At 64.4% G+C, this 57,220-nt stretch carries 51 protein-coding genes and 2 pseudogenes (2 of these 53 only partly in view); 21 read left to right on the top strand and 32 right to left on the bottom strand.

All coding sequences use genetic code 11. The annotated features are described in order from the left end of the window. On the top strand, positions 1-1,113 hold the 3' portion of the coding sequence (locus XI03_RS37665) for a caspase family protein (RefSeq protein ID WP_271594952.1). Its footprint begins 279 nt before the window's first position; only the last 1,113 of its 1,392 coding nucleotides appear in the window; its start codon lies beyond the left edge, outside the window; its stop codon occupies positions 1,111-1,113. On the opposite strand, the pseudogene XI03_RS37670 reads toward XI03_RS37665, so the two are convergent. After that, a pseudogene (locus tag XI03_RS37670) lies at positions 1,110-3,199 on the bottom strand (molybdopterin oxidoreductase family protein). The gene XI03_RS37665 and the pseudogene XI03_RS37670 overlap by 4 nt on opposite strands. 234 nt (positions 3,200-3,433) lie before the next feature. Here XI03_RS37670 and XI03_RS37675 point away from each other — a divergent pair. The 4 genes from XI03_RS37675 to XI03_RS37690 are packed head-to-tail and all read left to right on the top strand — an operon-like array spanning position 3,434 to position 7,718. Then, positions 3,434-4,408 (top strand): tripartite tricarboxylate transporter substrate binding protein, encoded by a 975-nt coding sequence (locus XI03_RS37675; protein ID WP_271594953.1) that lies wholly within the window; start codon positions 3,434-3,436, stop codon positions 4,406-4,408. A 15-nt stretch (positions 4,409-4,423) separates the two neighbouring features. After that, a complete protein-coding gene (locus XI03_RS37680) occupies positions 4,424-4,894 on the top strand; it encodes a (2Fe-2S)-binding protein (protein ID WP_271594954.1) in 471 nt (156 codons plus the stop codon). Beyond that, positions 4,891-7,023: a xanthine dehydrogenase family protein molybdopterin-binding subunit gene (locus XI03_RS37685; RefSeq protein WP_271594955.1), complete on the top strand. Its 2,133-nt coding sequence runs from the start codon at positions 4,891-4,893 to the stop codon at positions 7,021-7,023. Before XI03_RS37680 ends, XI03_RS37685 begins: the two co-directional genes overlap by 4 nt. Beyond that, complete coding sequence (locus XI03_RS37690) at positions 7,020-7,718, top strand: molybdate ABC transporter substrate-binding protein (RefSeq protein WP_333936860.1); 699 nt, start codon at positions 7,020-7,022, stop codon at positions 7,716-7,718. The genes XI03_RS37685 and XI03_RS37690 overlap by 4 nt, the downstream gene beginning before the upstream one ends. A gap of 13 nt (positions 7,719-7,731) precedes the next feature. On the opposite strand, the gene XI03_RS37695 is transcribed toward XI03_RS37690, so the two are convergent. The 4 genes from XI03_RS37695 to XI03_RS37710 form a co-directional block, all read right to left on the bottom strand. Further along, positions 7,732-8,538 carry an SDR family NAD(P)-dependent oxidoreductase gene (locus tag XI03_RS37695; RefSeq protein ID WP_038971955.1) on the bottom strand — a complete coding sequence of 269 codons (807 nt, stop codon included), beginning with the start codon at positions 8,536-8,538 and terminating at the stop codon, positions 7,732-7,734. A 21-nt stretch (positions 8,539-8,559) separates the two neighbouring features. Then, positions 8,560-9,852: a TRAP transporter large permease gene (locus tag XI03_RS37700; protein ID WP_028142561.1), complete on the bottom strand. Its 1,293-nt coding sequence runs from the start codon at positions 9,850-9,852 to the stop codon at positions 8,560-8,562. Further along, positions 9,843-10,394 carry a TRAP transporter small permease gene (locus XI03_RS37705; RefSeq protein ID WP_271594956.1) on the bottom strand — a complete coding sequence of 184 codons (552 nt, stop codon included), beginning with the start codon at positions 10,392-10,394 and terminating at the stop codon, positions 9,843-9,845. Before XI03_RS37705 ends, XI03_RS37700 begins: the two co-directional genes overlap by 10 nt. 64 nt (positions 10,395-10,458) lie before the next feature. After that, positions 10,459-11,430, bottom strand: a complete 972-nt coding sequence (locus tag XI03_RS37710) for a TRAP transporter substrate-binding protein (protein WP_212428642.1) — start codon at positions 11,428-11,430, stop codon at positions 10,459-10,461. Positions 11,431-11,722: 292 nt separating this feature from the next. On the opposite strand from XI03_RS37710, the gene XI03_RS37715 reads away from it, so the two are divergent. After that, entirely contained in the window at positions 11,723-12,499 is a 777-nt protein-coding gene (locus XI03_RS37715; protein ID WP_271594957.1) for a cyclase family protein, read from the top strand. Positions 12,500-12,509: 10 nt separating this feature from the next. Here the strand turns inward: XI03_RS37715 and XI03_RS37720 are convergent, their stop codons facing one another. The 3 genes from XI03_RS37720 to XI03_RS37730 all read right to left on the bottom strand — a co-directional run bounded on the left by XI03_RS37720 (position 12,510) and on the right by XI03_RS37730 (position 14,446). After that, entirely contained in the window at positions 12,510-13,238 is a 729-nt protein-coding gene (locus XI03_RS37720) for a Crp/Fnr family transcriptional regulator (protein ID WP_028142565.1), read from the bottom strand. 274 nt (positions 13,239-13,512) lie between these two features. Continuing rightward, positions 13,513-13,638 (bottom strand): hypothetical protein, encoded by a 126-nt coding sequence (locus tag XI03_RS37725; RefSeq protein ID WP_256379459.1) that lies wholly within the window; start codon positions 13,636-13,638, stop codon positions 13,513-13,515. Positions 13,639-13,732: 94 nt separating this feature from the next. Continuing rightward, entirely contained in the window at positions 13,733-14,446 is a 714-nt protein-coding gene (locus XI03_RS37730) for a helix-turn-helix domain-containing protein (protein WP_028142566.1), read from the bottom strand. Between the two features lie 153 nt (positions 14,447-14,599). On the opposite strand from XI03_RS37730, the gene XI03_RS37735 reads away from it, so the two are divergent. Continuing rightward, complete coding sequence (locus tag XI03_RS37735) at positions 14,600-14,917, top strand: c-type cytochrome (RefSeq protein WP_028142567.1); 318 nt, start codon at positions 14,600-14,602, stop codon at positions 14,915-14,917. A gap of 6 nt (positions 14,918-14,923) precedes the next feature. On the opposite strand, the gene XI03_RS37740 is transcribed toward XI03_RS37735, so the two are convergent. Genes XI03_RS37740 through XI03_RS37750 form a run of 3 tightly spaced genes read right to left on the bottom strand, consistent with a single transcriptional unit; the run spans position 14,924 to position 17,937 of the window. Further along, entirely contained in the window at positions 14,924-16,027 is a 1,104-nt protein-coding gene (locus XI03_RS37740; protein ID WP_271594958.1) for an ABC-type transport auxiliary lipoprotein family protein, read from the bottom strand. Between the two features lie 3 nt (positions 16,028-16,030). Further along, positions 16,031-16,798, bottom strand: coding sequence for an ABC transporter ATP-binding protein (locus XI03_RS37745; RefSeq protein WP_271594959.1), 768 nt, complete (start codon positions 16,796-16,798; stop codon positions 16,031-16,033). A gap of 2 nt (positions 16,799-16,800) precedes the next feature. After that, a complete protein-coding gene (locus XI03_RS37750; protein ID WP_028142570.1) occupies positions 16,801-17,937 on the bottom strand; it encodes an ABC transporter permease in 1,137 nt (378 codons plus the stop codon). Between the two features lie 175 nt (positions 17,938-18,112). Between XI03_RS37750 and XI03_RS37755 the strand changes: the two genes are divergently transcribed. Together XI03_RS37755 and XI03_RS37760 are read left to right on the top strand one after the other, a co-directional pair. Further along, on the top strand, positions 18,113-18,388 hold the full coding sequence (locus tag XI03_RS37755; RefSeq protein WP_028142571.1) for a hypothetical protein: 276 nt from the start codon (positions 18,113-18,115) through the stop codon (positions 18,386-18,388). Beyond that, complete coding sequence (locus XI03_RS37760; protein ID WP_038947182.1) at positions 18,389-18,877, top strand: hypothetical protein; 489 nt, start codon at positions 18,389-18,391, stop codon at positions 18,875-18,877. A gap of 11 nt (positions 18,878-18,888) precedes the next feature. On the opposite strand, the gene XI03_RS37765 is transcribed toward XI03_RS37760, so the two are convergent. Together XI03_RS37765 and XI03_RS37770 are read right to left on the bottom strand one after the other, a co-directional pair. Beyond that, positions 18,889-21,582 carry a bifunctional acetate--CoA ligase family protein/GNAT family N-acetyltransferase gene (locus XI03_RS37765; protein ID WP_271594960.1) on the bottom strand — a complete coding sequence of 898 codons (2,694 nt, stop codon included), beginning with the start codon at positions 21,580-21,582 and terminating at the stop codon, positions 18,889-18,891. A gap of 67 nt (positions 21,583-21,649) precedes the next feature. Then, entirely contained in the window at positions 21,650-22,489 is an 840-nt protein-coding gene (locus tag XI03_RS37770) for a universal stress protein (protein ID WP_271594961.1), read from the bottom strand. Between the two features lie 185 nt (positions 22,490-22,674). Here XI03_RS37770 and XI03_RS37775 point away from each other — a divergent pair, with 185 nt between their 5' ends. Genes XI03_RS37775 through XI03_RS37785 form a run of 3 tightly spaced genes read left to right on the top strand, consistent with a single transcriptional unit; the run spans position 22,675 to position 26,203 of the window. After that, on the top strand, positions 22,675-23,658 hold the full coding sequence (locus XI03_RS37775) for a zinc-dependent alcohol dehydrogenase family protein (RefSeq protein ID WP_271594962.1): 984 nt from the start codon (positions 22,675-22,677) through the stop codon (positions 23,656-23,658). A gap of 24 nt (positions 23,659-23,682) precedes the next feature. Further along, positions 23,683-25,206: a bifunctional aminoglycoside phosphotransferase/ATP-binding protein gene (locus XI03_RS37780; protein ID WP_271594963.1), complete on the top strand. Its 1,524-nt coding sequence runs from the start codon at positions 23,683-23,685 to the stop codon at positions 25,204-25,206. Positions 25,207-25,231: 25 nt separating this feature from the next. Beyond that, positions 25,232-26,203, top strand: coding sequence for a CHAD domain-containing protein (locus XI03_RS37785; protein WP_271594964.1), 972 nt, complete (start codon positions 25,232-25,234; stop codon positions 26,201-26,203). On the opposite strand, the gene XI03_RS37790 is transcribed toward XI03_RS37785, so the two are convergent. Beyond that, positions 26,200-28,053 (bottom strand): PHA/PHB synthase family protein, encoded by a 1,854-nt coding sequence (locus XI03_RS37790; protein WP_271594965.1) that lies wholly within the window; start codon positions 28,051-28,053, stop codon positions 26,200-26,202. The genes XI03_RS37785 and XI03_RS37790 overlap by 4 nt on opposite strands. Positions 28,054-28,260: 207 nt before the next feature. Between XI03_RS37790 and XI03_RS37795 the strand changes: the two genes are divergently transcribed. Continuing rightward, the gene (locus XI03_RS37795) at positions 28,261-28,989 is read left to right on the top strand and encodes a CBS domain-containing protein (RefSeq protein WP_028142579.1); all 729 of its coding nucleotides are present in this window, start codon (positions 28,261-28,263) and stop codon (positions 28,987-28,989) included. Positions 28,990-29,040: 51 nt separating this feature from the next. Here XI03_RS37795 and XI03_RS37800 read toward each other — a convergent pair whose 3' ends face one another. The 3 genes from XI03_RS37800 to XI03_RS37810 form a co-directional block, all read right to left on the bottom strand. Then, complete coding sequence (locus XI03_RS37800; protein WP_028142580.1) at positions 29,041-29,499, bottom strand: RidA family protein; 459 nt, start codon at positions 29,497-29,499, stop codon at positions 29,041-29,043. 21 nt (positions 29,500-29,520) lie between these two features. Further along, complete coding sequence (locus XI03_RS37805) at positions 29,521-31,212, bottom strand: benzoate-CoA ligase family protein (protein ID WP_271594966.1); 1,692 nt, start codon at positions 31,210-31,212, stop codon at positions 29,521-29,523. 136 nt (positions 31,213-31,348) lie between these two features. Beyond that, complete coding sequence (locus XI03_RS37810) at positions 31,349-31,867, bottom strand: MarR family winged helix-turn-helix transcriptional regulator (protein WP_271594967.1); 519 nt, start codon at positions 31,865-31,867, stop codon at positions 31,349-31,351. 251 nt (positions 31,868-32,118) lie between these two features. Here XI03_RS37810 and XI03_RS37815 point away from each other — a divergent pair, with 251 nt between their 5' ends. Together XI03_RS37815 and XI03_RS37820 are read left to right on the top strand one after the other, a co-directional pair. Beyond that, positions 32,119-33,294: an ABC transporter substrate-binding protein gene (locus XI03_RS37815; protein ID WP_271594968.1), complete on the top strand. Its 1,176-nt coding sequence runs from the start codon at positions 32,119-32,121 to the stop codon at positions 33,292-33,294. Positions 33,295-33,322: 28 nt separating this feature from the next. After that, complete coding sequence (locus XI03_RS37820) at positions 33,323-33,778, top strand: cupin domain-containing protein (RefSeq protein ID WP_091959420.1); 456 nt, start codon at positions 33,323-33,325, stop codon at positions 33,776-33,778. 110 nt (positions 33,779-33,888) lie between these two features. Here XI03_RS37820 and XI03_RS37825 read toward each other — a convergent pair whose 3' ends face one another. The 4 genes from XI03_RS37825 to XI03_RS37840 all read right to left on the bottom strand — a co-directional run bounded on the left by XI03_RS37825 (position 33,889) and on the right by XI03_RS37840 (position 39,273). Then, positions 33,889-35,139, bottom strand: a complete 1,251-nt coding sequence (locus XI03_RS37825; protein WP_271594969.1) for a flavin-dependent oxidoreductase — start codon at positions 35,137-35,139, stop codon at positions 33,889-33,891. A gap of 55 nt (positions 35,140-35,194) precedes the next feature. Next, on the bottom strand, positions 35,195-37,546 hold the full coding sequence (locus XI03_RS37830) for a bifunctional salicylyl-CoA 5-hydroxylase/oxidoreductase (protein WP_271594970.1): 2,352 nt from the start codon (positions 37,544-37,546) through the stop codon (positions 35,195-35,197). A 97-nt stretch (positions 37,547-37,643) separates the two neighbouring features. Beyond that, positions 37,644-38,480, bottom strand: coding sequence for an enoyl-CoA hydratase family protein (locus tag XI03_RS37835; protein ID WP_038971965.1), 837 nt, complete (start codon positions 38,478-38,480; stop codon positions 37,644-37,646). Positions 38,481-38,511: 31 nt separating this feature from the next. Next, a complete protein-coding gene (locus XI03_RS37840; RefSeq protein WP_028142588.1) occupies positions 38,512-39,273 on the bottom strand; it encodes an SDR family NAD(P)-dependent oxidoreductase in 762 nt (253 codons plus the stop codon). Between the two features lie 196 nt (positions 39,274-39,469). Here XI03_RS37840 and XI03_RS37845 point away from each other — a divergent pair, with 196 nt between their 5' ends. Genes XI03_RS37845 through XI03_RS37865 form a run of 5 tightly spaced genes read left to right on the top strand, consistent with a single transcriptional unit; the run spans position 39,470 to position 45,197 of the window. Continuing rightward, on the top strand, positions 39,470-40,285 hold the full coding sequence (locus XI03_RS37845; protein ID WP_271595000.1) for an alpha/beta fold hydrolase: 816 nt from the start codon (positions 39,470-39,472) through the stop codon (positions 40,283-40,285). 12 nt (positions 40,286-40,297) lie between these two features. Next, the gene (locus tag XI03_RS37850) at positions 40,298-41,587 is read left to right on the top strand and encodes an acyl-CoA dehydrogenase family protein (protein WP_038947170.1); all 1,290 of its coding nucleotides are present in this window, start codon (positions 40,298-40,300) and stop codon (positions 41,585-41,587) included. Between the two features lie 2 nt (positions 41,588-41,589). After that, positions 41,590-43,116 carry a class I adenylate-forming enzyme family protein gene (locus XI03_RS37855; RefSeq protein WP_271594971.1) on the top strand — a complete coding sequence of 509 codons (1,527 nt, stop codon included), beginning with the start codon at positions 41,590-41,592 and terminating at the stop codon, positions 43,114-43,116. After that, positions 43,113-44,201 (top strand): NAD/NADP-dependent octopine/nopaline dehydrogenase family protein, encoded by a 1,089-nt coding sequence (locus tag XI03_RS37860; protein WP_271594972.1) that lies wholly within the window; start codon positions 43,113-43,115, stop codon positions 44,199-44,201. The genes XI03_RS37855 and XI03_RS37860 overlap by 4 nt, the downstream gene beginning before the upstream one ends. A gap of 3 nt (positions 44,202-44,204) precedes the next feature. After that, positions 44,205-45,197, top strand: a complete 993-nt coding sequence (locus tag XI03_RS37865; RefSeq protein WP_271594973.1) for a 3-hydroxybutyryl-CoA dehydrogenase — start codon at positions 44,205-44,207, stop codon at positions 45,195-45,197. Here XI03_RS37865 and XI03_RS37870 read toward each other — a convergent pair. The 6 genes from XI03_RS37870 to XI03_RS37895 form a co-directional block, all read right to left on the bottom strand. Continuing rightward, complete coding sequence (locus XI03_RS37870) at positions 45,194-46,240, bottom strand: peptidase M29 (protein WP_271594974.1); 1,047 nt, start codon at positions 46,238-46,240, stop codon at positions 45,194-45,196. The two genes, XI03_RS37865 and XI03_RS37870, sit on opposite strands and share 4 nt — an antisense overlap. A 35-nt stretch (positions 46,241-46,275) precedes the next feature. Continuing rightward, a complete protein-coding gene (locus XI03_RS37875; RefSeq protein WP_442869792.1) occupies positions 46,276-47,040 on the bottom strand; it encodes an ABC transporter permease in 765 nt (254 codons plus the stop codon). Beyond that, positions 47,040-47,825, bottom strand: a complete 786-nt coding sequence (locus tag XI03_RS37880) for an ABC transporter permease (RefSeq protein ID WP_271594976.1) — start codon at positions 47,823-47,825, stop codon at positions 47,040-47,042. Before XI03_RS37880 ends, XI03_RS37875 begins: the two co-directional genes overlap by 1 nt. After that, positions 47,822-48,667 (bottom strand): ABC transporter ATP-binding protein, encoded by an 846-nt coding sequence (locus tag XI03_RS37885; RefSeq protein ID WP_271594977.1) that lies wholly within the window; start codon positions 48,665-48,667, stop codon positions 47,822-47,824. The genes XI03_RS37880 and XI03_RS37885 overlap by 4 nt, the downstream gene beginning before the upstream one ends. Positions 48,668-48,790: 123 nt before the next feature. After that, positions 48,791-50,485, bottom strand: a complete 1,695-nt coding sequence (gene ilvD, locus XI03_RS37890) for a dihydroxy-acid dehydratase (protein ID WP_152102611.1) — start codon at positions 50,483-50,485, stop codon at positions 48,791-48,793. A 74-nt stretch (positions 50,486-50,559) separates the two neighbouring features. Further along, positions 50,560-51,543: an ABC transporter substrate-binding protein gene (locus XI03_RS37895; protein ID WP_038947161.1), complete on the bottom strand. Its 984-nt coding sequence runs from the start codon at positions 51,541-51,543 to the stop codon at positions 50,560-50,562. Positions 51,544-51,711: 168 nt separating this feature from the next. Between XI03_RS37895 and XI03_RS37900 the strand changes: the two genes are divergently transcribed. After that, positions 51,712-52,620, top strand: a complete 909-nt coding sequence (locus tag XI03_RS37900) for an NAD(P)-dependent oxidoreductase (RefSeq protein WP_038947160.1) — start codon at positions 51,712-51,714, stop codon at positions 52,618-52,620. Positions 52,621-52,645: 25 nt separating this feature from the next. Here the strand turns inward: XI03_RS37900 and XI03_RS37905 are convergent, their stop codons facing one another. The 5 genes and pseudogenes from XI03_RS37905 to XI03_RS40370 form a co-directional block, all read right to left on the bottom strand. Beyond that, on the bottom strand, positions 52,646-53,209 hold the full coding sequence (locus XI03_RS37905; protein WP_271594978.1) for a flavin reductase family protein: 564 nt from the start codon (positions 53,207-53,209) through the stop codon (positions 52,646-52,648). A gap of 9 nt (positions 53,210-53,218) precedes the next feature. Next, positions 53,219-54,424 carry an acyl-CoA dehydrogenase family protein gene (locus XI03_RS37910; RefSeq protein ID WP_028142602.1) on the bottom strand — a complete coding sequence of 402 codons (1,206 nt, stop codon included), beginning with the start codon at positions 54,422-54,424 and terminating at the stop codon, positions 53,219-53,221. Positions 54,425-54,575: 151 nt separating this feature from the next. After that, positions 54,576-55,844 carry a CaiB/BaiF CoA transferase family protein gene (locus XI03_RS37915; protein WP_028142603.1) on the bottom strand — a complete coding sequence of 423 codons (1,269 nt, stop codon included), beginning with the start codon at positions 55,842-55,844 and terminating at the stop codon, positions 54,576-54,578. Between the two features lie 240 nt (positions 55,845-56,084). Continuing rightward, positions 56,085-56,513 carry a GNAT family N-acetyltransferase gene (locus XI03_RS37920; protein WP_271594979.1) on the bottom strand — a complete coding sequence of 143 codons (429 nt, stop codon included), beginning with the start codon at positions 56,511-56,513 and terminating at the stop codon, positions 56,085-56,087. A gap of 403 nt (positions 56,514-56,916) precedes the next feature. Continuing rightward, positions 56,917-57,220, bottom strand: a pseudogene (locus XI03_RS40370) (PBSX family phage terminase large subunit) (its annotated part continues 317 nt past the right edge of the window); the annotation flags it as partial.

Consider the following 57,220-nt stretch of genomic DNA (forward strand, 5'->3'; position numbering starts at 1 on the left):
CGCGGCGCGGCGGCGCTGATCTTCTTCGACGGTTTTGCCATCCAGTCCAACCGGCAGACCTATTTGCTTCCGGTCGACGCGCAGATCTGGACCGAGCCGGATGTGGCACGCGACGGCTTCAGCCTTGATACTATCCTCGCCGAGATGAACACGCGCGGCGCTGCGATCAAGATCGCGCTGATCGACGCCTCGCGCCGCAACCCGTTCGAGCGGCGCTTCCGCCGCTATTCGGCGGGCCTTGCGCCGGCGATCGCGCCGAGCAATTCGCTCGTGCTCTACTCCGCCGCGCTCGGTGCGGTCGCGGCCAGCGGCAAGACCGAGCATGGCCTGTTCGTCGCCGAGTTGCTGCGCGAGATGCGCGCGCCGAACATCAGCGCCGAGCAGGCCCTGACCAACACCAAGAACGGCGTCGTCGCCGCCACCAAGCGCGAACAGGTGCCGTGGCTGTCGTCCTCGCTGACGACGGAATTCTCGTTCGCGGGTTCAGTGACGCGGCCGCCCGACACCAAGGCCGGCGACCCGACCAAGCCGGAGCCTCAGAAACCCGAGCCGCAGAAACCGGTCTGCGAGGCGCCGCAGGCAGAGCCGCTCCCGAGCGCGGACGATCTCGCCAGGGATCCCGTCATCGCCGATCTCAGCCGCAAGATCGCGGCGAATCCCAATGACGTCGCCTCGCGTTACAAGCGCGGCCAGGTCTACGCGATCAAGCGCGCCTACGCGCTCGCCATTCAGGATTTCGATGTCGTGATCCGCAGGAATCCCGGGGATGGTGAGGCGCTCAACAATCGCTGCTGGACGCGCGCCGCGACCGGCGATCTGCAGGGCGCGCTCGCCGACTGCAATCTGGCGCTCCAGGTCGATCCTGGATTGAGCGATGCACTCGACAGCCGCGGGCTCGTCAACCTCAAGCTCGGCCGGACCGCTGAGGCGATCAAGGACTACACCGAGGCGATCCAGCGCAACCCGCGCTCGTCATCGTCGCTGTTCGGCCGCGGCATCGCCACCCGCAGGAGCGGCGGTGACGGCGCCACCGATATCGCGCAGGCAAAGTCCATGAACCCGAACATTGCGAAGGAGTTCGCAGGATACGGCGTCACGGAATGCACTCCTTAGACGGGAGCGGCTTTCCTGATCCAGACCTTGTTGTCGTGGAACGCGGCCCCGCCGATCGGCGCGACGGTTTCGGCGCCCGTCAACATGTTGATGCCGCGGCCGCCGATGTGGTTCTTGTTGGGATGAACGGACTCCGCGATCAGCACGCCGCGCCGCACACCGTCGAACAGCGTCGCCACCAGCGTGGTCTCGCCGCGGGTGTTGCCGAGCGTCACCGCATCGCCATCGGCAATGTCGAGCGCGGCCGCATCCAGCGGATGGATCATCACGCTCGCCTTGCCCTCGCGCGCCTGCGAGGACGGCGTCTCGTTGAAGGTGGTGTTGAGGAAGCTGCGCGACGGGCTGGTCGCAAGCCGGAACGGATGGGCCTGGTCGGTCTGCTCGATCACGGCCCAATGGTCCGGCAATGCCGGCATCTTGTCGACATCGCCCATCGTGACGCCGAACGGCGGATGCGCCCAATCGGCTTTGAAGTGGAATTTCCCGTCGGCATGGGCAAAGCCGTCGAGAAAATGCGAGGTGCGGAAGTCCGGTTGCAGGTCGCGCCAGATGTCGGCTTCGAGGCCGCCGATGTCGCCGTGGTTGCTCAGCTTCAACGTCGCGTCGATCAATTCGCGCGGCGTCATCTCGAAGCCCTGATGCCTCGCACCGAGCCGCGGCGCCAGCGCCTGCAAGACCTCGTGATTGGAGCGGCATTCGCCGGGCGGGTCGATCAGCTTCGCACCACCGAGATGTGCTGGTGGCCGCCGCCGTAATAGAGATCGTCATGCTCCATGAACATGGTCGCCGGCAGCACGATGTCGGCCATCTCTGCCGTCTCGGTCATGAACTGCTCATGCACCGCGACGAACAGATCCTCGCGCGCAAAGCCCTGCCGGACCAATGCCTGCTCCGGGGCCACCGTCATCGGATTGGTGTTCTGGATCAGCATCGCCTTGACCGGCCCCTTGCCGCGCAGGGCCTCGGAATCGCCGGTGAGGATGCGGCCGATCTTGGACTGGTCGAGCGCACGGATGCTCTGGTCGATGGCGTCGTGGCCCTCGATGATGGATTCGTTGAAATGCCACAGCGCGTAATTGTTGAAGAAGGCGCCGCCGCCCTCATACTGCCAGGCGCCGGTCACCGCGGGAATGCAATTTGCCGCGTGCATCTGCGTGGCACCGTTGCGACTGCGCGTAAAGCCGTAGCCAAAGCGGAAGAAGGTGCGCTTGGTCTCGCCAACCGCTTTCGCGAAGGCTTCGATTTCCGCCACCGGAACGCCGCAAATCGCGGACGCCCATTCCGGCGTGCGCGTCTCCAGATGCGCTTCGAGCTCGGCGGGGCAGTCGGTGTATTTGTCCAGATAGGCGCGGTCGGCGTAACCGTCACGGAACAGGACATGCATCACGCCGCAGGCAAAGGCGCCGTCGGTGCCGGGCCGCAGGATGATCTTGATGTCGGCCTGCTTCATGGTCTCGTTGTCGTAGATGTCGACCGCCGCAATTTTCGCGCCGCGCTCCTTGCGCGCTCTCGACGCGTGCGTCATCACGTTGACCTGGGTGTTGACGGGATTGGTGCCCCAGATCACGACGAGGTCGGACAGCGCCATCTCGCGCGGATCGACGCCGGCGATCTTGCCGGTGCCGATCGCGAATCCGATGCGCGCAACATTGGCGCAGATGGTCTGATAAAAGCGCGAATACTTTTTCACATGCGTGAGACGGTTGAGCCCGTCCCGCATCACGAGGCCCATCGTGCCGGCGTAGTAATAGGGCCAGATCGATTCCGCGCCGAACTCGCGTTCGGCTTGATTGAAGCGATGCCCGATCTCGTCCAGCGCCTCGTCCCACGAGATGCGCGCGAATTGCCCCGAGCCCTTCGGCCCAATGCGGCGCATCGGAAACGTGATCCGCTCGGGGTGATGGATGCGCTCGGCGTAACGGGCGACCTTGGCGCAGACGACGCCGGCCGTGTAGGTCTGCTTTTTCGAACCGCGGACACGGCCGATGCTGCGGCCTTCGACCACCTCGACATCGAGGGCACAGGCCGAGGGGCAATCATGCGGACAGGTCGAATGGCGGATTTCGATTTTGGCGTGCTGGTTCATGGCCCAGTTCGTAACACCAAAATACCAGCCAGCCGAGCGCATTTATCCGGCACGGCCCATGCGATTTGCTCAAGGCGCGCGCGCCGCGGGTTCCTGCTGCAGCCGCGAAGGCGGCGCGGTCACACCGAAAACCGCCCGATATTCCCTGATGCGATCGGCTTTGTGAGGCGTCGACAGTCCGCATTCCCTGCCGCTACAGTGCCGGCCAACAAGAACGATATCAGGGAGGTGGGCATGATCGCCCGACGATCCGTGCTGGCATTGGCGGCCGGCTTGCTTGCCGTAGTCTCCGCAGCCCCCTCATTCGCGCAGGATTATCCCAGCCATTCGGTCCGGATTGTCGTGCCGTTCGGCGCGGGCGGGCCAGCCGACGTCGCCGCCCGGCTGATCGGCAACGTGCTCCAGGAGAGTTTTGGTCAGCCCTTCGTGGTCGAGAACCGCACCGGCGCCGGCGGCGTCATCGGCACGGTGGAAGCTGTGAAGTCGCCGTCCGACGGCTACACGCTGCTGATGATGTCCAACACCCAGACCGCGAATGAATCGCTGCTGACGGCGGACAAGCGCAAATACGAATTGATGCGCGACCTCGCGCCGATCGCGCCGGTGAATTATTCCGATCTCGTCATCGTGGTGAACCCGCAAGTCCCGGCGAAGACGCTGGCCGAGTTCATCGCGCTCGCCAAGGCGCAGCCGGGCAAGCTGAACTACGCCTCCTCCGGTCAGGGCACGCCCTACCACATGGCCGGCGAGCTGTTCAAAGCCATGGCCGGCATCGATGTCGTGCACGTTCCCTATCGCAACAGCGGCGAGGCGCGCAGCGGCGTGATCGGCGGACAGGTGCAGATGATGATCGACGCGGTGCCGGCGATGGCGCCGAACATCGGCGAAAATCAAGTTCGCGCGCTCGCAACCACCGGCAAGCAGCGTTCGACCGTGCTGCCGAACGTGCCGACAGCAGGCGAAGCCGGTGTAGCAGGCTACGAGGCGACGATCTGGCTCGGCCTGATGGCGCCGATCGGCACGCCGAAGCCGGTGATCGACAAGCTCAATGCAGCCGTCAACGCAATGGTGAAGCGGCCCGACATCGTCAAGCTCTGGACAGAACAGGGCGCCGTGCCCATGTCGATGACGCCGGAACAGTTCGACAAATTCCTGCGCGGCGACATCGAGAAATGGGCCGACGTCGTCAAGAAGTTCGACAAGTCCTGAGGCCGCAGAGCGATCATGCCGACCATTCAATTCCGGCTCAACGGCGCGACCGTCGTCGTCGAAACCGATTCTGACCAGGCGCTGCTCGATGTGCTCCGCGGCCGGCTCGGCGTCACCGGTCCGCATTTCGGCTGCGGCGCCGGTGAGTGCGGCGCCTGTCACGTCATGGTCGGTGACCGCGCGATGACCTCCTGCGACATGCCGATGTGGTCGGTCGCGGACAAGGACGTCGTCACGGTGGAAGGCCTCGGGACAGTGGAGCAGCCGCACCCGCTGCAACGTGCCTTCATCGCCGGACAGGCGATGCAGTGCGGCTATTGCGTCGCGGGGATCCTGATCAGCGCGGCGGCGCTGCTGCAGCGCAATCCGTCCCCGACGGAGGCGGAGGTCAGAGCGGCGCTCGATCGCAATCTGTGCAGGTGCGGATCGCACAACCGCATGGTCCGCGCCGTGCTGCATGCGGCAGCAGAGATGGCGGCATCATGAGCACGTCGTCCCCTGCCCCGAAGCTGCCGGTGAGCCTCGTGGCCAATCCCAAGCTGTCGTCCTGGGTGCGGTTCACCGATGGCGGCCGTGTGGCGATCTCACCCGGCAAGGTCGAGATCGGCCAGGGCATCGTCACGGCGCTGGCGCAGATCGCGGCGGACGAGCTCGATGTCGAGATCGGCCGCGTTGACATGATCCGTGCCTCGACGGCGACGAGCCCGAACGAAGGCGTCACCTCCGGCAGTCTCTCGATCCAGCAGTCCGGCCGCGCGCTGCGTCAGGTCTGTGCCGAGGTGCGCCAGCGCTTCCTTCGTGCGGCATCGGAACGTCTCGGCGTCGATGCCGCGCTGCTCGATATCGATGACGGCACCATCTCTGGTCCCGGCAATGTCAGGACCAGCTATTGGGAGTTGATGGACGAGGTCTCGCTCGACCACGACGCCACCGCAGGCCCGACAGCGAAGAGTGCCGCCGGGCGCACCGTCGCCGGACATTCGGTCCAGCGTGTTGACATTCCCGACAAGGTGTTCGCGCGGCCGCGCTTCATCCACGACCTTGCGCTGCCGGGACTGGTGCACGGACGGGTACTGCGGCCGGATATCTCGGGCGCCAAATTGATCGCACTTAATGAGGAGGCTGCACGCGCAGTCCCCGGCCTCATTGCGATCGTCCGCGACGGCGGCTTTGCCGGCGTGGTCGCCGACAACGAGGCGGCCGCGGACGCAGCGCTCAAGGCCTTGCGCAAGAGCGCGACATGGTCGGCGGGCGAGCCGCTGCCCGATGAAGACGATCTGGCGGGCTTTTTGAAGAGCCAGCCGGTCGAGAGCAGCATCATCGACACCAGGATGGCGGAGCCGGCGCGCAAGCCCGTCCAGACCCTCCGCCGGCAATACACCCGCCCCTACATCGCCCACGCCTCGATCGCCCCGTCCTGCGCCATCGGCCGATGGGATAGTGACCGTGTCCATGTCTGGACGCACAGCCAGGGCGTCTACCTCCTGCGCGCCGATCTCGCGATCGTGCTGAAGCTGCCGGCCGAGAACATCGTCGTCGAGCACATCGAGGGCGCCGGCTGCTACGGACACAATGCGGCCGACGACGTCGCGCTCGACGCCGTGCTGCTGGCGAAGGCGGCCGGTGGCCGTCCGGTGCGCGTGCAGTGGTCACGGCACGACGAGATGTCCCACGCGCCCTTTGGGGCGGCGATGGCCATCGAGATCGAGGCCGATCTCGATGCAGGCAACGAGATCGCCGGCTGGCGCCACGCGATCTGGAGCAACGGCCATGCAGCAAGGCCGGGACGCGCGGCGCAGCCGGCGCTGCTTGCCGCAACCGAGATCGCCAATCCCTATCCCCGCATGATCTCGACAAACCCGCCGGCCGCCAATGGCGGCGGCGGCGACCGCAACTCCGTCCCGCTCTACGACTTCCCGGCCTGGACGATCACGAGCCACCGGCTGCTGACCATGCCGGTGCGCACCTCGGCGCTGCGGACGCTGGGCGGGCAAGGCAACGTGTTCGCCATCGAGTCCCTGCTCGACGAGATCGCTGCCCTGCGCGGCGAAGATTCGATCGCGTTCCGTCTGCGGCATTTGCGTGACGAGCGGGCGCACGATGTCATCAGCGCTGCGGCGCGACGCGCCGCATGGAAGCCGCAGAAGCAGCCCGGCATCGGTCACGGCGTCGGCTTTGCCCGCTACAAGAACATGGGCGCCTATTGCGCTGCGATTGCCGAGATCGAGGGCACCGACGACATCCGCGTCAAGCGGCTGACGCTTGCAGTTGACGTCGGCGAGGCCATCAATCCGGACGGCGTGGTCAACCAGATCGAGGGCGGCGCGATCCAGGCCACGAGCTGGGTGCTGAAGGAGCGCGTCCGGTTCGACCGCACCGGCATCACTTCGACCTCCTGGACGGACTATCCGATCCTGACCTTCAGCGAGGTGCCGGCCGTGGATGTCGAGATCATCCAGCGGCCCGAGATCGATCCGGTCGGCGCCGGCGAAGCCGCGCACGGCCCGGTGACGGCGGCGATCGCCAATGCGGTGTATGATTGCCTCGGCGTGCGTGTGCGCGACCTGCCGATCACGCGCGACAAGATCATTGCAGCGATGGAGCGTGCGCCTTGACGACAGTGAACGTTTTGAGCGGCGGCGCGGCACAAGGCCTGGTGCGCGGCGTTACCGAGGCTTTCAAGGCGCAAACCGGCCTCGGTATCGACGGCGAGTTCGGCGCGGTCGGCGTGATGGCGGACAAGCTGCGCGCGAGCACGCCGGCCGATCTCGTGATCCTGACGCAGGCGCTGCTTGCGAGGCTGGCCGAGGAGAAGCTCGTCGTCCCCTCATCGATCACGGATGTCGGCCGGGTCGAGACCGCGCTGGCGGTCCGCAGCCGCGATGCCAAGGTGACGGTGAAGACCGAGGCCGATCTGCGCGGGGTGCTGCGCGGCGCCGATGCAATCTATGTCCCTGACACCAAGGCCTCGACCGCGGGCCAGCATTTCGCAAAAGTGCTGGACCAACTCGGCATCGGCTATGAGGTGGCATCGCGGCTGAAGATCTTTCCGAACGGTGCAACCGCGATGCGGGAGCTCGCGGCATCTGGCGCGGCAAAGCCGATCGGATGCACGCAGGCGACCGAGATCATCGCGACAGACGGCATTGCATTGTCAGGGGCGCTGCCGCCCGGCTGCGAACTCGTGACGATGTATACGGCCGGCGTGACAATGCGGACAGCGCATCCGACAGAGGCGGCCGCGCTGATCGCGTTGCTGACCGGCGCAGATCGGAAGGACCTGCGCCAGCGCGCTGGTTTTACCGGCTAGAGCCGATGACGCCCTATTTGTGCAGCTGGGTGAGGCCTGTCGGCGGGCCGTCGACGGCGGTCCAGCCGCCATCGACGAACAGCGTGCTGCCGCTGACATAGCTGGCGGCATCCGAAGCAAGATAGGCCACCGCGGTCGCGACCTCGTCGGCGCTGCTCCAGCGGTTGAACACGGTGTGGCCGGCGTAGAGATTGTAGATGTCGGGGCGCTGCTTGAACGGGCCGGTCAGCGCGGTTTCGGCGATGCTCGGCGCGATCGCGTTGACGCGCACGCCGGCATGGCCGACCTCGGAGGCAAAGCCCTTCACCAGCAGGCCGATCGCCGCCTTGGTCGAGCCGTAGACGCCGAGGCCCGGCTCGATGGTCACGGCGCGCACCGACGAGCAGGCGATGATGCTGCCGCCCTTTTGCGCGACCATGATGCGGCCGAAGGCCTGGAAGAACCACACCGTGCCCTTGACGTTGAGGTTGAGGACACGGTCGAGATCCTCCTCGGTGTAGTCGAGGATGGTCTTGCGGATGTTGAGCCCGGGCGTGGTCACCGCGATGTCGAGCCGGGCAAATTTCTGCATCACCGTTTTGGCCAGCGCATTGACGTCCGCAGCGCTCGCGGCGTCACAGCTGGCTGCTTCCGCCCAGCCGCCCTTGTCGCGAATCCCGGCGGCGGTCGCCTCCGCGGCGTCAAGCGCGCGATCGGCGCAGACGACGCGGGCCCCGAGCCCAGCCAGCGCCTCGGCCGACGATTTGCCGATGCCCGATGCGGCGCCGAGCACCACGGCCGTCTTGCCGGTGAGATCAAAGAGCTTGCGATAGTCAGTCACTGATAGCTTCTCCTGTAGCTGCTAGCCCTTGTAACCCATCAGCAGGCGGGGCAGCCACAGCGAGAATGCAGGGACGTAGGTCACGAACATCAGTGCTGCGATCAGCGCGGCGTAGAACGGCAGGATGGTGCGCATCACCGCGCCCACCGAAATGCCGCCAATGGCGCAACCGACGAACTGCGTGGTTCCGACCGGCGGGGTGTTCAGCCCGAGGGCGCAATTGATCAGCATCAGCATGCCGAACTGCACCGGATCCATGCCCGCCTTCATCGCGATCGGCAGGAAGATCGGGGTGCAGATCAGGATGGTCGCGGCCATGTCCATGAACGTGCCGAGCACGAACAGGATGACGTTGATGAGCAGGAAGATGACCCAGGGCTGCGTGGAGACCTTGCTCATCAGGTCGCCGGCGAGGTCCGCCACCTCGTACAGCCCCATCAGATACTGGAACATGGTGGAGACGCCGATCAGCAGCAGCACCACGCCCGTCGTCTTCACCGCCTTGGCGGCGGCGCGCAGGAAGTTGCTCCAGGTCATGGTGCGGTAGATGAAGAACGTCAGCAGCATCGTATAGGTGACCGCGACGGCGGCAGATTCGGTTGCCGTGAAGACGCCGGACAGGATGCCCGCCAGGATGATGCCGACGATCAGAAGGCCCGGCAGCGCGGCCGCGAGCGAGCGGAAAACCTCGGCCCAGCCCGGGAACTTGCCGGCCGGATAGCCGCGCTTCACGGCAACGCCATAAGCGGCGACCAGCATGCACGCCATCAACACGATTGCCGGCAGGAGGCCCGCGGCGATCAGCGCGCCGATCGATACCTTGCCCCCGGCTGCCAGGGCATAAATGATCATGTTGTGGCTGGTCGGCATCAAGGCGCCCACCAGCGAAGCGTGGGTCGTGACATTGACGGCGTAGTCGGTGTCGAACCCCTCCTTTTTCATCATCGGGATCATCACCGCGCCCATCGCCGACACGTCGGCCACGGGCGATCCGGAGACGCCGCCGAACAGGGTGCAGGCGACCACGTTCGACATGCCGAGCCCGCCGCGGATGTGACCGACGAGATTCTTGGCGAGCTGCACGATCTTGTCGGCGACGCCGCCATGCAGCATCAGCTCACCGCTGAAGACGAAGAAGGGAATCGCAAGGAACGAGAAGATGTTCATCCCCGACATCATCTGCTGGAAGATGACGGCGACCGGCAGACCTTCGTAGAGGATGGTGCAGATCGCCGAAAGACCGATCGCGAAGGCAACCGGGACGCCGAGGATCAGGAAGCCGAAGAACGTGGCGCCGAGGATGATCAGTTCCATGAGGGGACGACCTCTTCGCCGCGCAGGAGAGCAATGATGTGCTCGATTGAAAAGAAGACGATCAGGACGCCGGAGGCGATCAGCGGGACGTAGCGGATGACCTCGGGGAGGCCGAGATTGGGAATCTTCACGGTCCCCACGGATGCGCCGAGAATCCAGCCGTTATAGGCCATCGCGACGCCAAACGCGGCCACCAGGACGTGGATGACGAGCTCGATCTTCTCTCGCGCGTGATCCGGCAGCATCACCAGCAGGCTGTCCATGCCGATGTGTCCGGCATCGCGCACGCCGACGGCGGCGCCGATCAGCGTGACATACAGGATGAGAACCAGCGCAAGGTTCTCCGTCCAGGTCGGGCTCGAATTGAGCACGTAACGACCGAACACCTGATAGAATACGACGGTGACGATGAGGAGCAGTCCGCTCACGGACAGATACATGCCCGCGCGCGCGACGACGGCATTGACGCGCGACAGCACGCCGGTCGCCGGGCGTACGGCGACCGCCCCCTGCTCGTGGTCTGCGACGTGTGGGTCTGTCATTCCCGCGTCTCCTTGCAAAGGTCCGGGTCGCCTTCGCGGCGACACCGGACCCGACGCTGTGGCGTTACTTCGTGTCCTGGATACGCTTGACGAGGCCCTGCAGCTTCTCGTCACCCGCAAACTTCTGGTACACCGGCTTCATCGCGTCGACGAATTCCGCCTTGTTGGCGATCGTCACGACCTGAACGCCGGCGGCCTCGACCGTCTTGCGGGACGCCTGCTCACGCTCGTCCCAGAGCTTGCGCATGACTGGTACCGATTCCTTGGCCGCCTTGCGGACCATCGCCTGATCCTCCTTGCTCAGCGTGTCCCAGACCTTCTTGGACATCACCAGAACTTCGGGTGCCAGGGAGTGCTCGGTGATGTTGTAGAACTTGGCGGCCTCGAAATGGCGCGACGACTCGTAGGAAGGCCAGTTGTTTTCGGCTGCATCCACCAGGCCGGTCTTGAGCGCGGTGTAGACCTCGCCATACGGCATCGGCGTCGGGTTGGCGCCGAGGCTCTGGATCATGCCCACCCACAAATCGGACTGCTGGACACGAATCTTCAGACCCTTCAGGTCCGCGAGCGACTTGACCGGCGCCTTCACGGTGTAAATGGACCGGGCGCCGCTATCGTAATAGGCAAGGCCGACCAGGCCTGCGGGCTCCATCGCCGCCAGGATCTCATCGCCGATCGGCCCGTCGAGGACGGTGCGCATGTGCTGCGTGTCGCGGAAGACGAACGGCAGGCACAATGCGATCGTTTCCGGCACGAAGTTGTTGAGCGGCGACGCGTTGATCCGCATCATGTCGAGCGCGCCGATCTTGAGTTGCTCGATGGTGTCCTTCTCCGAGCCCAGGGCTCCGTTCGGAAACACCTTCACGCCGAGCTTGCCGCCGCTCGCCGCCGCGAGCTGCTTGCCCATGAACTTGACGGCCTCGACGGTCGGATAATCGGCGGGATGGATGTCGGCGGAGCGGAAGTCGCGTGCGGTCGCCAGCGGCGCTGAGAGCACCATTGCAACGGCTGCGATGATACCGGTGAGTGTCTTCATCTGGGCTTCCTCCTGGGTTGATTATGTCGTTGTCGGCAGGCTGCAGGCCGCCTTGGGTCGCTCCCCTTCAGGTGTGAAGTCAAGCGCCAATGTCGTCCCTAGGGCGCGCGGCATTCCATGTCCAAGCCAAATCCGGCATTGATCGATGCAGCAGTTGCATCGATCAATCTGGCGCAATTTGCGTCGTCGTGGAAGCCGGCGGGATGGCTTGCGTCGCCGGCACGTGACTTGACGCGACCAAGAGAGGCCCCTCAAGATGTCCGAAACAGCGGACTATTTCGAAGGAATGCCCATGCCGCGGAAGCTGATCGATATCTCGGTGCCGCTCAGAAACGACGTGACGGCCGATCCGCCGGGCAACCATCCGACCATTCAGTACATCGATCACCAGCAGGGCCTGCCGCGCATGCTGCAGTTTTTCGACGGCCTCAAGGCGCAGGATTTGCCCGATGGCCAGGGCTGGGCCGTCGAGCAGGTCTCGCTGTCGACCCATAACGGCACGCATCTCGATGCGCCCTGGCACTTCCATCCGACCATGAACCGCGGCGAGCGGTCTTGGACGATCGACGAGGTGCCGCTGGAATGGTGCTTTCAGCCCGGCGTGAAGCTCGACTTCCGGCATCTGCCCGACGGCTACGTGGCGAGCGCCGACGACGTCGAGACGGAGCTGAAGCGCATCGGGCACACGCTCTCGCCGCTGGAGATCGTGGTCGTCAACACCAGCGCCGGCGCCAAATTCGGCAAGGCCGACTACGTCAATTCCGGCTGCGGCATGGGCTATGAGGCCACCATGTATCTGCTCGAACGCGGCGTGCGGCTGACCGGCACGGACGGCTGGAGCTGGGACGCGCCGTTCCTCTACACCGCGAAGAAATATGCCGAGACAAAAGATGCCGGCCTGATCTGGGAAGGCCACAAGGCGGGACGGCACATCGGCTATTGCCATCTGGAGAAACTGCACAATCTCGACCAGCTGCCCTCGACCGGCTTCACGGTCTCGTGCTTTCCGGTGAAGATCGAACGCGCCTCCGCGGGCTGGACCCGCGCAGTCGCCATCATCGATGGCTAGGCGTACGCGCTCACTCGCCGTCGAGGCCGCTCTCGGCGAGTTCGCGCAGCGCATCCGTATCGAGCACGACGATGGCGCCGTGCTCGAGGCGAACCCAGTTGCGGCCGGCCCAGGCGCGCAATTGCTTGTTGATGCTCTCGCGCGTCATCCCCACCATCTCGCTGATCTCCTGCTGCGTGATGGCGAGCGTGCCGCTACCGGAGTCGAACTTGCGCTCCTCGGTGAGACCGAGCAGCGCGCTCGCCAGCCGCCCCGGCAGATTTTGCAGGATGACCTGCTCGACCTGCTGGCTGGTCCAGCGCAGACGGGCGCAGAGCAGCTCGATGAATTTCATCGCCAGCGCCGGCTGGCTCTTCACGAACGGGAGGAAGTCCCGGCGATCGATGATGTAGAGCTCGCAATTGGTGTTGGCGGTCGCATCGGCTGACCGGGGAGCGCCGTCGAGCACCGCGATCTCGCCGAAGATTTCTCCGGGACCGATCAGATTGAGAATGGCGTTCCGTCCGTCGGGCGACGAGGAGGAAATCTTCACTGTCCCCGTGATCACCGCAAACAGATTGTTGCCTGGATCGCCCTTGGCAGCGATCGTCGCGCCGCGCTTCACGGTGGTGTGCTTGGCGTAGCGGCAAAGCTGATCGAGCGCTTCCGGCTCCAGATCCGCGAAGATCGGGTGCTTGCGCAGGACCGATAGTTTATTGCCCGCCGACTGTCGGGGGTCGCCGGTCTTGTCCTGAGGCACGCCGCGGGGCTCCTAAGACTGCGAGGCACTGAGGTTCCTGCGTAGTCAACGTTATCAGGCTTTTCAACCGGAAAGCACCCGCGCGATTTGTGGCAAATGCCCCGAAAAGGCCGCGTTCAAGCCGAAAGCCTGCATCCGAAGGATGCGCCGATGCGGTCCGGTCGATGCAGAGTTGCAGGCAACGCAAGCCGCGCTTGCGTTGAGGCGCTGGCGAAGGCCAAGCCGGCCGAGCGTCGGCTGTTGGCGCGTCTGAGCGGATCAAGACCTCAGGAGGTCAGCGCTTGGAATCCGGATCGAGCCGGCCTGCACTGGTTTGCCGGTCTGCCCAAGCCAGAGCTGCGGCGAATGCGACGAAGATCGCGACGACGACGATGGTCACCAGCAACGCATCAGCGGGCATTATCCCCTCCCAAAGGTCTGGGGCATTATTTTGCTGCAGCAGGCCAGCGTCATTGATCGAGATCAAAAACGTCGGGGGCGTTGCGGATGGGCTATCAGGCTGCGGCCAGCGCCTCGGCACGGACAGGATCGAGCAGGCTGATGCCGCCGTGAATGATCTCGATCACGCCGTGACGCTCCAGCTTGGTGAAGGTGCGACTGACGGTTTCGATGGTCAGGCCGAGATAGTCGGCGATGTCCTGACGGCTCATCGGAAGCGGGACCGTGTCGGACAGACCCTTGAGCGCGACCTGCCTTTCCCGCCAGCCGAGCAGGAAGGTCGCGACCTTCTCGTCGGCCGAGCGTCGGCCGAGCAGGACCATATGGTCGCGTGCCTGGCTCAATTCGCGGATGGCCAGCTCGTTGATCCGCCTGAGCAGCTGCGGCCGGTCCTCGATGAAGCGGCCGAAGGGCGCTTTGGCAAACTGGCACACGGTCACCGCGCCGATCGCATCGGCCGAAAAATTGTGCCGGCCGGAGATGTTCATCCCCAGGAAATCGCCGGGCAAGGCAAAACCGACGATCTGCCGCCGGCCGTCGGGCAGCAGCTTGTACAGCCGCATGACGCCTTCGAGGACGTTGTAGAACGAGGTCGTCATGTCCTCCTCGGAGAACACGGTCTCGCCGGAGTCAAAATGAACGCGGCGGCCGAGATGCTCGAATTCCCTGAGCTCGGCCGCATCCAGCGACGAACAAACCGCCGCTCCGCGTACGGCGCAATCGCTGCAAAAATGCCCGTTCGGCTCAATCGTGACCACGGAAGGCTTCATCCACCGCTCCCCGCGCCGGCTGCTCCCGACACCGGGTCGGGTCCACCGCGCCCGTGCATTTTACTGCACTGCGCCAAAGCCAATTGACAGAGATCAAATTTGAGTGGCATCCCCGTCATATTCTGCTTCCAGAGTTCGACGGGATCACTTTCCATGCTGCAAGCCGCCCTGCGTCACGGCCTGATTGGGCTGCTTCTGATGACGCCTGCGCTGGCGGCCCCGACCGCCGAACAACGCGGCAAGGCCTTCGCACGGGCCAATTGCGCACGCTGTCACGCGATCGACCGCGTCTCCCACAGCCCGCTCGAGGGCGCGCCTCCGCTACGCACGCTGCACCGGCGTTATCCGATCGAGACCCTTGGTGAGGCGCTGGCCGAAGGGATCTACACCGGTCACGACGACATGCCGGCCTTCGAGCTCAGTCCGGACCAGATCCACGATCTCCTGTCCTACCTGAAGACGCTGGAATAGACGGCGTCACACTGCCTGCACGCTCCACCCGATCAGCTCCTTGGCGATGCGGGCAAAGGCTGCATCGAAGGCGGCGACTGCAGCGGCCGGCTCGACCTTGTCGAGCTTTTCGCTGGTCTCGACCAGGCGGGATGCCACCACCTTGCCGTTCTTGTCGACGATCCGCGCCGACAGTTCGATCTCCACCCGTGCCTCGCCCTCCGTGGCGATCCGAAAGCGCCGGATGTCGATCAGGAGCTGGTAATCCGCCTGACCGAGGTCGGTCGTGCGTAGGGGGGCGTGGGCGATGTCGTAATTCTCAAAACTGTCGATCAGGCGTGCCTGCACCAATTTTGGAATGCTGTCGGCCCAGAGGAAATCCGCAAAGCCCGGTCTGTCTCCGACGGGCGCGAACAGCATGCGCTGGGTCTGCAGCATTGCGACCGCGGTCGGCTCGGGAATGGCCAGGGAAGCGGAGAGCGTCTTGCCGGCCGGCCCGAGATTCTTCGGCGTGCGCAGGTCGTAGGTTATTTTCTGCGCGGGTGTCCCACCGCCGGTCATCTTCTCCAGGCCCGCAATGATGCCGTCGAGCTTGCCGGTGTTGCGCGCGAGGCCGTCGGAGAACGTCCTGAAATTCGCGATGGTGTCCTTCAGCGGGCCGGAATTGTCCTGAAGCACCGTGTCGACCCGCCGCAGCGCATCGCGCGCCGCCTGCGTCATGCTCTGGCCGGCGCCGGCGTCGGCGATCAAGGTCACGTGCTCGCCGGATTTGGCAACGATCACCCCGCCCTCCAACGTCACCACCGGTACGCCGGTCAGGCCCTGGAATTCGAGGCCGACCCTGGTGTCGGAACGCACCGGCGTGGCGGTCGCAACCGAGATCGTCGCATTGACGAAGCGCGGGTTATCCGGCGCGAGCGCGAGCTGGGTCACCTCACCGACACGGATGCCGTTGAACAGCACACCGGCGCCGACCAGGAGGCCCGGGACCGGCCCCTGAAACTGCACGTGGTAGTTCGTGCGCGGCCCGATGCCGCCGGTGTTGTTCAGCCAATAGACGAAGCCGAACACCGCGAGGATCGCGGCCAGCACGAAACTGCCGATCAGCACGTAGGGAGCGCGGGTTTCCATGTCTCATCTCATCTCGTGTTGCAGCATCTGCGAGCGCTTGCCGTGGAAATAGGCGCGCACCCAGGGATGCTCGGATTGCAGCAATTCGCGCATCGGGCCGATCGCCACGATCTTGCCGTCGGCCAGCGCGGCGACGCGGTCGCAGACCGTGGTCAGGCTCGCAAGGTCGTGGGTCACCATGAACACGGTCAGCCCCAGCGTCTTTTGCAGCGTTGTGATCAGCGCGTCGAAATCGCCGGCGGCGATCGGATCGAGGCCGGAGGTCGGCTCGTCCAGGAACAGGATCGGCGGATCGAGCGCGAGTGCGCGTGCCAGCGCCACGCGCTTGGTCATGCCGCCCGACAGCTCCGCCGGATATTTGTCGGCGTCCTGGGCGCGCAAGCCGACCATCTCGAGCTTGGCGATCGCGATCTCGTCCATCAGCTCCTGCGACAGGACAAGATTTTCGCGTAAGGGAAACTGGACGTTCTGGCGGACCGTCAGCGAGGAGAACAGCGCGCCTTGCTGGAACAGGATGCCCCATGTCGTGGCTGCGCCGCGGCCGTGGCCGCCGGTGGGCTGGCCCATGACCTCGATGGTCCCGCCCTGGCGCGGGATGAGGCCGATGATGGTGCGCATCAGCACCGACTTGCCGCCGCCGGACGCCCCCACCAGCCCGAGAATCTCGCCGCGGCGAACGTCGAGCGACAGATGGTCGAGCACGGTCTGGCGGCCGAATCCGACCACGAGATCACGGACGCGGATCGCGAACTCGTCCTGCGATACGTCCATCGTCACATTCCGATCGAGGCAAAGAAGATCGCGAACAGGCCGTCGAGCACGATCACCAGGAAGATCGACTTCACCACCGACGTCGTGGTCTGCCGCCCCAGCGACTCCGCGCTGCCCTTGACGCGCAAGCCCTCGCTGCAGGCCACGATTCCGATCACCAGCGCCATGAACGGCGCCTTCAGGATGCCCACCTCGAAATGGGTGACGGAGATGGCCTCGTGCAGCCGCGCGATGTAGATCGCTGGCCCCATGTCGCCATAGAACTGCGCGACGAGACCGCCGCCATAGAGCGCGGCGACCGATCCGATGAAGGTGAGGATCGGCAGCGCAATGACCAGGGCCGCAACGCGCGGCAGGATCAGGACGTCGACGGGATCGAGCCCCATGGTCGAGAGCGCGTCGATCTCCTCGCGCATCTTCATCGAGCCGAGCTCGGCGGTGTAGGCGCTTCCCGACCGTCCCGCGACCATGATGGCGACGATCAGCACGCCGAGCTCGCGCAGCACCAGGATGCCGACCATATCGACGGTGTAGGACTCCGCGCCGAACCTGCGGAAGTGGAAGAAGCCCTGCTGTGCGATGATGGCGCCGATCAGGAAGGTGATCAGCGCGACGATGGGGATCGCCTGCCACCCGATGCGGTAGAGCTGATACACCAGCGAGGTCAGCCGCAGCGAACGCGGCCGACGCAGGACGCCTATCACGGCCATGAACAATGCGCCGAGCATCTGCAGGAAGATCGTGACGTCTTCCCGCGCGTCGGCCGTGGACTTGCCGAGATCGCCCAGCCTCGCCAGCACCGGATTGGGCGCAGCCGTCGGGGCCGGCGTGTGGCGGTTGACCTGGCGCACCTCATCCAGCAGCCCGCTGAAATGATCGGCGACGCCGACGAATTCGGCCGACCTGCCCGATGTTGCGGCCCTGCGCGACAGCTTTTCCAGGACCCAGGCACCGAGCGTGTCGAGCGCACTGACGCCCGACATGTCCAGGGTGACGACGCGCGAGCGATCGACGTCGGCGCCGACCGACCGGGACAACGTCTCGAGCGTGACCACATTCGCGGCGGTCCAGGGCCCTTCAGGGCGCAGGTTCAGCACGTCGCCGGACGGCGTCGCGAGCAACAGCGGTTCGTGGTTCACGCTTCCACCTCATCGGGACAATCGGTCCCCATTCAGACGGCATTTCTAGGCCAGCATATGGCGGCCCGCTTGACCTGTCTCAAGAGCTGAACTGCGCTGCCCGATTGACGCAAATCAAGCGCGATCGCGCGCGCGGGCCCTAGGCTTGCGTCCATTCAATGGGGATATCAAGTCCATGTTCGACAGCGACAGGATGAGCGAAGAATTGCGGGCACTGAAGGTTGACGTCACACGCTTGCTGAGCACCGCCGGCGAGGAAATGTTCGAGAGCTCGAAGGACCGCGCCGAGGCCCTCGCCGATCAGATCAGGGCGGCGCTGACCGAGCTCGGCGAGACCGTGGACGAAGAGCAGGCGCAGCTTCAGGGTCTCATTGCGGACCGTCCGATCACATCGCTCGCCTCCGCCTTCGCGCTCGGCGTCGTTGTCGGCTTCATGCTGAGGAGACACTAGGTGAATACCGAGAATGTGGTCAAACATCTGCGCGCGTTGTGGCGCACCGACAGGATCATCGCGGACATCAGGCTGCGCCATCTGCTTGTTGGCCTCGGCCTGCGTGCCTTTGCGGCCCTGATCGCGGCGTTCGGGCTTCTGATGCTGGAACTGTCGGCCTATTTCGCGCTGGTGCAGATCTGGAGCGCGATTGCCGCGGCGGCCATCCTCGGCGCCGTCAATTTCGCCATCGCGGCCGCTCTGTTCGCAATCGCCGGCCGCGCTCCGTCAGGCCGCGATATCGAGCTCGCCAACGAAATTCACGACACCTCCATCGAAGCCCTTCAGCTCGAGGCGCGCGCGCTCCAGGCCCAGGTGTCAGGCGCGGTACATCATCCGCTCAGCACGATCGTGCCGGTGCTGGTGCCGTTGATCGCGATCATCATCAGGAATTTGCGGACCACGGCCAAATCATCCGCCGCGGCGAATTCGGCTGAAGCGCGCTCCTGAAGCAGGCGCGCTCACAGCTTCAATTTGACGTCGCAGATATCGGGCTCGGCCGGGTCCGGCTTGACCTCGAAGCCGAGGTGCCGGCACATCTCGAGCATCACGCTGTTCTCCTTGAGCACGTCGCCCGATATGATCTTCAGTCCCTCCGACCGCGCGTAGTCGATGATCAGCTGCATGAGGGCCCAGCCGAGCCCCCTGCCCTTGAGATCGGACCGGAGCAAAATCGCGTATTCGCCGCTCTCGTAGATCGAATCCGAATGGAGCCGGACCACGCCGACCATTTCGCCGGTGGCCTCGTCGAAGGCGATGAAGGCCATCGCGCGCGCATAGTCGAGCTGGGTCAGGCGCGCGATGAACTCGTGGGTAAACTCCTTCATCGGTGCGAAGAACCGCAGGCGAAGGTCGTGCGGCGTGACGTGACGCAGGAATTCGTGGATGGTCGGCTCGTCCTCGGGGCGCATGGGCCGCACGAAGATGCGCCAGTCGTCCTTGAGCTTGAGGCGCCGCTCCCATTGCGACGGATAGGCGCGAACGGCGAAATTGGCCGGGCCTGAGCCGACAAACTTTCGTTGCGGCGGCCCGACCGCGACGCGGGCATCGACCGCGGTCACGCCGGTTTCGTCCGCCAGCAGCGGATTGATGTCGAATTCGCGGATCTGGGGAATGTCGGCCGCCATCTGCGCCAGCTTGACCAGCACCATGGCGACGGCGTCCTGCTTGACCGCCGGCACGTCACGATAGGCCTTTAGCAGCCGCGACACGCGGGTGCGGTCGATCAGATCGCGAGCGAGCTGCAAGTCCAGCGGCGGCAGCGCCAGCGCCTTGTCGTTGATGATCTCCACCGCCGTGCCACCGCGGCCGAACACGACGACGGTGCCGAAGGTGGGATCGTCGGCGAGGCCCAGGATCAGCTCGCGCGCCTTCGCCTTGACGACCATCGCCTGGACGATGACGCCGCCGATGCGGGCCTCGGGCCGCAGCTTTCTCGCCCGGGCGAGAATGTCGGAGGTGGCCGCTCGCACGGCCTCCGGCGTCGTCAGATTGAGCACGACGCCACCGACATCGGATTTGTGGATGATGTCCCGCGACATGATCTTCAGCACCACGGTGCCGCCCTGCGCGAAGATTTCCTTCGCATAGGCCACCGCCTGCTCGACATCGGTCGCCGCATAGGTCGGCACCATCGCGATGTCGTAAGCTTCGAGCAGGTGCTTGATCTCGACCGGTTCGAGCCACTCACGGCCATCGGCGATCGCGGCGGTGACGATCTGCCTCGCCCCCCGGGCATCCGGCACGAACGTATCGGGCATCGCGGGAGGAACCTGGCTCAGCTCCTCCACCACTTCGCGGTGCCGGACCAGATGCATGAAGCCGCGCACGGCGTCGTCCTCGGTCGGATAGTTGGGCATACCGGCGCCGGAAAGCGCCTGGATGATGTCCTGATCGGCCCCGACCCAGGCGGCCAATACGGGCTTGGCCCATCGGCGGTGCTTCTCGCGATATTTAGCGACGAGCTCGGTCACGGTCGTGGCAATCTCGGCGGCCGAGGCGATCGCCGTTTGCACGTTGAGGACCAGCACCGCGTCATTGTCGCGATCGGCCAGCAGCACCTCGAGCGCCGCCGCGTAGCGCGAGGCGTCGGCGTCGCCCACGATGTCGACGGGATTTGAACCGGACCAGGTCGGCGGCAGGGCCGCATCGAGCGTCTTGCGCACCTCCGGCGAGATGGTCGCCGGGATTCCGCCGAGTTCGACCAATCGATCGACGGCGAGGACGCCGATGCCGCCACCGTTGGTCAGGATGGCGAGACGCTTTCCCGTCGGCGATTCGACGCGGCCGAGCGTCTCGGCACAATCGAACAGCTCACGCAGATCTGAGACCCGCAGGACACCCGCGCGGCGGAACGCCGCGTCATAGACCGCGTCCGCGCCGGCGAGCGCGCCGGTATGCGTGGCGGCCGCCTTTGCGCCCTGCGCCATGCGCCCCGACTTCACTACGACGACGGGCTTCACGCGCGCGGCGGCACGCGCTGCCGACATGAACTTGCGCGCGTCCTTGATGGATTCGATGTAGAGCAGGATCGCGCGGGTCTTGTGATCCATCGCGAAATAGTCGAGCAGATCGGCGATATCGACGTCGATCTGATCGCCGATGGAGACGATGCCGGAAAAGCCGACGCCGCGCTGTGCAGCCCAGTCGACCATGCCGGCAGCAATCGCGCCCGATTGCGAGATCAGCGCGAGGCTGCCCGCCCCCGGCATGTGCGCGGCAAAGCTGGCATTCAGACTGACCCCGGGCATCATGATGCCGAGGCAATTCGGTCCGATCAGCCGCATGCCGTATTTGCGGGCCGCCGCGATTGCAGCCTCGTGCAGAGAGCCCGGTCCGTGGCCGAGCCCGGCCGAGACGATCAGCGCGCCCGCCGATCCGCGACGCCCGGCCTGGTCGATGATACCGGGAATCTCGCGCGCCGGCGCGGTGATGATCACGAGTTCGGGCACGAAGTCCAAGCCGTCCAGGCTCTTCACCGCCGCGACGCCGCCGATTTCGGCATGGCGTGGATTGACGAGGCCGAAGCGCCCCTTGAATTCGGCCTTGTGAATGTTCTCCAGGACGGCGCGTCCGACTGAGACCGGACGGGCGCTCGCGCCAACGAGCGCAACTGAACGCGGCGCCAGCAGATTGTTGAGACGATAGGTTGACATGAAAGCAAATGCGCCGGGTCAACGGCGGCTCCGATGGTTGACGATCAGGCCGGGAAAACTGGCGAGCCTAGTGCGAGATCATAACCCAGCATGGTGGCTGGCCAATGACGGTCTTTGTCACACCGCCCCACACGATCTCGTTCAGGCGTGAATGATGGTAGGCGCCCATCACGATGGCATCCATGCCATGGGAATTCGCCCAACTTCCCAGTACCTTGCCGATCGAGCTGCCGTTGCCGGTCACCGTTTCGAAGGAGGCATAGACCCCGTGTTCTCTCAGATGGTCGACGAGAGCCGCGCCGGATTGCGCGACCGCGTCAGCCTTGTCCTCTGCGACCGTCACCACGCGGACCACGGTGGCAGCCTGAAGAATGGGCAAAGCGTCGCCGACCGCACGCGCAGCGCGGGCAGAATGATCCCAGGCGATCATGACGTTCTCGAATTCCGGCCGCAGCTGCTCCGCACGCTGCTCCGGGCAGAGCAGCAGCGGCCGCCCGGATTCGAACAGGAGAGTTTCGATGATGTGCTCCGTTCGGCTGTCGTGCGGCTTCACGGGAAACAGCGTGAGATCGCTGAAACGGGCATGCTCGGCCAGGATCGCCGCGATCTGGTCAGCCGGTACCTTGCCCGTTCGGCTCTGGGCGCGAATGTTGGCGCGGGACACCGCGTTGGTGAAGGCATCGAGGAGCTGCTGCGTCTCGTTCGCCTCACGCGAACTGCCGGCCTCCGCGGAATCGCGATCATGAGGCAGCATCACCTTCGGCCGCTCGAAAATGTCTTCCTCGAGCGCGAGCCCCGTGATCCTGGCGCCGAGGTCGGCGGCGACGGCCACGCATTTCTCGATCGCAATCAGGGCCGGTCTGCGGGGCTGGCCGACAAGCGGCAGAAAGACATCCTTGATGGGCATCGGGATTCTCCTTGGTCGCCACAATAGGCCGGCTTTGGTCGAGACGCTTGATCCTCGTCAAGCCAAGTCAAGCCAAGGGAACTCGGTCCATTCGGGCTGGAAGCAGGCGTTGACCGACGTCAAGGACTGGTCGTCCAGTTATTCTATGGATAATTCAGTCGGAGCGGTTCGCCCCGGAGAGACTGATGCGTGCGATGGTGTTGCCGGCCCCGCGAACGCGGCTCCAGATGGAGGAGCGGCCTGACCCGACACCCGGCGAGGGTCAACTCCGGGTGAAGATCAGCGCCTGCGGGGTATGCCGGACCGATCTTCATCTCGTCGATGCCGAGCTGCCCGATATTCGCTATCCGATCGTGCCCGGCCACGAGATCGTCGGGCGGGTCGATCTCGTCGGCGCGAATGTCACCATGCATGCGCCCGGTGATCGCGTCGGCATTCCCTGGCTCGGTTTCACCTGCGGAAAATGCCGATTCTGCCGTGAGGGCATGGAAAACCTGTGTGACGCCCCGCTGTTCACCGGCTACACGCGCGACGGCGGCTACGCGACGCACACCATCGCCGACGCACGCTACGCCTTTCCCCTCGGTGAGGTGGGCGACGACGTGGAGATTGCTCCTCTGCTGTGCGCAGGATTGATCGGCTGGCGCTCGCTGGTGCTGGCCGGCCCCGCCGACCGGCTCGGCCTCTATGGTTTTGGCGCGGCCGGCCACATCATTGCGCAAGTTGCGGTTTGGCAGGGACGGTCCGTCTACGCATTCACGCGACGCGGCGATGTTGCTGCACAAGACCTTGCACGCCGCCTCGGCGCGGTCTGGACGGGGGCCTCAGACGAGGTGCCCGACGAACCGCTCGATGCGGCCATCATCTACGCGCCAGCCGGCGAGCTTGTCCCGAACGCGCTACGCGCCGTCCGCAAAGGCGGCCGCGTCGTATGCGCCGGCATCCATATGACCGACATTCCAAGCTTTCCGTACGATCTGCTCTGGCAAGAACGGCAACTGCTGTCGGTCGCCAATCTGACCCGGCAGGACGGCCTCGATTTTCTCAAGATCGCCCCGCAAGCTGGCGTGCGCACCGAAACGACGGCATTCCCGCTTCATCAGACCAACGAGGTTCTGAACATGCTGCGGGATGGCCGGATTCTCGGCGCGGCCGTGCTGACGCCCTGATGGTGCTTTCGGATGCCCGTTGTCATGAAAGATGAAATGGCGGCCCAGGAGCGGATCTTCCGGACGCTGGCCCGCCATCCCGGCGTGACGCGGATCGACACGCATGGCGCCTCGGTGTTCCTCGACGGGGCGCGCGCGTTGAAGATCAAGCGTGCCGTGCGGTTTCCCTTTCTCGATTATTCGACGCTGGAGAAGCGCAAGGCGGCGTGCGAGGAGGAAATCAGGATCAACCGGCCGCTGGCGCCGCAGATCTATCATCGCGTCGCGGCGATCACGGAAGAGCTGGATGGATCGGTGCAGGTCGACGGTCCCGGCCGGCCGATCGAGTATGCGGTGGAGATGGCGCGCTTCGACGAAAGCCGGACGCTCGATCATCTGGCAAAGGCCGGCCCGCTGGATGCGGCCCTTGCCGCGGCTGCCGCCGACGCGATCGTGGCTTCCCACGGCGCGGCGACACGCGCGGACGGCCAAGCATGGGTCGCCTCCATCCCCGCCCTGATCGACGGCAACAGTCACGGTCTGCGGGCCGGCGGCCATTTCAACGCGGAAGACATCGAAAAGCTCGGCAAAGCCTCCCACGAGGCATTCCTGCGTGTTCGTCCGCTGCTCGCGGAGCGCGGCCGGATGGGCTTCGTACGCCGCTGCCATGGCGATCTGCATCTCGCAAACATCGTCCTGCTCGACGACCGGCCCGTGCTGTTCGATGCCATCGAGTTCGATGCGCGGATGGCAACCGTCGACGTGCTCTACGATCTCGCATTCACGATGATGGACCTGCTGCACCACGATCAGCCCCGCGCCGCCAACATCGTCCTGAACCGCTATCTCGCCGCAACGCCGGCCGACAATCTCGACGCGCTCTCGGCCCTGCCGCTGTTGATGTCCATCCGGGCGGCGATCCGCGCCCAGGTGGCCCTGGCACGGCTGAAGCCGCCGCATTCCGATGACCCCAGCATCCTTGACCAGGCACAGCATTATTTTGACCTTGCCAGGACGCTGATCCATCCCCCTGCTCCGCGCCTGGTTGCGGTCGGCGGCCTGTCAGGCACCGGCAAAACCGTCCTGGCGAATGCGCTCGCGCCCGTCGTCGCGCCGCCCCCGGGAGCCGTCGTGCTGCGCAGCGACCTCGTTCGCAAGCAGATGTTCGGGGTCGAGGACACGCACCGCCTGCCGCCGTCCGCCTACACGCCAGAGCACGCGGCCCGCGTCTACGACACGCTGGCTCAGCACGCCCGGCGGGTGTTGGCGCAGGGCCATTCGGCGATCATCGACGGCGTATTCGCCCGCGAGGACGAACGGGACGCGATCGCCGCATTGGCGCGAGAGCGCAATGTGCCGCTGAACGGCCTGTTCCTGGTTGCGGACCTCGCGACCCGGCAGATGCGGATCGGAAGCCGCCGGGGAGACGCATCCGACGCCACGCAGGAGGTTGCTGCGCAGCAAGAGCACTATAATATCGGTCACGTCGGCTGGGCGACCATCGATGCATCCGGGACACAAGAGCAGACGCTCCAGAACTGTCGGGACGCGATCGCTGAAGGCAAATAGGGCAATCTGATTGGCGCGGGCAAAGATGGCGCGACCCACCACGACCTCGACGACCGTTCGCACCACGCCGGCGGCGCGGCGCAATGCCCTGCCCGGCCGCCTCAGCCCCGGCATGGCCTGCGATACGGCTTTCCGCATCATCGCGCGCCGTCACCTCGATGCCGTGCTCGCCCAGCATGACGGCACCTGCCGCGGCGATCCCGACGCGCTACATCAGATCCGGATCGCGTTGACCCATCTGCGAACTGCCATCCGCTTCTTCTCGCCGATGGTCGACGACGCCCTGCGCCCGAACGTCTGGGCCGAACTGAAATGGCTGAACGGCCAGCTCGGCATGGTGCGGGATCTCGACGTGGCGATCGAGCGGATCGTCGCGGAGAGTGGCAAAGAGCTTGCGGTGGTCGCCGAGCTTCAGCATTGGGACGAGAAGCGCACCGAGAGCCACCGCCTGCTGGCTCGCGCGCTGCAATCCGCGCGGTATCGCCGCCTTGTCGAGCAGACCTCGATCTGGATCGAGAGCGGCCCCTGGTCCACCCGGCGCAGCAAGGAAGCCATGCGATTGCGCCGCTGCACGCTCGCCGAACACGCAACGGAGCGGCTGACCGAGTGGGAGACGACGCTGCTCAAGAAGGCGCGAAAACTCCGCAAGCTCGACGTCGAGAAACGACACAAGCTGCGGATTCTCAACAAGCGACTGACCTATTCGATCGAGTCGCTCCAGGACCTGTTCGCCGAGGAATCGCTGACCAAACAGAAATCGATCCTCAAGAAATTGCGCAAGGCGCAACGGTCGCTCGGACGATTGAACGATGATGCGCGGGGACATGCGCTGGCGGCGTCGTTGAACGGCGCCGGCCTCGAAGCCAGCAATCGATTCCGCAACCGCAAGCGTGAAAAGAAGCTGTTGCGGACGGCGTCAACGGCTTACCGCAAACTGGACAAGACGAAGCCCTTCCGCTCCTCGGATCTCGCACCGAGTTCCGAGCCGGAGGTTTAAGTGTGGACGTAGTCCCCCGGCGCATCGGGCAGGCCGGGAGCGTCTCCAAGCCCGATCGGCGGCGGATCGCAGGGCGCGCCGGAGCGCGCCGCCAGCCATTTGGTCCATTCCGGCCACCACGACCCTTCAATGCGCGGAGCCAGCTTCAGCCATTCGTCCGCACCGACATAGGGCGCGTCCTCGGCCTTGCTCAGCACTTGATAGCTGTGGCCGGGCTCGTCGGGAGGCGCGACGACGCCGGCATTGTGGCCACCACTGGTCAACAGGAACGTCACGTCGGCATCGACCTGATAGTGGATCTTGTAGACGGATCGCCAAGGCGCGACGTGATCGGCCAGCGTGCCGACCACGAACATCGGGGCGTGAATATCGGACAGCGAAACGTTCCTGCCGCCGACGCGATAGCGCCCCCCGGCCAGATCGTTGTCGAGGAACAGCTTTCGCAGATATTCCGAATGCATGCGATAGGGCAGCCGCGTTGCGTCCGCGTTCCAAGCCATCAGGTCGTTCAGCGGCGCGCCCTCGCCCATCAGATAGTCGTGTGACAGACGCGACCAGATCAGTTCGTTGGAGCGCAGCAGCTGGAAGGCACCGGCCATCTGGGTCGTATCGAGATAGCCGCGCTGCCACATCATGTCTTCGAGAAAGGCGACCTGGCTCTCGTTGATGAAGAGCGTCAGCTCCCCGGCCTCGGTGAAGTCGGTCTGGGCCGCAAGGAGAGTAACGGTGCCAAAGCGGTTATCACCGTCGCGCTCCATCGCAGCGGCAGCGATCGACAGCAATGTCCCTCCCAGACAATAGCCGAGCGCATGGGTCTTCCGACCCGGCATGATCCGGCCGATCATGTCCAGCGCCGCCATGACCCCCAGCTTGCGATAGTCGTCGAAGGCGAGATCCCGATCTGTCGCATCCGGGTTGCGCCAAGAGATCGCGAACACCGTGAAACCCTGACCGGTCAGATATTTGACCAGCGAGTTCTGCGGCGAGAGATCGAGGATGTAGTACTTCATGATCCAGGCCGGCACGATCAGGATCGGCTCTGGTCGCACCTGCGCCGTGGTCGGTTGGTACTGGATCAGCTCGATCAGCTCATTACGGTAGACGACCTTGCCGGGCGAAGCCGCCACCGATTTGCCGACCACAAACTGCTCACTGCCCGCCAATTTTGAGGCGGAGAGCAGGCGCATCAGGTCGCTGCACCAGTTTTGCCAGCCGAAGACGAAGTTTTCCCCGCCACTCTGGAACGCCTTTTCCAGCACCTTCGGATTGGTCGCCGCGAAATTCGACGGCGCCAGCATGTCGAGCATCTGGCGCATCGAGAATTCGACGATGGCTTCATTTGCGTGCGACACGCCGCGCACGCCGGTCGTGGCATCGTGCCACCAGCGCTCTCCGAGCAGGAATGCCTGCGCCAGCAGATTGAACGGCGCGGTCTCCCATTGCGGTCCACTAAAGCGGCGATCCCGCCCCTGCGGTTGGATCACGGACCACGGCTTTTGGCCCGGTGACGCCGCGTGCGCGGCGGCTTCCGCCAACCGGCCGGCGTCACGCAGGACATTGCGGGAAATCTCCATCTGGCGCTGCGGCGCCGCAGCGAGATGCGAACTCCAGTCGAGCCACGCAAGCGACAAGGCCAGTGGCGAAATCCCGCCCGTAAACCGCGCAAGCATCGCGTGAAACGCGCGATCGAGGGGATATGGCTCCGATACAGGCGGAGGCTCGGCGGCAGCCGGCATCCCGGCACCCATATGGGGGCTCACCGTCGAGGCTTCGGGACCAGCGGCTGGACTGATGGGGAGAGCCTGGACCGCCGGCTCTTCGGCCCGTGGAAAGATCTGCACGACGCTCATGGCTCAAGGTTCCCGAGGGCTTCTGTTTGACGTCGGCGGCAGGATATGGCGAGGCTTCGCAGAGGCGTTGAGCTGCATCAAATCCGGGGCGCGGATCACGATTGCTTAATCAGGACGGACGGGCTTCGTCCGATTGACCTGAGTCAAACCGCACCCTGACACCCGAGCTAGTTTTCGCGCATCGAAATTCGACAAGCGGAGTTGTCCATGCGCGCCCACCAGATCATGACCCGGTCGGTCATCTCGGTTACCCCCGACACAAGCATCGTCGAGGCGGCAAATATCATGCTGAAGCGGCACGTCAGCGGTCTCACCGTGGTCGACGATACCGGCAAGCTGGTCGGCGTCGTCTCGGAAGGGGATTTCATCCGCCGCAGCGAAATCGGCACCGGGCGCAAGCGCGGACGCTGGCTGCGGTTCATCCTGGGGCCGGGCAAGTCTGCCAGCGACTTCGTCCACGAGCACGGCCGCAAGGTTGCGGAGGTGATGACCGACTCGCCCGTAACCATCACGGAGGACACGGCGCTCGCAGAGATCGTCGACCTGATGGAGCGGAACAACGTGAAGCGGCTTCCGGTGGTGCGCGGCGACAAGGTCGTCGGGATCGTATCCCGCGCCAATCTGCTGCAGGCGGTGGCGGGGCTCGCCCGTGAAGTGCGTGATCCGACGGCGGATGACGACCACATTCGCAACCGCATCATCGACACCATGGAGAAGAACGACTGGTGCCCGTTCGGGCTGAACGTCATCGTCCGCGACGGCATCGTCCACCTCAGCGGCGTCATCACCGAAGAGCGCACGCGGCAGGCCGCGATCGTCGCAGCGGAGAACGTCGACGGCGTGAAGAAGGTGCACGACCATCTGTGTTGGGTCGACACCATGTCGGGCGTCTATCTGAACTCGCCCGAGGACGACGAGCTCGCCAAGGCAAGCTGATAAGGCAAGCTGACAAGGCGAGCTGACAAGGCGAGCTGAACCAGACGCGATTCAGCGCGGAATGACGGCGGTGGCCTCGATCTCGACGCGCGCCGCCTTCTCCACGAGGCGCACGACCTGCACCAGCGCCATCGCCGGGTAATTTGCGCCGAAGATGGCACGGTAGATCTTACCGAGCTCCTTCAGGTTGGACAGGTACTCGTCCATGTCGACGACGTACCAAGTCAGCCGCACGAGGTGCTCGGGCCTCGCGCCTGCCTCAGCCAGGATCGCGGCGATGTTGCTCAAGGTCTGCCCCACCTGCGCGACAAAGCCGTCGGCAAGACGCTCTTCGGCATCCCAGCCGATCACCCCGCCGGTGACGACGATGAGGCCCTCAGCGGCCATGCCATTGGCATAGCCCTTCGGCATCGGCCACCCCGACGGCTGGAGCACCTGCACCCGCGAACGGGCGTCATCCTCGGCTGCTGTCGGCAGCACCGCGAGTTGCGGGCCTTTCGGCGTCGTCACAGACAATTCTTCATCCCTCTCTCATTCCGCCGCGACGCCTGAGGACGTTGCCGCGGCCTGCGCCAGGTGCCGCAAGGCAAAGCGCTTCAATTTTCCGGTCTCGGTCTTGGGTAGTTGCGTCACGAATTCGATGGCACGCGGATATTTGTACGGCGCGATCTCGCGTTTGACATGTTCCTGCAACTCGGTCACGAGCTCTGCGTCCGGCGTCACGCCGGGCGTCACGACGACATAGGCCTTCACGATCATGCCGCGCGCCTCGTCGGGGGCGCCGACCACGCCGCACTCGGCGACCGCCGGATGCGTGAGCAGCGCCGCCTCGACATCCGTGCCCGCGATATTGTAGCCGGCCGACACGATCATGTCGTCGGAGCGCGACTGGTACCAGAAATAGCCGTCATTATCCATCAGGTAGGTGTCGCCGGTGATGTTCCAGCCGTTCCTGACGTATTTGCGCTGCCGCTCGTCGGCGAGATAGCGGCATCCGGTCGGCCCGCGCACCGCGAGGTTCCCCATCGTGCCCGGCGGCAAATCATGGCCGTCATCGTCGACGATCTTGGCCTCATAGCCCGGCACGGGCTTGCCCGTTGCGCCGGGACGGATTTCGTCCTCGGTCGCGCTGATGAAGATGTGCAGCAATTCAGTCGAGCCGATGCCGTCCATCAGCTTGATCCCCGTCGCCTTGAGCCAGGCGTCGAAGGTCGGCTTGGGCAGCGTCTCGCCTGCGGAAACACATTTGCGAAGCGAGGAGATGTCGCGGCCAGCCAGCTTGCCGATCATCGCCCGGTAAGCGGTCGGCGCCGTGAAGCAGACCGTGGTCTTGTATTGCTCGATCGCCGTCAGGATATCGTCCGGCGTCGTCTTCTCCAGCACCACGAAAGAGGCGCCGATATGCATCGGAAACAGCACACCGCCGAAGCCGAAGGTGAACGCGAGCGGCGCCGAGCCGACGAAGCGATCCTTCTGTTCGGCTCGCAGGATGTTGCGCGCATAGCCGTCGCAGACCGCGAGCATGTCGCGGTGGAAATGCATGGTGCCCTTGGGATCGCCTGTCGTGCCGGACGTAAAGGCGATCAGACAGACGTCGTCGGAGGCGGTATCGATGGCCTTGAACTCCGGACTCGCGTCCGCGCTGAGCGCTTCGAGCGAGTCCGTCGCGCCATTGCCCCAATAAACGACTCGCTTGAGATTCGGCGCCGCAGCTTTCGCCTTCTCCATTTCCTCGGCGAGCTTTCCGTCGCACAGCGCCAGCGTGATCTCCGCCTTCTGGATCGGATATGACAGCTCCTTGGCGCGCAAGAGCGGCATCGTGGCCACGACAATGCCGCCGGCCTTGATGACCGCGAGATAGGTCGCGACCATCATGGGATTGTTGGCGGAGCGTAGCAGCACGCGTCCGCCGGGGACGAGACCAAGCTTGCCGACCAGCACGTTGGCGATGCGGTTCACCAGCGCTTGCAGCTCGCGATAGGTGTAACTGACGGCGGGACTGATGACGCAGGGCGCCTCGCCATGTCCCTGCTCGACCCAGCGATCGAGGAAATAACTGACGCAGTTCAATCGCGGCGGATAGCGCAGCTCCGGCCGTGTGAAGATGAACTCGGGCCAGAACTCGCGTGGCGGCAGATGCTGCCGCGCAAACGTATCGACATGGGCCGTCGCAGCGTTGCCGTCATGCGAGCCCGACACTTGAATCTTGGCGGCGTTGGCCATCGCACGCTCCTTTCAGCATGGATTGCACCCGGCAGCACGATCTGGGAAACATTTTAGGCTTAAAACAATTCGGCGCAATAGCGGATTTTGGGCGCCCCGTGCTTTTTCCTGCGGCAAAAGGGGTTGGGGGCGGTTCTTACGGCCGGCGGCGCGCGGCCGATTTCTGCGCCGACGCCTTGGTCTTGGCGAGCAGCCGCATTAACTCGCGCACATCCTTCGGCGAGAGGTCGGCGAAGAGATCGGCGATCCAGGTCTCGTGCTCCGCAGCCATCTTGCGGAACTCGGCGCGACCGAGTTTCGTGAGGCGGATCACCTGGACACGGCGGTCCGTCTCCGAGGTCCGACGATCGAGATGGCCGGATTCCACGAGGCGCTCGACGAGACCGGTGACATTGCCGTTGGATACCATCATCCGCTTGGAGACATCGGATAGCGTCATGCCGTCAGGCGCCTTGTCGAGCTGAGCCATCAGATCGAAGCGGGGCAGCGTGACGTCGAACCGCTGCCGCAGCCGGCCGCGAACCTCGCCCTCGATCAGGGTGGTGCAGGTCAGAAGGCGCAGCCACAGCCGAAGCTCGTCGGCATGGTCCTCCGGCGTTTCGACGGCCTTGGTCTCGGAATCGAGCATCTCGGTGCATTCACTCTCGGCGGGCATTGGCGCCGGCACGGATTCCCCAACATTTTGAGCTTCAAATAAATCGACGCCGGCCGCAAGTCCAAAGCTGCAACAATCGACCGCACGCGACTTTCTTTAGGCTTCAAATAATTGGCGCGCCGCTTGCATGCGCCGCTTCCGCGGGATGGCGACACTTTGAGCGCTCCTTGCCGCGGCCACCATCATCGGCATAAGCTTGGATTAAAGTACGTGGCTTGCAGCGCAAGCCCTGATGTCACGGGGGACAGATCATGAAGACGCAATTGACCTTGGCCGCAACTGCCCTGCTGGTCGGCACCGCAATGACCCCTGCCCTCGCCCAGGAGAAGATCAAGCTCGGGGTGATCGTGACTCTGTCGGGACCAGCCGCAGCGCTTGGCCAGCAAGTTCGCGACGGCTTTGCGCTCGCCGTAAAGGACCTCGGCAGCAAGATGGGCGGCCGTGACGTCGAGGTCGTGGTGGTCGATGACGAACTGAAGCCGGACGCGGCGGTGACCAAGGTCAAGGGTCTGCTCGAACGCGACAAGGTCGACTTCGTGATCGGCCCGATCTTCTCCAACATCCTGCAGGCGATCCACCGGCCCGTGACGGAGTCGAGGACCTTCCTGATCAGCCCCAACGCGGGCCCGTCGACCTTTGCCGGCAAGGACTGCAACCCGTTCTTCTATGTGACCTCGTACCAGAACGATCAGGTGCACGAGATCCTCGGCAAGGTCGCGCAGGATCGCGGCTACAAGCGCATGTACCTGATGGTCCCGAACTATCAGGCCGGCAAGGATTCCGTGGCGGGGTTCAAGCTCGACTACAAGGGCGAGATCGTCGAGGAATCCTACATGCCGCTGAACACGCTGGACTTCCAGCCGGAGCTTTCCAAGATCTCCTCGCAGAAGCCCGATGCCCTCTTCACGTTCATGCCGGGCGGCCTCGGCGTCAATCTCGTCAAGCAATACCGGCAGGCGGGCCTTGCTGACAGCATTCCGGTGCTGTCGGCGTTCACGGTGGATGAATCGACCTTGCCGGCACAGCAGGACGCCGCTGTCGGCATGTTTGGCGGCGCCAACTGGGCGCCCAATCTGGACAATCCCCCGAACAAGAAGTTCGTCGCGTCCTACGAGGCCGCCTATAACGTCGTGCCTGGCACCTACGCCTTCCAGGCGTATGACGCCGCGATGCTGATCGACAGCGCGGTCAAGGCCGTGAAGGGCGATCTGTCGAACAAGGACGCGGTCCAGGCCGCGCTGAAGAAAGCCGACTTCACCTCGCTGCGCGGCACCTTCAAGTTCAACACCAACGGCTATCCGATCCAGGATTTCTATCTGACCAAGGTTGCCAAGCGTCCGGACGGCAAGTTCCAGACGGAGATCGTGCAGAAGGTCTTCGAGAATTACGGCGACCGCTACGCCAAGGACTGTAAGGCGGCGAACTGAAGCCGCGACGGGTTACGGGAGGACTTCAATGAGCAGCGAAATCACCGGCATCACGCGCGCCAATGAGGGGATCCAGGGTATTTCCTGGAACATCCTCGGTCAAACCTACGTGCCGAAGAGCAAGACCGAGCACAGCTTCTCCTGGCATGCGACCTTGCCGCCGGGCACGTTCGTGCCGCCGCACATTCACCCCGACCAGGATGAATATCTCTACATGCTGGAGGGCAAGCTCGATTTCATGCTCGGCAATTCGGAGTCGCAGGCCACCGCCGGCGACCTGATCCGCCTCGGCATGGGCGTGCCGCACGGCATCTTCAACAAGTCGGAGCAGACCGCAAAAGTGCTGTTCTGGGTGTCTCCGACCAGAAAACTGTTCGACCTGTTCTGGGGCCTTCACAACATGAAGGAACAGAAGCCGGAAGACGTGGTGGCGATGGCGGCCGAGTTCAACATCCACTTCCTGCCGCCGCCTCCCGGTGGCTAAGGCGCGATGAGATCACGATGAACCGTCATCGCGCTTTAGATTATTGTTTGAGCATGATCCTTTCGGAAAACCGCCTCGCACTTTTCCGGATCATGCTCTAGCCGCGAGTCTTAGGCGCGCACCGCCGCGAGCCCCGGCACTGCGGCGAAGCCCGCCTTGGTGGCGTAGCCGCGCACGATGGCCTCGCGCTGGGAATAGCTCAGGACGTTGTCGACATTGTCGAAGCCGTCGGGCGCGAGCTGCTCGACGGCGTCGATGACGCCCTCGGGGCCGCCCCGGCGATTGGAGCGCACGATATCCGCCGTCATCGGCAGGCGCTTCTTCTCGTATTCGAGTAGCGCCTGGCGCGGATGCTCGGCGCGCACCAGCGCGTCGGCAAGGCAACGCGCATCGAGGATCGCCTGCGAGGCGCCATTCGAGCCGACCGGATACATGGGGTGCGCGGCGTCGCCGAGTAGCGTGACGCGTCCCGACGACCAATAGGGCAAGGGATCGCGGTCGCAGGTCGGATATTCGTAGAATTCGGGCGTCGCCGAGATCAGGCTCTTCACGTCGACATAGGGCACCGAGAAGCGGGCGACGTGCGGCATCAGCTCCTCGCGGCGGCCCGGCCGCGACCAGTCTTCCTTCCGCGGTGGTGGCGCATTGCCCTCGCCCACCTTCACCAGCACGGCCCAGTTGGTCAGGCGGCTCGCCGGGCTCGATCCCTCCGCGATGGGGTAGATCACCACCTTGGCATTGAGGCCACCGGCCACGATCATCGATTTGCCGGTGAGGAACAGCGGCCAGTCGCGCGCACCGCGCCACAGCATCAAGCCGTTCCAGCACGGCGGTCCCTCGTTCGGGAACAACGTCTCTCGGACGCGGGAATGAATGCCGTCGGCGCCGATCAGGATATCGCCGCGCGCCGTGTGGACATGCGCGCCGGCACGATCGAAAAAGTAAGCGGTGACGCCGCCCTCGTCCTGGGTGAAAGCGCCGAGCCTGCAGCCGGTGAGGATCGCCTCGTGCCCGAGCCGCTCCTCGACGGCGCGATGGATGACGCCCTGAAGACGGCCGCGATGGATCGAGAATTGCGGCACGTCGTGACCGGCGTCGATGCCGCGGGCTTCGCGCCAGACCTCCTGGCCATGGCGGTTGAGATAATAGAGCTGGTCGGTGCGAACAGCGACATCGTCGAGTTTCTGAAGCAGGCCGAGTCCGGCGAGCTCGCGCATGGCATGCGGCAGCGTATTGATGCCGACGCCGAGCTCACGAATGGTGTCGGCTTGCTCGAAAATCTCGCATCCGATGCCACGCGAACGCAGCATCAGCGCCGTGGTGAGGCCACCGATACCGCCACCGACGATAATCGCCTTCATCGCCCTTACTCCACTCGAAACATGCCAGGCAATGAGGTTAACGTCGCACGGGCGGTTACTCCGCCGCAAGCGGCTTTGTCGTCTCCGCCTTGAGCTCGGCCCGGGTCTTGGGCTTAGCCTTAATGCGCAGCTCCTCCAGATCCTGCCGGTCGCGGACGCTGTTGCGGAAAATCTGATCCATACCGGGCAGATATTGCGGCGGGCAGAACGCGTCCTTTGCCCCGTACCAGGCCGCCGCCCTCATGGTGAAGAACGGATCGACCAGATGCGGCCGCCCAAGCGCCACGAGATCGGCCCTTCCGGCGGCCAGGATGGTATTGGCCTGGTCCGCCGTCGTGATATTGCCGACGCACATCGTAGCGACGCGCGCCTCGTTGCGGACCTGATCCGAGAACGGCGTCTGGAACATGCGGCCGTAGATCGGCTGCGCATCGCGGACGGTCTGCCCGGTCGAGACATCGACCAGATCGACGCCGGCTTCGGCGAAAGCGCGCGCAACCGCCACCGCGTCGTCGCCGGTGATGCCTCCATCGGCCCAGTCAGTCGCGGAGATGCGTACCGACATGGGCTTGTGCGACGGCCAGACCGCGCGGAGCGCCTCGAAGATCTCGCGCGGGAAGCGCAGACGGTTGTCGAGCGAGCCGCCGTATTCGTCCGTCCTGGTGTTCGTCAGCGGCGAGATGAAGCTGGCGAGCAGATAGCCGTGGGCACAATGCAGCTCCAGCATGTCGAAGCCGCAGCGCTCGCCGCGCTCAGCCGACGCAACGAAAGCGTCCCTCACCGCGTTCATGCCGGCGCGATCGAGCTCGCGCGGCACCTGGCTGTCGGGAAAATAGGGGAGCGGCGATGCGGAGAACACGTCCCAGCCGCCTTCGTCCAGCGGGCGATCCATGCCGTCCCACATCAGCTTGGTCGCGCCCTTGCGGCCGGCGTGGCCCAACTGGAGGCAGATCTTTGCGGCCGAATTGCCGTGGACGAAGTCCACGATGCGCCGCCACGCCGCCTCCTGCTCGTCGTTCCACAGGCCGGTGCAGCCCGGCGTGATCCGGGCGTCGCGGCTGACGCAGGTCATCTCCGTGAAGATCAGGCCGGCGCCACCGATCGCACGCGATCCGTAGTGCACGAGGTGGAAGTCGGTCGGCACGCCCTCCTTGGCCGAGTACATGCACATCGGCGACATCACCGCGCGATTGGCGATCTCCATCTCGCGCAGCCGGAACGGCTGGAACAACGGCACTGCAGGCTTTTTGGTATCGACGTCAAAGCCGCTGTCGCGAACCTGTCTGGCAAATGACTTCTCGACTTCGGCCACGAAATCGGGCGCCCGGAGCTTGAGATTGTCATAGGTGATCGCCTTCGAGCGCGTCATCACGCCGAAGGCAAACTGCACGGGGTCAAAATCCCAGAAGCGGTCGACATGCTCGAACCAGACCAGCGAGACGTCGGCGGCATGCTGCGTCTTCTCCACCTCCTCACGGCGGCCGTGCTCATAGAGATCGAGCGCCGCCTCGGTGCTCGGCGCGTTCTCCATCGCCTCGGCCAGCGCAATCGCGTCTTCCATCGCGAGCTTGGTACCGGAGCCGATCGAAAAATGCGCGCTCGCCTTGGCGTCGCCGAGCAGCACCATGTTGTCCTTGACCCAGCGCTTGCTGCGGATCATCGGGAAATTGCGCCACATCGAACGGTTGATGAGCAGCTTGTGTCCATCGAGGAACCAGCCAAAAATCTCGGCCATCCGCGCGGCGGACTGCGTCTCGTCCAGCCCCGTGAGGCCAGCCCGCTCGAACGTCTCGGGATCGGTCTCGAAGATCCAGGTCGAGTGTCCGGCCTCATACTGATAGGCGTGGGCGATGAACGGCCCCCACTCGGTCTCCTGGAAGATGAAGGTGAAGGCGTCGAGCGGCTTGGTCGAGCCCATCCAGGCGAACTTGTTGGAGCGGAGGTCGACCTCCGGCTGGAAATGATCGATGTATTTCTCGCGGAAGCGGCTGTTGATGCCGTCGGCGATCAGGACGAGATCGGCGTCGGCGAACCGGGATTCGTCGTCGATGTCCACCTCGAAGTGCAGGACGACGCCAAGCTCGCGGGCCCGTTCCTGAAGGATCAGGAGCAGCTTGCTTCGGGAGCAGCCGCAAAAGCCGTTACCGCCGACCCGGTGGACCGTGCCGCGGAAATGCACGGCGATGTCGTCCCAGTATGCGAACTCCTGGGTGATGCGGCGATAACTCGGCAGATCGTGTTTTTCGAAATTGTCCAGCGTGGCATCGGAGAAGACCACGCCGAAGCCGAAGGTGTCGTCGGCCCGATTGCGCTCATACACCGTGATGTCGGCGCCCGGGCGCTGCTTCTTGAGCAGGATCGCAGCGTAGAGACCCGCGGGTCCGCCACCGATGATCGCGACTTTCATGGGAGCCTCGCCAATTCACCCGGCCATGAAACTATTTTAAGCCTAAAATAATTTCGCGCAAGTCCCCCTTGCTGGCCGGCTCGGACAAAGACGCCGTTTAGTCGCCCCTGAATACCGGCTTGACCTTGTTGGCGAAGGCCTCGAAGGCGCGCTCGAAATCGGCTGTGGTCATGCACAGGGCCTGGGCAACGGCTTCCGCCTCGATCGCCTCCTCCACCGACATTGCCCATTCCATCGCCAGCATCCGCTTGGTCATGGTGTTGGCGAAGGTCGGCCCTTCCGCGATCTGCTTGGCCAGGACCTGCGCCTGGGGCAGCACCTGCTCCGGCGTCACGATGCGGCTGAAGAAGCCCCAGCGCTCGCCCTCCTCCGCGGTCATGAACCGGCCGGTGTAGAGCAGTTCGGAGGCGCGGGACTGCCCGATGATCCGCGGCAGGATCGCGCAGGCGCCCATGTCGCAACCGGCAAGGCCCACCTTGTTGAACAGGAAAGCAACCTTGGTCCCGCTTGCCGCGAGGCGCATGTCCGATGCCATGGCGACGATCGCACCGGCCCCGGCACAGATTCCCTCGACCGCGGCTATGATCGGCTGCGGGCAGGCCCGCATCGCCTTGACGAGGTCGCCGGTCATCCGCGTGAAGGCCGTCAGCCCCTTGGTGTCCATCTTCACCAGCGGGCCGATGATCTCGAACACGTCACCACCGGACGAGAAATTGCCGCCCGCGCCGGTGACGACGATGGATTTGACCTCGTCGTCGAAGGCGCAAGCGCGGAAGAAATCGGTCAGTTCCCGGTAGCTTTCGAACGTCAGCGGATTCTTTCGTTCGGGCCGGTTGAGCGTGACCGTCGCGACGCCGTCGACCACCGCCAGCACGAAGTGCTGCGGCGAATAGTCCGCGAGCGGAATGGTGACGGGATTTGCTGGTCTGCTCATGCGATCTCCTTGGTGTGTTCGTTCCGCGCCGCTAGATTTCGCCGCCAGCCACCGCGATTGCCTGCCCGGTAATCGCACTGGCTCCTTGCCCGCACAGCCACAGCACGGAATCCGCCACCTCTTGAGGCGCGATCAGGCGCCCTTGCGGATTGTGCTTGGCGAGTTCGGCGATCGCCTGCTCGCGGCTTCGTCCCGTCTTGGTCATGATGTTCTCGATGCTGCCGGCTACGAGGTCGGTGTCGGTGAAGCCCGGGCAAACCGCATTCACGGTCACATTGCTACCGGCCAGCTCGAGCGCAAGCGAACGAACGAGACCGACCGCGGCGTGCTTGGCCGCAGTGTATGCGCTGACATAGGCATAGCCCTTGAGCCCCGCGGTCGACGCAATCACGACGATGCGGCCATACGGACGATCCTTCATGCCCGGCAGCACGCCGTGGATGGCATGGACGACGCCCATGAAATTGATGTCCATCATGCGCGCAAACAGGGCACTGTCCGATTTCACGAATGGTGCGGATTCGGCGCTGCCCGCATTGGCGATCAGGATATCGATCGGCTTTCGCGCGCTGGCCTCGCTAATGGCGGCCTTCAACGACGCTTCGTCCGAAACATCGGCGACGGCCGCAAAATGCGCGGCGCCTGCATTGACCGCCTCTTCGAGGACCGCGGAGTTCCGACCGACTATCGTCACAGTGGCGCCGGCGCCGACGAGGGCCGCCGCGATCGCACGGCCGATGCCGCGGCCACCACCGGTCACCAGTGCGTGCGGCGAGTGCGGCAATCCGGACATGCGCTGGCTCCCTCGGATCCGATGATCGTTCCTCCGATATATTTTAACCTTCAAATTTTTGCAACGAAAGCGGCGCCTCGCGGCGGCGAACGTCGGGGCACGAGAGGGCGGCCCGAAAATTGCTTTAAGTATAAAATTATCGCTTCCCATCCCCCACAGGCCTGTTAGCATCAAGGGCCAAGCAAAAGGATGTCGCGTGTCGCAGCCTGCGCCAATGATAACAAAGGACGGACGCTTCGCCTACGAAGCCGCGGGCGATCCGGATGCGATACCTCTGATCTTCCTTCATGGCATCGGCGGCGCAGCGCGGGCCTGGCGGCGGCAACTTGCCACGTTCGGCGACCGCTTCCGCGCAATCGCATGGGATATGCCGGGTTACGGCAGATCGGCACCGCTCGCCAGCGTCAGCATTGCTGCCCTGGCGGAGGCGCTCCAGCAATTCATTGAGCAACTCGATGCAACCAGACCCATTCTGGTCGGTCACTCGATCGGCGGCATGATCGTGCAGAAATGGCTGGTGCAATCGCCAAAGCTGGCGCGCGCGGTCGTACTGGCGCAGACCAGCCCGGCCTTCGGCAAGGCCGACGGCGACTGGCAGAAATCGTTCATCGCGGCGCGGCTCGGGCCGCTCGATCGCGGAGAGACGATGAAGTCGCTGGCGCCCTCGCTGGTGAAGGAGCTTGTCGGGGACGATCCCGATCCGAACGGAATGGTGCTTGCACGCGAATGCATGGGGAGCGTGCCCGAGGCAAGCTATCGTGCCATGATGCTGGCTCTCATCGGCTTCGACCAGCGCAGCACGCTTGCGAATATTTCCGTCCCAACGCTGCTGCTGTCGGGTTCCAAGGACAACAATGCGCCCGCGCCGATGATGGCAAAGACTGCGAACTACATCCCTGGTGCTGAATATGTCGAGCTCGCTGGCGTCGGCCATCTCGCCAACCTCGAGCGCCCCGAGGCCTTTGACGAGGCCCTCGGCCGGTTCCTGAACTCTCTCGCGACCAAAGCGTAAGGTGACCGCGCAATGACCATGCAAGTCAGCAAGACGATCGGCACGACTGACAAGGTGGCGCTGGATGCGCCGATCTTCGATCCCGTTGCATTCCGCCTCAGCGACGAGCAGGCTGGCATCGTTACGCGGGCAAGAGAGATCGGTCAGAGCGTGTTCGCCGCTCGCGCCGCCACCTACGATCGCGAGGCGACCTTTCCGATCGAGAATTATCGCGACCTGCACCGCGTCGGTCTGCTCGGCATTGCCGTTCCCAAGAAACACGGTGGGCTCGGCGCGAACTACCAGACCTATGCTTTGGCGGCCGCCGAGATCGGCCGCTATTGCGGCGCGACCGCGCTGACCTGGAACATGCACGTGTGCTCGACCCTCTGGTCGGGGCCCCTCGCCGACGATCTCGACATGGACGCCGGGACCCGGGCCGAGCACGAGCGGCGTCGCGCAGTCCACTACAAGCGCATCGTCGAGGATGGTGCGATCTATTCGCAACCCTTCTCCGAGGGTGGAGCGGCCGCCGCAGGCGGCGTCGCCTTCGGCACGGAAGCAAGGCCGGTCGAGGGCGGCTGGATCGTCAACGGCAAGAAGATTTTTGCATCGCTCTCCGGCCATGCCGACTATTACGGCGTGCTCTGCACTGAGATCGAGGAAGGCGAGAAGGCCTCGCGCCGCAACACGCTTTACCTCGCGATCTCCGCCAAATCGGAAGGCGTCTCTGTCGTCGGTGACTGGGACCCGCTCGGCATGCGCGGAACGGTTTCGCGGACGCTCCTGTTCAAGGACGTGTTCGTGCCGGCCGACTCTGCACTGATGCCGCGCGGCGTCTATTTCCAGGCCGCGATGCGCTGGCCTCACATGTTCCTCACGTTGTCGCCGACCTATATGGGCCTGGCGCAAGCGGCCTATGATTTCACCGTGCGTTATCTGCGCGGCGAAGTGCCGGGCATGCCGCCGGTCAAGCGCCGGATGTATCCGACCAAGCAGATCGCGGTCGCGCAGATGCAGATCAAGCTCGAGCAGGTCAAGGCGATCTGGTTCCAGGCCGTCACCGAAGCCTGCGCCAATCCGAGCAAGGAGCAGGTGTTGCGGGCCTATGCCGCGCAATATTCGGTGATGGAAGGCGCCAATGAGCTTGCCGCGCTCGCGATCCGCACCTGCGGCGGTCAGGCCATGCTTCGCTCGCTGCCGCTGGAACGGATCTACCGCGACAGCCGCTGCGGCTCGCTGATGCTGCCCTGGACCGCCGAGCTCTGCCTCGACCGGATCGGACGCGAGGCGCTGTATGAGACCGGCGAGACGGACGACTGACGGTGGACCTCTGCAGTCTGATCGATCGCAACGCGGCGTTCGCGCCAGACAAGACAGCCATTGCCTTCGAAGGGGAACGGCTGAGCTATGCGGCGTTCGCCGCGCGCATCGAACGCACCGCGACGGCATTGAAACAGGAGCTCGGCGTCGGCCGCGGCGACCGCGTCGCTATCCTCAGCCTGAACCGACCCGACTATCTTGTTCTGCTCTACGCCTGCGCGCGGCTGGGTGCGATGCTCGTGCCGCTGAACTGGCGGCTGGCGGTCGCCGAGCAACTCTTCATTCTCGCCGATGCGAGCGCCAAGGTGCTGGTGCTCGAGCGGGCCTTCGAGGGAGTTCTCCCCGAGCTTGCGCCGGGGACGTCCGTTGTCGGCCTCGACTTCACGCCACCTCGCGGCACGACATTCGAAAGCCTGCTCGCGCGCAGCGACGGCGCCGGCCGAAATCCGCACACCGATCTCTCCTGCCCCCTGCTGATCGTCTACACATCGGGGACAACCGGGCGGCCGAAAGGCGCGGTGCTGCGCCAGGAGGCGCTGTTCTGGAACGGCGTCATGAGCCAGCACATGCACAACATGACGTCCGACGATCATGTGCTGACCGTGCTGCCGTTCTTCCACGTCGGCGGCCTCAACATCCAGACCACGCCGGCTCTGCAGCTCGGCGCGACCGTCACGGTCCATGCACGCTTCGCGCCGGAGACCGCGCTTGCGGCCATCGAACAGGAGCGGCCGACACTCACGGTCATGGTGCCTGCGATCATCCAGGCGGTGAGCGAGCATCCCGCCTGGGCGGCCACCGATCTTTCGGCACTCAAAGCCGTCGCCACCGGCTCGACCATCGTGCCTCCGCATCTGATCGAGCGTTTCGTCGCCCGCGATGTGCCGGTGCTTCAGGTCTACGGCTCGACGGAAACCTGCCCGATCGCCGTCTACACGCGGCTAGGCGGCGACCTTTCGCGTGCGGGATCGACCGGTCTTGCCGGCCTGTGCTGCGAAGCGAAGGTGGTCGATCATTCCGGCAACGAGGTGCCGGCAGGCACGCCGGGCGAGATCGCGGTGCGCGGACCCAATGTGTTCTTCGAATATTGGGGCAACGAGGCGGCAACCCGCGACGCATTGCACGACGGCTGGTATCGCACCGGCGACATCGGCCTGTGCGACGCCGACGGCTATTTCTGGGTCCGCGACCGCAAGAAGAACATGATCATTTCGGGGGGAGAGAATGTCTACCCGGCCGAGGTCGAGCGCGTCCTGCTCGAACATCCCGATGTCAGCGAATGCGCCGTGATCGGCCGGCCGGACCCGCGCTGGGACGAGGTGCCGATCGCTTATGTCATCCCCCGATCCGGCTGCCGGCCCGAAGCGAACGAGCTGAGAGCCCATCTCCAGGCGCAACTCGCCCGCTACAAGGTGCCACGCGATATCGTCTTCGTCGCCGACCTGCCGCGCACCGCACTGGGGAAGGTCCAGCATTTCCTGCTGAAGCAGCTTGATGCGCAGTCCCGCGCGCAAGGAGAAGCATCTTGAAGATTGCAGTTCTCGGTGGGGGAAACGGCTCCTTCGCGGCCGCCGGCGATTTTGCGCTGTCGGGGCATGAGGTGCGGCTCTGGCGCCGCGATGCCGGTCAGGTCGCGGCACATCGCGCCGCCGGCTCGCGCATCCTGGTCAAGGATCACAACGGCCGCCACGACGTGACGCTCGCGCTGGTCACGACGGATATCGCCGAGGCCGTCAACGGCACGGAGCTGATCCTGTGCCCCGCTCCTGCCTTCGCACAGACTGATATCGCTCGCCTGCTCGCCCCGCATCTGCGGGACGGTCAGGTCGTATTCTTGCCGCCGGCGACATTCGGCTCGATGATCTTCGCAGAGGCTGCGCGGGAAGCTGGGAACCAGGCCAGGGCAAGCTTTGCCGAGACCGGTACACTGCCGTGGCTCACCCGCAAGCACGGACCGTTCGAGGTCGCGATCACCATCCGCGCCAAGCGGCTTCCAGTCGGCGTGTTCCCGCTCGACCGGGCACCGCATGCGCTCGAAGTCATCGGACGCGCTTTCCCCGATACGATCGAGCCGTGCGGAGACGCGCTGTCCGGGGCGCTGATGAATGCAGGACCCATCATCCATCCGCCGCTGATCGTGATGAATGCCGGTCCAATCGAACATTTCGAGCGCTGGGACATCCATAAGGAAGGCACACAAGCCGCGATCCGGCGGGTGACCGACGCGCTCGACGCGGAACGCATCGCGGTGCGCGAGGCGCTTGGTTACGGTGCACCGCATTTCCCGCTCGCTCATCACTATGCGAAAGAGGGCGAGATCTGGATGTATGGCCGCGGTTCGCATGACCGGCTGACGGATTCAGGGGACTGGCGCGAGCGGATCGTGCTGACGGAGCATCGCTATATGCGCGAGGACCTGCGGCTTGGGCTGTCGCTGCTGGTCTCCGTCGCAGGCCTGGCTGGCGTGACCACGCCGCTGGCCAAAGCATTCCTGTCAATCGGCGGCGCGGTCTGCGGCGAGGATTTTGCGCAAGGTGGCCGAACGCTTGAGACGCTGGGGCTCGACAATCTCAGCAAGGCAGAATTACAGACGCTGCTTCGCAATGGATTCTGACCGATGACCAACCGCGCCAATATCGTCTGTCTGGGGGCTGGCCGCATGGGACGCGGCATCGCGGTCGCGTTTGCCTACGCTGGCCATCAGGTCACAATGATCGACGTCAAGGCCCGTAGCGCAGAAGACTTCGCCAAGCTTGAGGCCGACGCGCTCGGCGAGGTCACGAAGACCTTTGCCAACCTGTCCAAGCTGGGGCTGCTGACGGAGGCCGATGTCGATCCGCTCATCGCGCGCGTCTCGGTGGTGCCCGCCAGCCAGAGCGGGGCAGCGCTATCCGAGGCCGGAATGGTTTTCGAAGGGGTTCCAGAGGTCGTCGAGCTCAAGCGCGAGGTGCTGGGGTCAGCCTCACGGCAGGTCCGACCCGACACGATCATGGCATCGACGACGTCGACCATCCTGGTCGATGATCTCTCCGGCGCGATCGTGACTCCTCGACGCTTCCTCAACGTGCATTGGCTCAATCCGGCCTACCTGATCCCGCTGGTCGAGGTTTCGCCCGGCAGAGCCACCGACCCCGCCATCGTCGACGAGGTCAAGGGACTGCTCGAAGGCATCGGCAAGGTCCCGGTCGTCTGCGCGGCGACGCCCGGCTTCATCGTTCCGCGCATCCAGGCGCTGGCGATGAACGAAGCCGCACGCATGGTCGAGGAAGGCGTCGCCAGTGCCGAGGAGATCGACAAGGCGATCCGCTACGGTTTTGGGTTCCGCTACGCCGTGCTCGGACTGCTCGAGTTCATCGACTGGGGTGGCGGCGATATCTTGTACTACGCCAGTCGCTATCTCGAAGGCGCGCTCGGCAGCGACCGCTACCGCGCGCCGGACGTCATCTCACGCAACATGCATGAAGGCAGGATCGGCTTGCGCACGGGTGCCGGCTTCCTCGACTATTCGGGTATGGACGTTGACGCCTATCGCGTAAAACGGCTTCAGGCCATGGTGGATCTGCTCCGCCACTTCGACCTGGCTCGCCCACCCGTGCTCGACCGCAACTAGCCGAAGACGTCCTGCAACACGCCTTCGCGAACGACCGCGACGCCATCGAGCTCGATGGTCGTTCCCATCATCGGCAGGTCGAAATGCCCCGCCGTGTAGCGGCCGGCGAATTCGTTGGCGCCGGTCGAGAACAGGAAATTGCCGGAGACGGCCCGAATCTCGGTGCCATTGGTGTCGCGCTGGTCGTACATCGACAGCGCTTCATAGCGCGCACCGGGGTTCATGCCGAAACCGACATGCGAGACGGCATAAGCCTCGCGATCGCCCCAGGCAGCAAGATAGGCGCGCATCATCGCGGCATCCGTGCCCTCGCCTTCCAGCTCGACGACATAGTCATCTTTCAAGGTCATCTTCACGGGTGATGTGAGGTAGCGTTTGAAAGTGAGATTGATGTCGCCCGGCGCCATCACCAGCGTGCCGTTGATCGTCCCGCTCTTGGGGAAGCTGACGACGATTCCACCGGGCCAATGCGCCAGCGTGCCGGGCTTGTCGGTCCAGCCCCACACACCGACCGTGGACGCGCCGACCATGTCGACATCCAGCGCCGTGCCGGCCTTCGACGTCACCCGCATCCGCTTGGTCCCCCGCAGCATCTTGGCCGCCGCACGAACGCGCTTCTCGAGCGCGGGATCCGGCACCATCCGCTCCAGCGCCTCGGGATGCTCGTTGGAGATCACCAGGATCCGCGCGCCGGCCTTGAGTATCTCCGGCGTCTCCACCGCATGCATCAGGCCCTCGATGGTGCAATCCACCACGAAGCCGGCCTGCTGAAGCGCGGTAATGACCGGACCAAGCTTCTGGATCGCCTCGCTCGCCCCTGTCGAGCGAACCGGAACGATATTCCGATTGCGCGGTGTCGGCATGACCACGTGAAACGGCCGCGCACCCATGCGCAGCAGCGCGAGCTCCGCCAGATGCACATTCAACGCACGCGACTGGGTTTCCGACAGGATCGCCGCGGTATCGCAGGCCTTGACGGCGCAACGTTCAAAGATCTCGCAGAATGCGTCGATCCATTTTGCCTCGATGCGATCAGCCAGCATGGTTCACTCCCGGTCTTCTGTTCTTCTTGGTCGGTTCACGCCTCGGGAAAGCCCCGCAGCAGGTACGAGCGTAGCGCCCCGAGCAGGCCATTCAGGATCAGGCCCAGCAGCGAGATCGTGATCAGCGGTACGAACATGTCGACGGCCTGGAAGGTTCGCGCCGCGGTCACGAGCGCGTGCCCCAATCCGTCCGTCGACGTGATCATCTCGGCCAGAAACACCACGATGCAGGAAATGACAAGCCCGATCCGGCATCCGGTCAGGATCGACGGCATCGCCGCCGGCAGCACCACCTTGAAGAGGATTTCGTAGCGCGGCGTTCCCGCCGCCATCGCCGACCAGATCAGCTTCTGCTCGACGGTCGACGCGCCGTAATAGGTCGAGAGCAGAATGGGAAAGAGCGCGTCCGCGGCCACCAATGTGATCTTCGACCCGTGGCCGAATCCGAGCAAAAGCAGGAGAGCCGGATAGAGCGCGACCTTGGGCAGTGGGGCCAATACGCGGACGATCGGTCGAACCACGGCATTGATCGCCGGATTGGCGGCGGCGGCAATGCCGATACTGACACCCAGCACGACCGCAATCGCGAACCCTGCAAACAGCCGGATCAGGGTTGCCGCGATCTCCTGCTGAAACGTCCACGTCACGAGCTGCTGGAGCAGCCGGCTGAAGACGAAGCCCGGCGGCGGCAGCAAGACAGCGGGCGCGAAGCCGAACGACACCAGGCCTTGCCACAACGCAATGACCAGCACGATCGGGGCAATCCCAAGAAGGACGCTTGCGGAGAGAATGCGCGACATCACGAAAAGCTCAGCGGCATGTCGAACTGAGGCTCGGACCAACGCACGAGCCTGGCACGAACCCTTTCAAAAATCGCGTCGAGGCAGATTCCCATCGCGCCCACGATGATGATCATCGCAAAGACGGTGTCGTACTGACCCATGTCGAGCGCATTGAACAGGATGTTGCCGGCGCCGGACTGGCGGGCGATCATCTCGCTGGTGATCATCGTGATCAACGCCAGCACCAGTCCCGTGCGGCAGCCGGTCAGGATCTCCGGCAGCGCCGCGGGCAACACGATCCGCACCAGGCGTTGCGCCGGCGAAAGCCCCATCGCGGCACCCGACCACAGCATCTTCTCTTCGACAGCCTTGGCACCCTCGAAGCTGTGATAGATCACGGGGAGGCTGACGCCCAGAAAGATCACCAATGTCTTGGTGACGTCGCCGACGCCCAGCCAAAGCATGATGATCGGCATCAAGGCGGCCTTCGGCACCGGATAAATCACCATCAGGAGCGGATTGAAAAAGGCCGCGACGCCCCGGCTGCGTCCCATCAACAGGCCCAGCGGAATCGAAACCAGCACCGCCACACCGAACCCGATCGCCATGCGGCGAAGCGAGGCCAGGATGTTGATGAGGGATTCCTTGTCGCCGAGAATATCGGGAATTGCCCGGATCGCCTCGGTTGCCGTCGGGAAGCTGTCGTTCTTCAGCGCAAGCGACGCAACCTGCCACGCGGCCAGCAACCCGATGCAGGCCAGCACCGGAGCGGCCCGTCTCATCAAGGTGGCCGACGACATCATGAGGCAGGCCCGGCTTCGTCGCTTTCATCGAACATGCGCTCGATATCGACGATGTATTTCTGATAGCGCGGGTCGAGCAACAGCTCGTTGCGACGGCGCGGTCGCGGCAGATCGAGGTCGATGACCTCGCGGATGCGGCCGGGCGATTTCGACATCATCACGACTTTATCCGAGAGAAAGACGGCTTCGTCTACCGAATGGGTGACGAACAGCACTGTCTTGCGGTCGCGCTCCCAGATGTTGAGAAGGTCGTTCTGCAGGCGCGTCCTTGTGTGCGCGTCGAGCGCGCCGAACGGCTCGTCCATCAGCAGAACTTCGGGATGGTAGGCGAGCGTCCGCGCCAGCGCCACGCGCTGCTTCATGCCGCCCGACAATTCCTTGGGGTAGAAACTCTCATAGCCCTTGAGGCCAACCATCTCGATCAAGGCCCGGCTCTGCGCTTCCGCCTCTGCGGCGCGCACACCTTGCTGACGCGGGCCGTACATCACATTGCCCAGCACGGTCTTCCAGGGGAACAGCGCAAATTCCTGGAACACCGGTCCGCGATCCGGACCGGGCCCCGTGATCGCATGTCCCTTGATCTTCGCCGAGCCGCTGGTCGGGCTGACAAAACCACCGACGATATAAAGCAGTGTCGACTTGCCGCAGCCGGACGGCCCGAGGATGGAGACGAAGGCGCCCTCCTCGATCGTCAGCGAGATGTCGGAAAGCGCCACATGATCCTTGCGCGCCGAGGTCTGAAAGACCTGCGAGACGCGGTCGATCTCGATGATCGCAGAAGCCGGCTCTTGTGATCTCACCGGTCTCACCCATTCGCTCGATCTCGCAGGCACTACCGTCATCCCGTCTCTCGCCTCACTCGCGCGAACATTTCTCGACGAACCCGCTGAACGTTCTCGGTCAGCGGCACGAGCTTAGCAAGAAACCTGCCAGACAGGCGGTCGTTTTCGGACCCGTGCGGTGCGTCATTCGAACCACGGCCATTCTGCCGGGCCTTCATGCGTCACGGCTCCACCCGGCGCCTGCCCAACCAGCCGCGCATACTTTGCAAGCGCGCCTGCCCGGTGACGCGGCGGACGTTGCTTCCAATCTCGTCGCCGCGCTGTGAGTTCCTGCTCATCGAGCAGCACATCCATCCGCCGGTTTGCGGCATCGATCCGGATCCTGTCACCGTCACGAACGAGTGCAAGCGGACCACCAACAAATGCTTCGGGGGCTACGTAGCCGATGCACATGCCGCGGGTCGCGCCAGAGAACCGGCCATCGGTGATCAGCGCGACCTTTTCGCCCATGCCCTGCCCGTAGATCAGCGCAGTGACGCCAAGCATCTCGCGCATGCCCGGACCGCCGACCGGTCCCTCATTGCGGATGACCAGGACCTCGCCTGCCTTGTAGCTGCGGTCACGAACCGACGCGACGCAGGCTTCCTCATCCTCGAAAACGCGCGCCACGCCTTCGAAGAATTGACTCTTCAAACCTGCGACCTTGATCACCGCACCGTCGGGACAGAGATTTCCCTTCAGCACCGCTACGCCGCCGTCAGGCATGATCGGCGCGCGGGCCGCATACACAACTTCTCCATCGGGTGCGTTGGCGGCGTCATACTCTTCGGCAAGTGTGCGGCCGGTGATGGACAAGCAGCTGCCATCGATATGCCCGCTCTGGATCAGCTCACGGATCACGACCGCCGCACCGCCGATGTCGTAGACATCCTTTGCCGTGTATTTGCCCCCGGGCCGCAGATTTCCGATCAACGGCGTCCTGGCGAAGACCTCGCCCACATCATCGATCGTGAATGCAATGCCGGCCTCGTTGGCGATTGCGGGCAGATGCAGCGCGGCGTTGGTCGAGCCACCCGTCGCGGCAACGATCGCCGCACCGTTCTCCAGGGACTTGCGCGTCACGATGTCGCGCGGCAACGGTCCGCCGCGCTCCAGCATCTCCATGATCAGGCGTCCGGCGCGCCGCGATATCTGCGCACGCTCGGCATAGACACCGGGCACCATCGAGACGTTGGGAATGGTCAGGCCCATCGCCTCCGAGACCATTCCCATGGTGTTGGCGGTGAACTGGCCGGCGCAGGCGCCGATCGTCGGCAAGCAGGCACGCTCGATCCGCTCCAGCGTGGCGCCGTCGATCTCACCAGTCATGAAGCTGCCGACGGCCTCATAGGAATCGAGCACCGTCAGCGTGCGCCCATCCACGTGGCCCGGCAGCGCGCTGCCGCCATAGATGAAGATTGAGGGCACGTTGCAGCGAACCATGCCCATCATCACGCCGGGAAGCGTCTTGTCACATCCGCCGTATCCGATCAGCGCGTCGTAGGCCAGACCGTGGACGACGGCCTCGATCGAGTCGGCGATCAGTTCACGCGAAAACAACGAGAACTTCATTCCCTCATGGTTCATGCTGATGCCGTCAGAGACCGACACCGTCGAGAATTCGCGCGGCGTGCCGCCAGCCTCTTCGATACCCGTCTTGGCCGCCGCCACCTGAAAATCGTGTGTCATGTTGCAGGGCGTCTGCTCGCCCTTCATGCTGACGACGCCCACCATCGGCTTGGCAATCGCAGCGTCGTCGAGCCCCATCGCGCGCATGAATGCGCGGTGCGGAGCCCGGTCGAGGCCGTCTGTGGTGACGCGTGATCGCAACTTCTTCATACGTGCATCTTCTTCGTGCTTCGTCCCGGATCATCCAGGACGCCGCACGCTCCTCGTTAGGATCGTTCGCTCGCCTATTGCAGCGGCGCGACGATCGTCGGATGCTTGAACTGCGCGACATCCAGTTTCGGCAGCATTCCGGTCTCGGCGTAGATGTCCAGCATCTTCTGGATCGCCGGGAAGTTCGGCGCCGCACCTGGATCACGGCCGAAATCGTTGTCCTTGAGCAGGTATGTCTCGAGCACCGGGATGGGCGCCTTCAGCACCTCATTGACGACCTTGAGAGTCTCCTCGCGGTTCGCCAGCGCCTTCTTCATGCCCGAGGTGATATCGCGGACATAGGCCTTGACCAGTTCCGGGTTCTTGTCGACGAAATCGGCACGGCAAGCTTCCAGGATGTGCACGATGTTCGGCATGGCCTGGGACAGCGAGAAGAGCTTCCTTGTGCCGCCCTTTGCCTCTGCCCGCGCGGCGAACGGCTGGTTCATGTTGACCGCATCGACGCGGCCTTGACGCAGCGCATCCTCGGAGACGGCAAAGCCGACCTCGACCAGCTTGATATCCTTGGTTGGATCGACGCCATTCTGCTTCAGGAGCAGGTTGAACGGGCCTTGCGTGCCGCCGCCGATCACGGAAATGCCGACCGTCTTGCCCTTGAGATCAGCGATCGTCTTGATGGGCGAGTCATCCATGACAGCCCAATAGACCGAGAAGCCGCCGGGCTTCTCGAACACGTGCTGCGCCACGATGTAGGCTTTGAGATTGCCGCCGACCACACCATTGGCGAGGGACAGCGGCGCCTGCGTCGCGCAGTCCAGCGCGCCGGCTGCCAAGGCCTGCGTCATCGGTGCGGTGCCCTGGAATTGGGTCCATTCGATATTGTAGGTCTTGCCGAGATTGGGAAATTCAGCCGGGCGGCGCATCATCCAGTACTTTGATTCCTCGGCCGGGATCGTCCAACCGACGCGGATCGTCTGCTGCGCCCATGACGGGCTTGCCCCCGCGCTCACGGCGGCCGCCGCCCCCAAAGCCAGGATCCATTTCGAAACGGTTCGCATCGTGCCCACTCCGCTGCTCCGGCGCCGACCGGCGCCACCCAACCCCGACCGGGCTCAAATCTTTCATGGTTCAAACAATCAGGCAAGCCATGCGAGCCCGGCGGTTTTGCCGTCCGACGCGCAATGTATGGTAAAGCCACGTCGCGCTGCGGCAGAAGGAGGCAACCTATGGCTGATGCGAGCGAGGCAAACCCGCAAGGCGTCGAGAGGCTCGGCTATCTCGGCCTTGGCCTGATGGGAACGCCGATGACCCGACGCCTGCTCAAGGCCGGCTATCAGGTCACTGTCTGGAACCGTTCGGAGGGCAAGGTGGCTCCGCTCGCCGAGGCCGGAGCCGGGCGCGCAGCCACGCCTCGTGATCTCCTGACGAACGCCGATATCGCCTTCATGTGCGTGACGGATGCCGCGGCCGTCGAGGAGGTGATCTTCGGGCCTGACGGGCTCGCGGCAGCGCCCGGCGCAGGCAAGCTTGTCGTCGACTTCTCGTCGATACATCCCGACGCCGCCCGCGATCTGGCAAAGCGACTGAAAGCCGCCAATGGCGCCGGCTGGATCGATGCACCGGTTTCCGGCGGAACGAAGGGCGCCGAGGAAGGTACCCTTGCGATCATGGCCGGCGGAGAAGCAGACGAGATCGAGAGGGTACGCCCTTACGTGCTGGCCATGGCGCGCAGGTTCACCCACATGGGCCCGACCGGCGCCGGCCAGACCACGAAACTCTGCAATCAGGTGATCGTGGGATGCGCGATGGCCGTCCTCGCGGAAGCCACGCGCCTGGCCGTCAACGCCGGTATTGACGCCAATCGCCTGCCCGAAGCGCTCGCCGGCGGCTTTGCGGACTCGATCCCGCTCCAGCTTTTCGTGCCCAGAATGGTGCAAGGCATTCACTCGCCACCGCTCGGTCACATTGCCACGATGCTCAAGGATCTCGATACGGTCGCCGACGTCGCGCAGGCGACATCGACACCGGTGCCGATGGCCTCTCTTGCGGGACAACTTTTCAGGCTCGCGAAGGCCGCGCGCGGCGCGGAAGCGGACGCACTGGAGATTTACAAACTTTCAGCGGCAGAGCGCTAAGCCGTCGAGCGAGATCTGAAGCACGTCAAGGCGACGTCTTGCGCTCGTCATCTGCGAGGAATCGGCCGAACGTCCCCCGCGCGAAGAGCAGCGGCTCCTTCGCACCGTAGGTATAGGCCTCGACCGCGCCGAGAAAGATCACGTGGTCGCCGCCATAATAGCGATTCACGGAGCGGCATTGAAAGCTGGCGACGCTCTCCGCAAGCACCGGCGCTCCGCCGAGGCCCGGCGCCCAGTCCACACCTGTGAACTTGTCGTCAGACGACTTGGCGAATTTTGTCGCAAGCGCCTGCTGCGAAGCACCAAGCACGTTGACGGTGAAATGGCTGGCGTTCTGGAAGATGGTCAGACTGGAGGAATAGACGACCAGGCTCCACAGCACCAGCGGAGGGTTCAGCGAGACGGAGGCGAACGAATTACAAGTCAGCCCGTAGGGCTTGCCGTCAGGCGCTGCGGCCGTGATGATCGTCACGCCCGTTGCATAGGTTCCGAGCGCGTTGCGAAAGTCGCGAGGATCGATCGACGAGCTGTCGCTCGCGAACTCGTTGGCGGGATCGGGAGCGCCGGGCTGCTGCGGCAGATCATTCATCGGCCGGCCTCACAGCGTGAGATTTTCGGACGGCAGGCCCAGCGCCACCCGTCCATAGTTGGTCCCGGCCGCATCGAAGTTGAATGCGAGATGCGAGTTGATCGCGTGCGCATCGCGAAATTGCCGCTGCAACACGCCGGTCGTGAACAGACCGCGCGCGCCGCTCGCGGCAAACAGCATCGAGACCGCGTCCGTGCACAGGTTCACCGAAAAAGATCCGTCGCGCCGATAACGGGTCTTGGTCGCCATGCCGGGGATGTGACCAAGCCGCGCGTCCTCCATGGCATCGAGACACGCCGAGCGCATGATCAGGCGCGCGGCATCGATCTTCGCCGAGGCCTCCGCGATCTTGATCTGGGTGCTTTGAAAATCGCTCAATTTGGCCCGGTTGTAGGTTGAAATACGATGACGTGCGACCTCCGTATAATCGTCGAGGCACGCTTGCGCATTCCCCAGCGCGACACCGGAGAGGACGTATGGGAACAGCGAGAACACGGGCAGCGCATACAGCGGATTTGGATTGACCGTGCTTCCCGGCGTCGGGCCGCCTGAGAGGTCGCCGACGGCGACTGTCATATGGTCAGCCACGAAGACATCCCTGACCTCCACGTCGCAGGACCCGGTCCCGCGCAATCCCGCGACGTTCCATGTGTCCAGCACGTTGTAATCGCCTTTTGGCAGCAGGAAGATGCGATACTCGATGCCGTCGGCCTCGTCGTCGGAGTAGACCACGCTTGCAAGCATGTTCCATTCGCAGGAGGCAACCCCGGAGGAGAATGGCCAGCTGCCGCGCAGCTGATAACCGCCCTCGACCCGCGTGGCGCGTCCGGCGGGAAAAATGAATGAGGATGCGATCAGCGCATCCGGATCACGGCCCCAGACCAGATCCTGCGCCTTCTGCTCGAACATGCCGAGCATCCAGTGATGGCTCGCCAGATTGGCGAGATTCCAGGCCACCGACGCATCCGCCTGTCCGAGCAGCTCAGCGCAGTCGACAAGAGCGACATAGTCGAGCTCGGCGCCGCCGATCCGTGCCGGTTGAAGCATCCGGAACAGGCCGGCTTCATGGAGGTCCATCTCGGTTTCCGACGGGAGATGCCGCAGCTCCTCCGTCCGCACCGCCCGCTCTCGTAGTCGCGGCACGAGGGCCCGGGCCTTCGCGATCATCGCCGCATAGGCGCGTTCGCCGGCTTCCGGCCCGGTGGGCTGACCCATGCTCGGCTTTCGACCAGGCGCCATTCGCTTCCCTCACTTTGGCGTATTTATGCGGCCGGCCCCTTACCAAATCAAGCCAATGCAGCAGGCATCACGAAGCATCGATTCACATACCGCGCGACGCCTGTTGCCAGGGACTGACGGCTCCGGCTTAAACCGGAGTAGAGGGCTTGCCCGGGCCAAAGACGCCCTTCCGGGTAAACTCCGCGATCCGACGTTCGTCATAGCCGAGCATGCTGCGCAAGACGTCCTCGGTATGCTCACCTAACAGCGGGGCCGCAACGGGATCGATCGCGGCGGTCAGGCTCATGGTAATCGGCGGCTCGATGTTGGGCACCCATTCCGCTGTACGGTGCGGAATGCGGCTCAAGCGATGGCGCTCGCGAGCCTCTGGCGCATTGAACCCCTCCTCGACCGTCCGGAGATAGCCGACCGGAATATTGGCCAGCTTCATTTTCGCCATCCAGTTCTCGAGCGTATCGCTGGCAAAGACCTCCGCAATGGCTGCCCGCAAAAGCTCCTTGTTCTCGGAACGGGCCTTGCGCGAGGCAAACTGCGGATCGGTGATGAGATCAGGCCGGTTCAGCACCTCGACCACGAGCCGGCGATACAGCCGATCGTTGGCGCAGGCCATGTAGAGCGGCCCATCGGAGGCCTCATAGACGCCGACGGTGGGAGACCCGCTCGGCGAATTGCCGAACCGGCCGGGGTTTTCGCCATTGATGAGATACGCCATGCCGTAGAAGCCGGTCATCCCCATCGCAACGTCGAACAAGGCGACTTCGACATGCTGCCCGCGGCCAAGCCGGTCCCGGGCCAACAGCGCGAGCAGGATGGCGTTACAGGCAGACATCCCCGTCGCCATGTCCACGATCGGAGGGCCGGTACGAACCGCCGGACCGTCGGCAAATCCGTTGAGCGACATGAAGCCGCTCTCCGCCTGCGTGATGGGATCGAAGCCGGGGCGGGAGGCGAACGGTCCGGAGCGTCCGTAGGCGGAGATCGAGCAATAGACCAGCCGGGGATTGAGCGGGGCGACCGCGTCATAGTCGAGCCCGAACTTCTTCATGACCCCGCTCGAAAAATTCTCCACGACCACATCCGCCTTGCGGATCAGATCCAGCGCGATCTCGCGGGCCTCTGGCACGGCAAGGTCGAGCGCAATGCCGCGCTTGTTGCGGTTCAGGCTGAGATAGGCGGCGCTTTCGCCGCCAATTTCCGCATGCTCATAAGCGCGCGTGTCGTCGCCTCCGTCGGGATTTTCGATCTTGATGACCTGCGCGCCAAAATCGGCAAGCGTCTGCGTGCAGGCCGGGCCGGCGACGACACGCGTGAAATCGATGACCAGCAGACCGTCGAGCGCACTCGGCCCTTCCATCGCTCGCGACGAACGTTCCGGCAATTGAGGCTTGGTCGGCATCGATAGCGCTCCCTTACATCGGCTTATGGCCGCCGAATTTCCTGCAAGAGCAAACTTAAAGCCCGGCGCCGCCAACTTCGCAAGGGCCTCGCTCGCTTCGCTTGAAACGCAAAAACGGCCCGGCAGCGTCAAGCTGCCGGGCCGTCAGATATTTGAGCGTATGGAGGCTGCGCGCATCCTGCGCAGCAATTCTAGTCCGAGAAGGTCACGTTCCGCATCACGGGAAACCACTCCAATTGCTCAGCGCAGCCACTTTCGCCAATAAAGCGTATGCGACCAGGCCCAGGGCGATTCGGGCTCGTACAGCCGATAACCCGCATGGATGAAATTATTGGCAGATACGGGATTGTCCGTCGTATCGGAGACGATGCTGTCCCATCCCAGACGCCGCCCTCGCGCCTCGATCGCTCGCATCAGCCTGAGTTGAAGTCCCCGTCCCCAATGCCGCTGCAAGACGCCGACCCGACAAAAATATCCACTTCTTCGCGCATGCGTCGACGGCACGACGCCGGCGAAGGCAACCGCGTCATCATCGTGATAGGCGAGCCACCACGACCCCGATTCGAACTGCGGCACGGCCGCCCCACCGAAGAATGTCAGCCGGTGCAAATCGCCGAGAACCTCGGCAGTCTCATCATCGTCCGCATCGACGATACGAATTCTGTACATGGAATACCTATTGGCGGGGTAATCGGGAGTGCGCGACCTGCGACTCCGTAGCGGTCGAGGCTCACTTGCCCAGCACGACCTTGACACCGAGCCAGACCGCACCCATCAGCCCGGTCGCAATGACTGTGATCACCGCCTTGAAGGTGTAGCTCTGCGCTTGTTCCACGCTCATTCGCCAGCGCCGCAGGTGCTGGAAGTCAGCTCTGAGCTCGCTGCCCACCCACTGCACGATCCACATCGTGAAAGCATCCGCCGCAGCACCGGCTCCGCCGATGTCGATGAAGGCACGGAGCGGAAGCAGAGGATCGGCGGAGACTTTTCCGATCCGCCCCCCGGCACGCGCCTCCGACAGCAGCGAGGCGAAATAGGCGCCCTCGAAGGCGCGGGCATACTCGCCCTCCCAGATGTGGTCGTAGCGCTCGGGGTAGAGCTTTTGATCCAGCAACCGCTCCTCCCCGAGCACGTCCGGAAACCAGGGATTGTCGCGCCAGTTCGCCTTGACGACCATGGCTCCGTCGGGCTTGCGCCCGCGCAGAAAGTCGTCGATTGCATCGCTCTTGCGGCGCGGATTCCAGCTCGCCCAGAGTTCGGAGTCCTTGGCGCGGATCGTCGGCCGCAGCAGCGCGAGGCTGCGCGCGCTCAAGGATTGCGCCTCGTCGATCCAGGCGATGCGAAATCCCTCCAGAGATTTGATCGAGTCGGCCGTG

The sequence above is a fragment of the Bradyrhizobium sp. CCBAU 65884 genome (assembly GCF_028128835.1).
Lineage (GTDB): Bacteria > Pseudomonadota > Alphaproteobacteria > Rhizobiales > Xanthobacteraceae > Bradyrhizobium > Bradyrhizobium ottawaense.

Coding starts and splice junctions, on each gene's coding strand:
- XI03_RS37880 (WP_271594976.1), bottom strand. CDS start 47,825: ATGATGTCGTCGGCCACCTTGATGAGACGGGCCGCTCCGGTGCTGGCC.
- ilvD (WP_152102611.1), bottom strand. CDS start 50,485: ATGAAGAAGTTGCGATCACGCGTCACCACAGACGGCCTCGACCGGGCT.
- XI03_RS37895 (WP_038947161.1), bottom strand. CDS start 51,543: ATGCGAACCGTTTCGAAATGGATCCTGGCTTTGGGGGCGGCGGCCGCC.
- XI03_RS37870 (WP_271594974.1), bottom strand. CDS start 46,240: ATGCTGGCTGATCGCATCGAGGCAAAATGGATCGACGCATTCTGCGAG.
- XI03_RS37680 (WP_271594954.1), top strand. CDS start 4,424: ATGCCGACCATTCAATTCCGGCTCAACGGCGCGACCGTCGTCGTCGAA.
- XI03_RS37740 (WP_271594958.1), bottom strand. CDS start 16,027: ATGGAAACCCGCGCTCCCTACGTGCTGATCGGCAGTTTCGTGCTGGCC.
- XI03_RS37910 (WP_028142602.1), bottom strand. CDS start 54,424: ATGGGTCAGCCCACCGGGCCGGAAGCCGGCGAACGCGCCTATGCGGCG.
- XI03_RS37815 (WP_271594968.1), top strand. CDS start 32,119: ATGAAGACGCAATTGACCTTGGCCGCAACTGCCCTGCTGGTCGGCACC.
- XI03_RS37715 (WP_271594957.1), top strand. CDS start 11,723: ATGCCGCGGAAGCTGATCGATATCTCGGTGCCGCTCAGAAACGACGTG.
- XI03_RS37730 (WP_028142566.1), bottom strand. CDS start 14,446: ATGAAGCCTTCCGTGGTCACGATTGAGCCGAACGGGCATTTTTGCAGC.
- XI03_RS37770 (WP_271594961.1), bottom strand. CDS start 22,489: ATGCCCATCAAGGATGTCTTTCTGCCGCTTGTCGGCCAGCCCCGCAGA.
- XI03_RS37820 (WP_091959420.1), top strand. CDS start 33,323: ATGAGCAGCGAAATCACCGGCATCACGCGCGCCAATGAGGGGATCCAG.
- XI03_RS37915 (WP_028142603.1), bottom strand. CDS start 55,844: ATGCCGACCAAGCCTCAATTGCCGGAACGTTCGTCGCGAGCGATGGAA.
- XI03_RS37840 (WP_028142588.1), bottom strand. CDS start 39,273: ATGTCCGGATTGCCGCACTCGCCGCACGCACTGGTGACCGGTGGTGGC.
- XI03_RS37700 (WP_028142561.1), bottom strand. CDS start 9,852: ATGGAACTGATCATCCTCGGCGCCACGTTCTTCGGCTTCCTGATCCTC.
- XI03_RS37875 (WP_442869792.1), bottom strand. CDS start 47,040: ATGTCGCGCATTCTCTCCGCAAGCGTCCTTCTTGGGATTGCCCCGATC.
- XI03_RS37865 (WP_271594973.1), top strand. CDS start 44,205: ATGACCAACCGCGCCAATATCGTCTGTCTGGGGGCTGGCCGCATGGGA.
- XI03_RS37810 (WP_271594967.1), bottom strand. CDS start 31,867: ATGCCCGCCGAGAGTGAATGCACCGAGATGCTCGATTCCGAGACCAAG.
- XI03_RS37675 (WP_271594953.1), top strand. CDS start 3,434: ATGATCGCCCGACGATCCGTGCTGGCATTGGCGGCCGGCTTGCTTGCC.
- XI03_RS37850 (WP_038947170.1), top strand. CDS start 40,298: ATGACCATGCAAGTCAGCAAGACGATCGGCACGACTGACAAGGTGGCG.
- XI03_RS37885 (WP_271594977.1), bottom strand. CDS start 48,667: ATGACGGTAGTGCCTGCGAGATCGAGCGAATGGGTGAGACCGGTGAGA.
- XI03_RS37705 (WP_271594956.1), bottom strand. CDS start 10,394: ATGACAGACCCACACGTCGCAGACCACGAGCAGGGGGCGGTCGCCGTA.
- XI03_RS37825 (WP_271594969.1), bottom strand. CDS start 35,139: ATGAAGGCGATTATCGTCGGTGGCGGTATCGGTGGCCTCACCACGGCG.
- XI03_RS37905 (WP_271594978.1), bottom strand. CDS start 53,209: ATGAATGATCTGCCGCAGCAGCCCGGCGCTCCCGATCCCGCCAACGAG.
- XI03_RS37920 (WP_271594979.1), bottom strand. CDS start 56,513: ATGTACAGAATTCGTATCGTCGATGCGGACGATGATGAGACTGCCGAG.
- XI03_RS37775 (WP_271594962.1), top strand. CDS start 22,675: ATGCGTGCGATGGTGTTGCCGGCCCCGCGAACGCGGCTCCAGATGGAG.
- XI03_RS37795 (WP_028142579.1), top strand. CDS start 28,261: ATGCGCGCCCACCAGATCATGACCCGGTCGGTCATCTCGGTTACCCCC.
- XI03_RS37755 (WP_028142571.1), top strand. CDS start 18,113: ATGTTCGACAGCGACAGGATGAGCGAAGAATTGCGGGCACTGAAGGTT.
- XI03_RS37710 (WP_212428642.1), bottom strand. CDS start 11,430: ATGAAGACACTCACCGGTATCATCGCAGCCGTTGCAATGGTGCTCTCA.
- XI03_RS37785 (WP_271594964.1), top strand. CDS start 25,232: ATGGCGCGACCCACCACGACCTCGACGACCGTTCGCACCACGCCGGCG.
- XI03_RS37835 (WP_038971965.1), bottom strand. CDS start 38,480: ATGAGCAGACCAGCAAATCCCGTCACCATTCCGCTCGCGGACTATTCG.
- XI03_RS37765 (WP_271594960.1), bottom strand. CDS start 21,582: ATGTCAACCTATCGTCTCAACAATCTGCTGGCGCCGCGTTCAGTTGCG.
- XI03_RS37790 (WP_271594965.1), bottom strand. CDS start 28,053: ATGAGCGTCGTGCAGATCTTTCCACGGGCCGAAGAGCCGGCGGTCCAG.
- XI03_RS37745 (WP_271594959.1), bottom strand. CDS start 16,798: ATGGACGTATCGCAGGACGAGTTCGCGATCCGCGTCCGTGATCTCGTG.
- XI03_RS37735 (WP_028142567.1), top strand. CDS start 14,600: ATGCTGCAAGCCGCCCTGCGTCACGGCCTGATTGGGCTGCTTCTGATG.
- XI03_RS37780 (WP_271594963.1), top strand. CDS start 23,683: ATGAAAGATGAAATGGCGGCCCAGGAGCGGATCTTCCGGACGCTGGCC.
- XI03_RS37805 (WP_271594966.1), bottom strand. CDS start 31,212: ATGGCCAACGCCGCCAAGATTCAAGTGTCGGGCTCGCATGACGGCAAC.
- XI03_RS37685 (WP_271594955.1), top strand. CDS start 4,891: ATGAGCACGTCGTCCCCTGCCCCGAAGCTGCCGGTGAGCCTCGTGGCC.
- XI03_RS37900 (WP_038947160.1), top strand. CDS start 51,712: ATGGCTGATGCGAGCGAGGCAAACCCGCAAGGCGTCGAGAGGCTCGGC.
- XI03_RS37725 (WP_256379459.1), bottom strand. CDS start 13,638: ATGCCCGCTGATGCGTTGCTGGTGACCATCGTCGTCGTCGCGATCTTC.
- XI03_RS37830 (WP_271594970.1), bottom strand. CDS start 37,546: ATGAAAGTCGCGATCATCGGTGGCGGACCCGCGGGTCTCTACGCTGCG.